This is a genomic window from Geminicoccus harenae (assembly GCF_019800005.1).
GTDB classification, from domain to species: domain Bacteria; phylum Pseudomonadota; class Alphaproteobacteria; order Geminicoccales; family Geminicoccaceae; genus Geminicoccus; species Geminicoccus harenae.
Genome location: NZ_JABGCL010000022.1, coordinates 56,602 through 100,058 on the forward strand (window position 1 = coordinate 56,602; position 43,457 = coordinate 100,058).

Consider the following 43,457-nt stretch of genomic DNA (forward strand, 5'->3'; position numbering starts at 1 on the left):
CCATTCCCACCCGCCCGCGGCCCGCGCCACCTTCCTGGCGCGACGGGCATGTTCGGTCGCCACGTCGGGCTGGCCATGGAGCAGCTCGTGCCGGGAATCGGGCGCCTGCCGGTCCGAGGCAGCCGTCACCTCGGCATGCATGGCCAGCCAGAAGAAGACGGCCCCCGTCTCGTCCCGGATCGGTGCCAGGTGCAGCCGGTCCTGGAAGGTCTCGCCGTTCTTGCGCGCATGGCACAGCTCGACCGTGGCCGGGCGGGCCTCTGCCACGGCCGCCTCGAGCGCAGCGAGCGCGGCAGGATCGGCATCGGCCGAGCGGAGCAGGCGCCAGTCGCGGCCCAGGATCTCGTGGTCCCGATAGCCCGTGAGCTGCTCGAAGGCGGCATTGACGAAGATCAGCGGCTGGCCCGCCGCCCGATGATCGGCGACCGCGACCGCTTGGCCGGAGCAGGCCAGGCTGTCGAGCAACGGCCCGCACAGCGACCGCAACCTCGCGAGCGCGGCGGTGTGAGGAGCGGGTGGACCGAGCTGAGACCCCGATTGCTTCACCAAATCCGCTGCCCGCCCGAAGGGTCGACCGGCTCAGCCCTCATGAGCCCCACCTTCCGGCCCGATGATGTGCTCGATGAACTCGGTGATCAGGGCCTTGAGGGCCTGAAGCGACGGCAGGTCCATGATCATCGCAATATAGCCACGAATGTCACGATCGCTGATCGCAAAATTGATGTAGAGAAACAACACCACCCCATGACCGGTCGATGATGTCGATGCGTTGAAAAGCTGCTGGCTATCACCTCGCAGCAGTTGCGGCAAGGAGATGGTCAAGGGCTTGCGCAGCATGTTCGCGATGGTGCCCAGGCAACCATTGAGGACGATGTTGCCGGTTTCCAGAAGGGCCTCCTCCTCGATCTCCCGGGCCTCCTTGCCGGACAGCTCGTCGCTGGTGACGGCGCGCACCAGTTCCAGGCTGTTGGCTTCCGGGAAGATGAGCAGGGCCCGGCCGGAGAACGCGCCCTCGAAGTCCTGGCGCACCGCGATCAGCGGGGCGCACTCCCGCTCCCGGATGAGCGTCGCCGCCAGCATGCGGTCCACGACCTGCAGGGAGGGTACGGAAAGGAAGACCTGCTCGCCCACCATCGTCCGCAGGCTCACGGCGGCCCGGCTCACGCCGATGTTCACCAGCTCGGTGAGCGCGTCGCGCTCGAGCTCCTCCAAGGCGATGCTCGTCCCGATCATCGGCGTGCCGAGCGGAGCTTGAGGGCGGCACCGGACAGAAAGCCGCGAAAGCCTTCCTCGGTGATGGGCTTGCTGACGAACGCGATGTTCGCCGCCCGGGCGCGCGCGATCACCTCGTCCTGGACATTGGCCGTGGCCAGCGCCACCGGCATCTCGGGAAAGCGCGTGCGGATCTCCTCGGCCAGTTCCAGCCCGTTGCGGCCGGGCATGTTGAAGTCGACGACCGCGACGTCGACGCCCCCCTCCTCCAGCAGGGTCAGGGCCTGGTCGGCATCGGCGGCCTCGATGCGGACCCAGTCCGGCTGCAAGGCGGCCACCGCCTTGCCCACGACGATGCGGGCGAGCTTGCTGTCGTCGACGATCAGGATCCTGGTCTCCATTTTTCTCCTAGCTCCGATGAGACGCCGCAAAGGGTGGCGAAGCAAGCCGGCCGACATAAGCGCATTGCCGCCGATCAGGCCATGCATGGCCGCTCATGGCCGCTGCAAGCCAGGCAGGATCCAGTCCCGGAGGAAGGCATCCTCGCTTTGCCCCTGGACCGGCGGGCGGAACGCCAGGAGGACCTGGAGCACCGCGCCGTGCAGGTGCCGGCAGCCGGACAGGTCGACCGGCCGGTCCGGCCGTTCCTGGACGAGCGCCAGCAGGGCCTCCGCCTCCTCGACCGGGCAGGCCCCTTCCAGGCGGATCACCCCGTCCACGAGCCGCACGGTCATCCGGCGAGCTCCACGGGATCGAGCACCATCATCACCCGGCCATCACCCAGGATGGTGGTGCCTAGCACCCCGGGCATGGTCGCGAGCAGGCCGGTCATCGGCCGCAGCAGGACGTCGGTATGGCCGAGGAACCCGTCGACCCCGATGCCGACCAGATTGGGGCCCGCCCGGATCACCAGGGCAAGCTGATCCTCCTGCCGCTCTACACTGCCCGGGACATGGAGGAGGTCGGCCAGTGGCAGGAGCGGCACGGCTTGGTCGCGCAGGAAGAACACCAAGCCGGCACGCACGGGCAGCAGGCGATCCTTCGGGATGCGGGCGGTTTCGACGACGCTGTCCATGGGCACGCCATAGGTCTCGCCGGCGCACGACACCAGCAGGACCTTCGCCAGGACCAGGTTCACCGGCAGGGTCAGCCGGACCGTGGTACCGAGGCCCGGCTGGCTCGCCAGCGCCACCTTGCCGCCCAGTTGGCCGATCGCGGTGCGCACGGCGTCCATGCCGACGCCGCGGCCGGAAACGTCGGTCACTGCGGACGCGGTGGAAAAGCCCGGCCGGAAGACCAGGTCGAGCACCGCGTCGTCGGGCAAGGAAGCGAGCGCCTCGCTGCCCATGACCTGCCGCTCGGCAGCGACCCGCCGGATCGTGGCCGGGTCGATCCCGCGGCCATCGTCCGCCACCTCGATCACCACGTGATCGCCTGCCTGCCGGGCGACCAGCCGCAGGCTGGCGCGGGCAGGCTTGCCGGCACGACGGCGCTGCTCCGCCGGCTCGACCCCGTGATCGACGGCGTTGCGCAACAGGTGGGTGAGCGGCTCGAACAGCCCGTCCAGCACCGACCGGTCCACTTCGACCTCGTCGCCCTCCACCACGAGCTCGACCTCCTTGCCGAGGCTCGCCGCGGTTTCCCGCACCAGGCGCGGGAAGCGGCGCAGCAATGGCGTCATCGGCACCAGCCGCACGCTCACCACCGCGCGGTGCAGCCGGCCGACCAGCCGGTCGAAGGTGGCGTGCCGGTCGGCCAGGGCAGTGGCCGCGGCCCGGGCGTCGAGCCCGCCGGCGAGCTGTGCCGCCAGTTCGGCCAGCCCGTTCTTCGCCACCACGAGCTCGCCCACGATCTCGGCCAGGGCGTCGATCCGGCTGGCATCCACCCGCAGGGACCGGCTGGTCGCCTCGGGTGTGCTGCGCCCGGCGGGGCCGTCCCCGGCGGGCGTGGCGGGCACTGTCACCGGGAGGATCTGCACCTGGTCCGGAACGAAGCGGAAGGCGGCCTGCACCTCGTCCAGCGGGGCCGAGGACAGCAGCTCGACCACGAGGTTGCAGGCGAACGGGTCGTAGGCCGCCAGGTCCGGCTGCCCGTCCTGCAGCGCCACGCGCAAGGCGACCAAGCCCGGGACGTGCCGGGCGATCTCCACGGGGTCGTCGCCGTGGAAGAAGCAGTTGCGGTCGGGGAGGTAGCGCACCGCCACCAGCGTACCGCCATCCGGCAGCGCCGCGTCCCCCTGGCTGGAGAGCAGCGTCCGGATCCAGGCCGCGTCCGTCTCCGGGGGTACTCCCCCGGCGGATGCGGGATGATCCGGGCCGTCGCTCAGGCGTGCCCGCAGCGTCGCCACCAGGCGCGCGGCCGCGGCCCCGGCATCCTCGGGAAGGGTGCCGGTGCTGCCGATCGCCGCCAGCCAGCGGTCGGTCTGCCCGATCACGGCGACCAGCTCGTCCACCGTGTCGCGGTCCACCGCCCGCCGCCCGGCCCGGATGGCACCCAGCAGGTCCTCGGCGGCGTGCAGGACCAGGCCCATGGGCGGGAAGTCGAACAGACCGGCCGAGCCCTTGAGGGTATGGACGGCGCGAAAGGCGCTGTCGACCAGGGCCGGATCGTCCGGCCGCCGCTCCAGTGCCAGGAGGGCGTCGCCGGCCTGCTGCACCAGTTCCGGCCCCTCGATCAGGAACTGCTGGAGAAGCTCATCCATCGGCGGGACCGGCCGGCCGCTGGTAGACGATCGCATCCTGGAAGCGGCGCAGCCTGAACCGGTCGGTGATCCGCATCATCGATTCGGAATGGCCGAGACAGATGAAGCCGCCCGGGTTCAGCCGGTCGAACAGGTTGTGGGCCGCCAGCCGGCGCGAGACGTCGTCGAAATAGATCAGGACATTGCGGCAGAAGATGACGTCGAACCTGCCGTTGGCAGCCATGGACGCGGCGTCGACCAGGTTGGCGCTGGTGAAGGTGACCGATTCCAGGAGGTCGTCGATGAGCCGCCAGCGGTCCTGCCCCACCGGCTCGAAATAGGCCCGGCGCACGTCCTCCGGCAGGCGGGACAGCGCGCGCTCGCCATACCTGCCGGCGCGCGCGGCACGCAGCACGCGGGTGTCGATGTCGGACCCCACGATCTCGACATGGTAGGCGTCCACCATCCGCCAGTTCTCGAGCAGCCAGAGCGCGATCGAATAGGCTTCCTCGCCGGTGGAGCAGGGTACCGACCAGATCCGGACCTTGTCGCCCGGCCCCCGGCTGGCCACGATCTCCGGGAGCAGGTCGCGGCCGAGGCAGCGAAGCTGGTGCTGTTCCCGGTAGAAATAGGTCTCGTTGACCGTGAACCGGTTGATCAGCTGCTCGGTCTCGGCAGGGCTGGCGCGCAGATGGGCGAAATAGGCGGCAAAGGTCGAAAGGCCGGTCTCCGCCATGCGCTCGGCCAGCCGGCGGTCGATATAGTAGCGCTTGGCCTCGCCGAACATCATGCCGGTCTCGGCATAAAGGAAGTCGCCCAGGAGCTGCAGCTCCTGGGCACTCAGGACATGGGGCTCGTCCGGCAGGTCCGGCCTGCTCATCGCGCCGGGACCAGGTCGAGGAGGCAGGCGGCGATCCCGTCCAGCGGGACCACGAACTCGGCCCCGCCGTTGCGCACCAGCTCGCCCGGCATGCCCCAGACCACCGCCGTTTCCTCGGCCTCGGCGATGGTGCGCCCGCCGGCCTGGCGCAGGACGGTCATGGCGGCCGCACCGTCATTGCCCATGCCGGTCATCAGGATGCCGACCAGGCGCCTGGCCCCGACCGGCTCCATGGCACTCGTCACCAAGCGATCGGTGCTCGGATGCCAGCGATGCTCGGCCTGGGCAGGGGCCGGCAGCGCCATCAGCCCGGCCGGCCGCCGGCCGACGATCAGGTCGGCCTCGCCCCGGGCGATATAGACATGGCCGGGTGCGAGCGGGACCGGATGCGTCACCTCCCGGACGGTCAGGGCGCAGAGCTTGTCCAGCCGCCGGGCGAGCGGCCCGGTGAAGCTGGCCGGCATGTGCTGTGCCACCAGGATCGGCCAGGGGAAGTCCGCCGGCAGGGGGGCCAGGAGGGCGTCCAGGGCGGGCGGGCCGCCCGTGGAGCAGCCCACCACCACGGCCCCCTCGATCTCGCCCGGCAGGGCCGGCAAAGGCGGCAGGTCCGGCAGGCCCACCGGCGCTGCGGGGGCGGGCCGCATGGGTGGCGGCCGCAGCCGCGGCCTGGGCTCGGCGCGGTGCAGCCGCAGGCGCTCGGCCAGGCGGCGGGCCTTGGGCAGGCGGGCCCGCGCCGCGGCCTGCACCTTCTCGACCAGAGTCGGCCCGAACAGGTCCATCTTCAGCGAGATCGCCCCGCCGGGCTTGGCGATGAAGTCGACCGCACCCAGGCTCAGCGCCTCCAGCGTCGCCTCGGCCCCCTCCGCGGTCATGGCGGAGACCATCACGACCGGGCAGGGGCGCTCGACCATGATCCGGTCGAGGCAGCGCAGCCCGTCCAGCTTCGGCATGTGGACGTCCAGGGTAACGACGTCGGGCTGGAACTCGTGGAGCTGGCGCAGGGCGTCCAGGCCATCGCGGGCAAAGGCGATCTCGAAGCCGCCGGCGTGCGTGAACAGCTCGCCCAGGAGCCGGCGCATCAGGGCGGAATCGTCGACGACGAGCAGGCGGGTCACGAGCTGGCGAGACCTCCGCCATCCAGCGCCGCCAGCAGGTCGCGCTCGGCGCGATCCAGGAGCTCCTGCGGATCGACCAGCAGGACCATGCGGCCAGCCAGGTCGAGATTGGCGACGCGGTCGAACATCCGCCTGCCATCGGCCGCCAGGTCCGGGGTCGGCTGCAGCCGGTCCGCAGGCACGCTCAGGATCTCCGACACGGCGTCGACGACGAAGCCCGCCTGGCGGTCGCCGATCGTGGTCACGATCACCCGCCGCCGGCTCCCGGCGCCCTCCCCCGCCACGCCGAAGCGGCGGCGCTGCTCGATGATCGGCAGCACCTTGCCGCGATGGTTCATCACCCCCTCGATGAAGCCGGGTGCCCGGGGCACCCGCGTCAGCGTCGCCGGCAGGCGGAGCACCTCGTCCACGGCGGCCACCGGCAGCCCGTATTCCTCCTGCCCCAGCCGGAACACCACGATCCGCTCCTGCGCGCCGGCCTCCGCGCCCATGCCCAACTCCGTCTGCTGACGCCCATCGGCGAGAAGATGGGCCACGGTGTCGTCCCGGAACAGGCGCTCGGCCGACAGGATCGACACGAGGCCCGCTTTGCCCGGCAGCCGGCAGATGGACTGGATCCGCGCCTCCCCCGCCCCCCGGTTCAGCACGGCCGGCACCGGTGCCACCCGGTCGGGCGGGACGCGGAGGATCACCTGCAGCCGGTCGACCAGCAGGCCGATCCGGGCCGCCCCGACCTGCGCCACCACGATCCGGGCATCGCGCCCGGGCGCTTCCGGCACGAAGCCCAGCAGGACCCGCAGCGAGACCACAGGCAGCAGGGCCTCGCGCAACGTCACCACGCCCAGCATCGCGGCGTCGCTTTTGGGCAGGGCCAGGATGTGCGGCGGCAGGGCCAGGACCTCGCCGACCTCCGCGATCGGCAGCGCATAGGCCTGGCCGGCCAGGTCGAACGTCACGAACACCCGTTCCTGGGCGGCGGGCCCGGGGGCATCCGGGGCCGGTGCTGCCACCTTCGCCCCCTGGCCGCGCCGGGTCAGTGCGGCGAAGTCCTGCCGCAGGAGCTCGTTCAGGTCGACCAGCCGGACGGCGCCCTCGCTTTGGGCATGAAGCTGGCCCGGCCGTGCTCCCGCCATGCCGGGCGCGCCGGCATCCAGCCGGGTCAGCGCCCCCACCTCGTCCACGGCCACGCCCACCGGCTCGTCCAGCTCCAGCAGCAGGAGCCGCGATGCCGCCGTGGCGGGGGCTTCCTCCTGCCCCAGCAGCCTGGAGAGCGAGATCACCGGCACCACCGCGCCACGGAGGTTGGCCACGCCGGCCAGGCTCGGCGGCGCATGGGGAACGCGGGTGATCTTCGGCCGGCGGAACACCTCGGCGATGGCGCCCGCGGCCACGGCAAAGCGCGCCCCGCCGACGCGAAACGTCAGCGCCTGATCCTCTCCCGGACGCAACGGACGGGGCGATCCTGCCAAGTCAGGCGTCCGCCTGCTGGAGCTCGTCGGCCAGCAGGGCGATCTCCTCGATCGCGGCTGCCAGGTTCTCCGCACCGGTGGCCTGCTGCCGCGCGGCGGTCGCGGCCTGGGCGGCGGCACCACCCGATTCCTCCGCCGCCACCGCGACCTGCTGGACGCCGGACAGGACCTCGCGGGTGCTGCCGATGACCGTGCCGACAAAGGTCGCGATCTCGGCATTGCCGGCGCGCAGGCTCTCGGCGGTGGCCTCCAGCAGGGCCAGCCGCTCGTTGATCAGCCGGCCCTTCTGGATCTCCGTCTCGGAATAGATGGCGATCTGCTCCAGGTCGCGGCGCACCGTCGCCACCTGGACCTGTACCAGGCGGACCAGGTCCTTGGCGCGGTCGGCATTGTCGGCGGACGCCCGGGCGAGGCTGCGGATGTCCGCCGAGACCACGGCGAAACCCTGCCCCTGCGCGCCGGCCCGTGCGGCTTCCACCGAGCCGCTCACCGCGAGCATGGTCGTCTGCACGGCGATCATGGCGATGCTGTCGACGATCTTCTCGATCTGCCGGGCGGCGTCTTCCAGCGCCTCGACCAGGCCCAGGATGGCGCCGGTCTCGGTCAGGGCGGCGCCGACCCCATCGGTCAGCTTCACCACCGACCGGCGGCTGTCCTCCAGCCGGGCCTGCACCGCCTCGATGCCGGCCAGTGCCTGTTCCGCAGCCTCGCCCGTGGCGGTCGCCGCCTTCTGGATCTGCGCCATGGCCGAGCTGGACTGCTGGGTCGCCGCCGCCTGGACCTGGGCACCCTGGCTGATCTGGTCGATCGCGGTCAGGATCTCGCCGGCGGCACTGGCCAGCTCCTGCACCGTCGCCGACAGTTCCTCGGCCGCCGCACCGAGCTGCTGGGCCAGATCGGCGCCGCCAGCCTCCGATCGCAGGCGCTCCGCCAGCCGGGCCAGGGCTTCCGCTGCCCGCTGGCTCTGGTGCAGCGCGCTGCTCTGCTGCTGCACCGACCGCTGCGCCTGGGCCGTGGCCGCGGACTGTTCCTCGGCGGCACCCGCGACGTTCTCCGCACCTCCGTGCGCCTCGCGGGCCGCACCATCCGCCTCGACCGCCGCCAACAGGATCGCCTGGCTGCTCTCGACCAGGGCCGCCAGGCTGGTGCGGGCGACCTCGAGCCCGGCCGATACCGCCCGCGCCCCGGCCGCCTCCTCCGTCGCGACGGCCGCGGTGGCGCGGATCCGGTCGGCGATGGTCCGCACGTCCCCGGAGATCCGGTCGGCCAGCGTCTGCACCTCGCGCGAGCGCTGCTCCGAGACATCGGCCAGGCTGCGGACCTCGTCGGCGACCACGGCGAAGCCCCGGCCATGGTCGCCGGCACGCGCCGCCTCGATTGCCGCATTCAGCGCCAGGAGGCTGGTCTGGTCCGAGACGTCGGCCACGGCCTTGGTGACCTCGCCGATGTCGCCCGCCTGCTGCTCCAGCCTGGCGATGACCTCGACCGAGCGGAGCTGGCGCTGGGCGTTTGCCTCCACCGCCCCGGCGGTTGCGCCGATCTGGCCGGCGGCTTCCGTCAGCTGCACCTGCAGGGCCAGGGCACCGGCGCGCGCCTGGTCCGCCCGCTCGCGGGCCTGGCCGAAGGCGGTGGTGAGCCCCATGATCGCGGCCAGGGACTGGTGCGACGCGCCGGCCGCCTCCTCGGCCGCACTGGCGATCTGCTCCATCGCCCGGCCGAGTTCCTCGGCCGCCGTGGATGCCTCGGCAATGCCGCTCGCCAGTTCCTCCGTGGCGGCACCGATGCGCTCGACGGCACTCTCGGTGGATCCGGCCGCACGCGGCGCGCGCTGCCGCACAGGCGAGGCCGGCACGGCAGCGGCCGGTTCGGCCTCGGGCTTGGCGGGCGCCCGCTCCCTGCCCGCCAGGGCCGACGTCTTTACCAGTGCCATGATCGCTTCCGCTTGCTGGGGACCGCTGCGGCGGGTTCGTCGTTGCCGAGACTAGGCAGGATCCGCGGGCTTGCCCATGCCGGGCCGCCGTCGCGCAGGCCGCTGGCGTGCCGAAGCCGTGGCGTCCGGGACGCTTTGCACCGGGCCGCCGCGCAAGACACAGGCAAGTTCCGACACGGCATCATCGTGCCGCCTGCAAGTCATCACCAATAATCCCGGGCAGCCTCGACCGGCCTCTCACGACCCGGGCCTGCTCTTCAGCAGCTGGTCGATCCCGTCGCGCAGGCGGGCGAGCCGCGCGCGTTCGGCCGGGGCCAGGCTGCGGCCGGCATTGCGGGCTGCCAGGATGTCCCGGCTCAGGCGGTCGACCAGCCGGATCGGCACCGCGCCGTCCGCGGCCGTGCGCCGCTGCCGCACCGCCTCGTCCTTCCTGCCGTCCGGCCGGTCCTGGTCCTGGTCCTGCGCCGCGCGGATCGCCCGGACCGTGAGCGTGCCCTGTCGGGCCAGCCCGATCAGTCGGTCCCGGGCGGCCGGGTCCTCGACCCGGGCCAGCTCGATCAGCGCGTTCTTGGCGATGCGCAGTTCTGACGTCAGAACCGCCTGGAGCACCTCGTCCGGCAGGGTGAGGATGCGCAGGATGGCGCTGATCTCCGCCTTGGACTTGCCGAGCGCCGCCGCGGCGGTAGTCTGGTTGTAGCCCTTCTCGCCGATGAGCTGCTGGACCCCCCTCGCCTCTTCCACGGGCGTCAGGTCGACCCGCTGGAGATTCTCGATCAGCGAGGCGACCTCGACATTGCCCTCGTGCTCGATGGCGAGGATGGTGGTCCAGCCATTATGCTTGGCCGCCCGCCAGCGGCGCTCGCCGGCGACGATGAACCAGCGGTCCTTCGCCTTGGGGTTCCGGGCGAGCAGGATCGGCTGGAGCTGGCCCTGCTCGGCCATGGTCGCGGCCAGTGCCTCGATCTCGCGCTGGTCGAACTGGGTGCGCGCCTGGCCGGGATGCGGCTCGATCCGGTCGATCGCCGCCTCGAAGCTGTGGCGGAACCGGCTGCCCCGCGTGACCAGGCTGCCCGACGCCTCGCCGATCAGCGAGGCCGTGGTGCTCAGGATGGGGGATGGCTGCTGCCTGCGCCTGCTCATGTCAGCCCCCCCTGCCCCCCCGGCGCTGCTTCCGTGGTCACCTTCGGCCAGTCCGCCCCGGCCGCGATCGCTGCCGCCAGCCGCTCGTAGACCGCCACCGCCGGCGTGCCGGCCGAGGCTTCCAGCGCGATCCGGCCGTTGCGCGCCGCATGGCCGAACACCGCACTCTCCGGCACCGGCTCCAGCACCATGCCCTTGTCGCCCATGGCCACCACCAGATGCTCCAGCACCTCGCGGTCCACCGCCTTGCGCCGGCTGTACTGGGTCGGCAGGATCCCGGCCAGCCGCAGGCCCGGGTTCAGCCGGCGCTGGACCTTGTTCACCGTGCCCAGGATCAGCCCCACCCCCATCGTGTCGTAGGGCTCGGTGCGGACCGGGATGATCACGTCCTGGGCGGCGGCCAGCGCCATCCAGGTGAGCATGCCGAGATTGGGCGGCGCGTCGACCACGATATAGTCGTAATTGGCCCGGACCTCGTCCAGCTTCTCGCGCAGCACCACGTCCAGGCCGGGCTCGCGCCGGCTGTCCACTTCCGCCAGCTCGATATGGCTGGCCACCAGGTCGAACGGCAGCGGGCGATGCCCGGCGATCGAGCTGCCGGCCGGCAGGATCGCCTCCTCCAGCGGACGGGATTGCAGCACCACGTTGGCGATGGTCTGGCCCTGGCGATGGACCTCGACCGCACCGCCCGCCAGGAGCGCCACCGTGGCGGTCGCCTGCGGGTCGAGATCGAGCAGGAGCACCCGCTGCCCACGGCTCGCCAGCGCATAGGCCAGGTTCAAGGCACTGGTAGTCTTGCCCACCCCGCCCTTCTGGTTGGCGAGTGCGATCACCCTGGCCTCGCGCGCCCGGCCGCTCGCCAAGGTGGTCAGCTCGGCCGCCACGTCGTCCGGGATCGGCTCGCGGCTGTTCTCCCAGCGGCTCACCCTGGGCTTGTCGTAGCTCCGGCCGAGCCGGGTGTTGAGGATGTCCTTCAGGGCGGCCTGGCTCAGCCGCAGCTCGCGCCGCAGCGCCCGCATCACCTCGCCCTGCATCCGCCCCCTCCCGTCGTATGCGTGGTGGCGGAGGATGGTCGGGCCATCCGGGTCCGTCAACGGTCAACGTTGACGGTTGACGGTTGATGTCGCCGCCGTGCCGAAAAGGCCGCAAACGTTTCAAATTCAGCGAGGATTTGCCGGTCCGGCCGGGCGGAAGGGCGAGCCGGCGGCCGGCGATTCGCTCCACAGGTTGTTCACGCTGAATTTGAAACGCACCGCCACTTGTCCACGCTGAATTCGAAACGGGCCCTCGCTGAATTCGAAACGCGCCCGCCCCCGATTCCACGCTGAATTCGAAACGCAGACCGGGGTTATCCACGCTGAATTCGAAACACATTCCTATAGAGAACCTATATCCAGAATCTTCCGATAGGGCCGGCGCAGAACCGCCGCGGACCCTGGCAGGAGCTGCGCTGCCGCAGCCGTCCTTCGCTGAAGTTGATACGGAATATGCAGGGCGGAACTCGCGAGGCGGGCTTTGGTGGTTCTCATGTTGCCGGCCTTGTGTTTACCATTCCACCGGCAGTTGCTGGGGGTAGGCTGACGCGACATGGCGGAAGTACATCGTCAACTGGTCCTGCGCGGCCTGGACGACCTGCTCGCTGAAGCCGATACGGCCAAGGAGCGCCGCCGGGTCCAGTCGGCTCACGACGCCCTGCTGCTCGAGCAGGACGCGATCAACTATCTCCATTCCGGCTTCTGCCAGGCGGCCCTGCCGCATCGCGAGCCCAAGAACGCCACCGAGCCCTGGGTGCGCCGCAACGGCGCCTACCAGCTCGTCATCCGCCCGGGCATCCTGCCGCTGCGCGACCGGATCCTCACCGTCGGCGTGCCGTACGGGACCAAGGCGCGCCTGATCATGATCTATTTCCAGACCGAGGCGGTGCGCAACCGCAGCCAGATCGTCGACCTGGGCCCCACCATGGCGTCCTGGCTGAAGAAGATGGGGCTGGGGACCTCGGGCGGCCCGCGCGGGTCCTATGCACCGGTGCGCGAGCAGGCCCTGCGGATCGCGCGGTGCGAGTTCACCATGCGGTTCGAGCGCAGCGCCAGCGAGGCGCATCTGGTCGACCAGCGCATCGTGGACGGCATGCATCTGTGGCGGGACGACAGCGACGAGACCGAGATGTTCCGCAGCGGCGGCGAGTGGGGCCGGCACGTCAAGCTCAGCGACAGCTTCTTCGAGCATCTGATCGACCATGCCGTGCCTTTGTCCGAGGAAGCCATCGCCAAGCTGAAGAGCTCCAGCCTGGCGCTCGACCTCTATGTCTGGCTGGCCTACCGGCTGCACACGATGAAGAAGGAGACCATGGTCCCCTGGCATGCGCTGGGCGAGCATTTCGGCAGCGAGAGCGGCCATCGGCAGCTGGCCTTCCGGCTGAAGGAAGTGCTCAAGGACGTGGTCGCGGTCTATCCCGATGCCAATGTCGAGGCGACCGCCCGGGGCCTGGTGCTGCGCCCGTCGCGATCGGCGGTCGCCATCTCCAGCAGCGTGGTGAAGCTGCCCACCGCACTGGCCCGCTGAAACCTATGCGGTTCTGACGTCAGAACCGGCGCCGGCTTCGGGTGAACGGAAGGGCAGGGGAAGGGAGGTCATGCGTCAGCTCGCGGTGAATGGTGGCGGCATCAACGTCGTCGAGAACGGGCCGCCGGACGGGCCGGCGGTGGTGTTCGTGAACTCGCTCGGCACCGACCTGCGGGTCTGGGACGACGTGCTCCCCCGCCTGCCGGCAGGCCTCCGCCTGATCCGCTATGACAAGCGCGGCCATGGCCTGTCCACGCTGGAGCCGGCCTCGCGCACCATCGAAGCGCACAGCGCCGATCTCGCCGCGGTGCTGGACCAGCTCCGGGTCCGGGCCGCCCTGGTGGTGGGCCTGTCCATCGGCGGCATGATCGGCCAGACGCTCGCCGTCACCCGGCCGGACCTGGTGGCCGGCCTGGTCCTGCTCGACACGGCGCACCGGATCGGGCCGGCGTCGAACTGGGACGCGCGCATCGCTGCCGTGCGCGGGGGCGGCCTGGCCGCGATCTCGGAATCCGTGATGGAGCGCTGGTTCTCTGCCGCGTTCCGGCGTGACCAGCCAGGGGTGGTGGCCGCCTGGCGCACCCTGTTGGAACGGACTCCGGTCGAGGGCTATGTCGCCGCCTGCGAGGCGGTCCGCGACGCCGACCTCAGCGAGCTCTCGCCACGGATCACCATCCCGACCCGCGTTGCGGTCGGCTCGGAGGACCAGGCGACTCCGCCGGAACTGGTCCGGGCGGCGGCAGCGCTGATCAAGGGTGCCAGCTTCGATCTGATCGAGGGTACCGGCCACATCCCGCCGGCGGAGCGACCCGATCTGGTGGCCGCGATCGTCCGGGCCCAGCTCGAAGCGCTCGGCCGTGGCTGACGCCCCGTCCGAGCTGGAACGGACCGGGGACGCCGTCCGCCGCAGGATCCTGGGCGATGTCCATGTCGACCGGGCGGCCGCCAGCCGCACCGCGTTCGACGCACCCTTCCAGGATCTCATCACCCGCTCGGCCTGGGGATCGGTCTGGAGCCGGCCGGACCTCAGCCCGCGCGAGCGCTCCATCGTCACCATCGCGCTTCTGGCCGCACTCGGCCATCACGACGAGCTGGCGATGCATATCCGCGCGACGCGCCAGACCGGTGCCAGCGAGGCGGACGTGCGCGAGGCGCTGCTGCATGTCGCGCTCTATGCCGGCCTGCCGGCGGCCAACAGCGCGATCAGGCTGGCCAAGCAGGTCTATGCCGAATTGGCCGCGGCGGAGGCCGGGGAAGGAGAAGCGCCATGAGCGGGTTTTCGCGGCTCCAGCGGGATGTCCAGCCGGGCCTGATCGACCCGGGCTACAAGTCCACCAGCCTGCGCGGGCCGAAATCACCCCTGATCCGCATCCCGCACCGGCTCGGCGAGACCGGCGGGCCGCGCTTTGGTGCCGGCTGGGTCGGCGCGCAGGATGCCGACCTCACCCGGAACGGCCGCTGCAACGGCGAGCCCCTGGGCGAGCGGATCATCGTCACCGGCCGGGTGCTGGACGAATATGGCCGGCCGGTCCGCGATAGGATGGTGGAAGTCTGGCAGGCCAATGCCGCCGGCCGCTACGTCCACAAGAGCGACCAGCACGACGCACCGCTCGATCCGAACTTCCGCGGCTCCGGCCGCTGCGTGACCGACGGGGAGGGGCGCTACCGCTTCCTCACGATCAAGCCGGGCGCCTATCCCTGGCGCAACCACCCCAATGCCTGGCGGCCGAACCACATCCATTTCTCCCTGTTCGGTCAGGGCTTTGCCAGCCGGCTGGTGACCCAGATGTATTTCCCGGGCGACCCGCTGCTCCAGCTCGACCCGATCCACAACAGCGTGCCCGTGGACGCGCGCGAGCTGCTGATCGCCCGGTTCGACATCGAGGCGACCGAGCCGGAATGGGCGCTGGCCTACCAGTTCGACATCGTGCTGCGCGGCCCGGACGCGACGCCGATGGAGGCATAGCCCTGATGAGCAATCGCCTCCGGCAGACCCCGTCCCAGACGCTTGGGCCGTTCTTCGCCTATGGCCTGACCGCCCGGCAGTATGGCTACGACTTCGACCAGCTCGCGGATGGGCGGATCGCGCGGGACGACACGCCGGGCCTGCGCGTCCGTGTTGCCGGGCAGATCTTCGATGGTGCCGGCTCGCCCATCGAGGATGCCATGGTCGAAGTCTGGCAGGCCGATGCCGATGGCCATTATCCCGATGCGGCCGCCTTTGACGACCACAACGCCTTTCACGGGTTCGGCCGCTGCGGGACTGGTGCCGATCCCGCCTGCCGGTTCGTGTTCGACACGATCAAGCCGGGCGGCCATGACGGGCAGGCGCCGCATCTGAACGTCATCCTGACCATGCGCGGCCTGCTGCTGCACCTGTTCACCCGGATCTATTTTGCGGATGAGGCGGCGGCGAACGAGGCGGACCCGGTGCTGGCACTGGTGCCGCAGGCCCGCCGGGACACGCTGATCGCCCGCCTGGTCGAGCCCGGCCTCTACCGCTTCGACATCCGGATGCAGGGCGACGACGAGACCGTGTTCTTCGACGTCTGAAAGGAAAGGCTGCCGCCGGATGAGCGTCTCGGCCTTCGATTCCGCCATGCTCGGCGGCCTGCTCGGCGACGGGACGCTCGGCGCGCTTCTGGACGACCGGGCACGGATCCGGGCGATGCTCCAGGTTGAGGTGGCCCTGGCGCGCGTGCAGGGCGAACTAGGTATCATCCCGGAAGCCGCCGGTGTCACCATCGCCGCGACGGCGGTAGCCCTAGAGATCGAGCCCGCGGAGCTGGCGGCAGGTACGGCCAAGGACGGGGTGCCGGTCCCGACCCTGGTGAAGGCACTGCGCAAGGCGGTAGGCGCGCCCCATGCGGATCATGTCCATTTCGGCGCCACCAGCCAGGACATCGTCGACACCGCCCTGGTGCTGACCATCGCAGAAGTGCTGGAGGTGATCGCCGGCAGGCTGCACAGCAGCATCGAGCTGCTGGCTGCCTTGGCGGAGCGGCACGCCGCCACGATCATGGCCGGCCGCACCCGCTTCCAGCTGGCGTCACCCACCACGTTCGGGCTGAAGGCCGCTGGCTGGGCGGCACCGCTGCGGCGTCACCTCGACCGGCTGGCCGAGCTTCGGCCACGCCTGGCGGTGGTGTCCCTGGCCGGCGCCAGCGGCAATCCGGCATCGCTCGGGGAAAGGGGAGGCGAGGTGGAGGCGGCCCTGGCCCGTGAGCTGGGCCTGGGCGTGGCCATTGCCCCCTGGCATGCCGCGCGCGATACGGTGGCCGAGCTCGCCGGCTGGCTGTCCCTGGTGACCGGCTCGCTCGCGAAGATCGGGCTGGATGTCCTGCTGCTCGCCCAGAACGAGGTCGGCGAGGTCCGGCCCGGCTCCGGCGGCGGCTCGTCGACCATGCCGCACAAGGCCAACCCGGTGGCCGGGGAAGTGCTGGTGGCACTGGCGCGCAGCAGTGCCGAGCGGGTGGCCGCCATGCATCATGCCCTGCTCCATGCCCATGAACGGGACGGCAGTGCCTGGCTCGCCGAATGGCTGAACCTGCCGGACCTGCTGGTCGCAGCCGGTGCCGCCTCGCGCACCGCACTGACGCTGCTGCAGGATCTGGTCGTAGACGCGGAAGCGATGACGGAGCGCGCCACCGCGGCACCGGGCCTCCTGTTCTCCGAGCCGGCCGTGTTCGCGCTGGCGGCGGTCATGCCGCGGGGGGAGGCGGAAGCCCAGGTCGCCGCCGCCGCGAAGACGGCGCTGGCCGAGGGGCGTCATCTGGTCGATGTGCTGGCGGAATCGCTGGGCCCGGTGGTCGACTGGCCGGCACTGCGCCGGCTGGACGGTACCGTGGCCGCCGCGACGAAACGAACCCGAGCCATCGTCCAGGCACTGCGTGCGCCGTAAGTCACTGGAGCAGGGCCAGCGGCCATAGGGCCAGGGCCGGGATCGCTGCCACCAGCACCAGCCGGATCAGGTCGGCCAGCACGAAGGGCAGGACCCCGGCATAGGTTTCCCGGATGGGTACCCTCTCGGCGATCGCACTGACCACGAACACGTTCAGTCCGATCGGCGGTGCCGACAGACCGATGCCCACCACGATCAGCACCAGGATGCCGAACCAGATCGCGGTCTGCTCAGGGGGCAGCCCGAAGTCGAGCCCGGCTATCACCGGAAAGAACACGGGCAGGGTCAGCAGGATCATGGCGAGCTCGTCCATCACCGCACCCAGCCCGATATAGGTGAGCAGGATCAGGCCGAGCACGCCATAGGGCGGCAGTCCGCTCTCGGCGATCCAGTGGGCGAGCATGCCGGGCATCTGGGTAAGCGTCAGGAAGCTGTTGAACAGCTCCGCCCCCAGGAGGATCGCCGCGATCATGCCGGTGGTCTCGGCGGTGCGCAGCAGGCAGCGCATCACCCCGGCCAGGTCCAGCCGGCGCGTCACCAGGGTCAGCAGCAGCATCGCGATGGCCCCCACCGCCGCCCCCTCGGTGGGCGTGAAGACCCCACCATAGATGCCGCCCAGCACCACGAGGCCGATCAGTTGCGCCGGCCAGACCCTGGCCAGGCCGGCACGGCGCTCGGCGTCCGAATGCGGTGCCTGGGCCGGCGCCAGCTCCGGCCGCCGCCGGACCCGGATCGCGATGGTGACGCAGTAGAACAATGCCGCGAGCAAACCCGGGATCAGCGCTGCAGCGAACAGCTTGACGATGTTCTGCTCGGTGGTGATGGCATAGACGATCAGGATGATCGAGGGCGGGATCAGGATGCCGAGCGTGCCGCCCACCACGACCGTGCCGGTCGCGAGCGAATCGGCATAGCCGAAGCGGCGGAACTCCGGCAGGGCCGCCCGGGAGAAGGTCGCGGCGGTCGCGACCGACGAGCCGCAGATGGCGCCGAACACGGTGCAGGCGCCGATCACCGCCATGGCCAGCCCGCCGCGCTTATGGCCCACGAACCCGCTGGCCGCCCGGAACAGGTCGCGGGCCAGCCCGGACTGCTCGGCGAAGGCACCCATCAGCACGAACAGCGGGATGACCGAGAGGCTATAATTGGCGAAGAGATAATAGGGCGTGGTCTTGATGGCGTTGAGGAAGACTGGCCAGCCCGAGAGGGCGACATAGCCGGCACTGCCGGTGAGCAGCATGGCGAGGCCCACCGGCATGCGGATGGCGATCAGCAGCAGGAGGACGGCGAAGCCGGCAAAGGCCAGGGTCAGACCGCTCATGACCGTCCGGTCGCCAGCCGGATCGCCGTGACCAGAGCCACGGCCGCGAGCAGGCCGGCGAGCAGGGCGGTCGCCACGATCACCGGCCCCACCGGGATGCCGGCCGACATCGAGGTGGTGCCGTAGCCGATCTCCTCCAGCCCGCCCTTCAGCGCCTGCCAGGCGATCAGGGCCGCGAACCCCGCCCAGGTCAGGTCCCAGAGCGCGTCCAGAAGCCGCCTGCTGCGCGGCGACATCCAGCCGGTGAAAGTGTCGACCATGATGTTGCCGCGCCTTGCCTGGCAGAAGGGCAGAAAGGCGAACACGGCAAGCGCGGTCGCCATCTCCATCATCTCGAAATCGCCGTCGATGCCGCTGCCCAGGAGCCAGCGCAGGAGCACGCTGGCAGTCACGATCCCGCCGGCCAGGAGCAGCACGATCCCGCCGCACCAGGCGACGATCCTGGTCACCCCCTCGACCAGCCGGCCGGCAGGGTGGGCGTCCTGATTGCCGGTCACGCCGCGTACTTGGCGAGCGTGGCCCTGGCATCTTCCAGCAGGGCGGCACCGTCCTCGGTCGCCTGGACCCAGGCGTCCACGACCGGTCGGGTCGCCTCGATCCAGCGCTCGGTCTCGTCCGGCTGGATCACGACGATCTCGTTGCCGCGCTCTTCCGCCAGCTTGCGCGCGACCGGCGCCTCGTCGTCCCAGGCCTTGGCCGCCATGGCGGACGCCGCCTGCCCGGACAGGCCGTCCAGCACCGCTTTGAGATCGTCCGGCAGCCGGGCATAGCTGTCCTGGTTCATCACCAGGCAATGGGCCGAGGTGTAGAGCGTGGGCGTGCCGTCCGCGAACTCGGTATGGGCCGCGACCAGTTCCTGCAGCTTCAGCGCCGGCACGACCTCCCAGGGCACGATGGCGCCCTCGATCACCCCCTGGGCGATGCTTTCGGGCACCTGGGGCACGGGCATGCCCACCGCGGCGGCACCCAGCGCCTTCAGGGCCTCGCCGGTCAGCCGCGATGGGAAGCGCAGCTTGCGGCCCTGCATGTCCTCCAGCCGGCGGATCGGCGTCTTGCTGTGGATCACGCCCTGGTCGTTGGCCCAAAAGCAGATCGGATGCACGGCGCCGAACTCCTGTCCGAGGTTCCGCTCGGCGAAGTCCTGGAGCGCCTTGGAGTTCACCGCCGAGGTCTTGGCGCCTAAGAACGGCAGCTCGAAGGTCTCGATCCTCGGGAAGCGGCCGGCCGTGTAGCCGGGCAGGGTCCAGACTAGGTCGACCACCCCGTCCTTCGCCTGGTCGAACAATTGGGGCGGTTTGCCGCCCAGGCTCATGGCCGGATAGATGTCGATCTGCAGCCGGCCGTCGCTCTCAGCCAGCACCTGCTCGGCCCAGGGCTGGAGGAAGCGGACCTGGCAGTTGGAGGTGGGCGGCAGGAAATGGTGCAGCTTCAGCGTCACCTCGGTCGCCCGCGCCCGGCCCCCACGCAGGATGGCCGGCGCTGCCACTGCCCCGCCGGCCAGTGCCAGGAGGCGTCGCCGCGTCGTTCCCGGCCCGGAATTCGATCGGTCCATCGAATGGCCTCCCTGATGAACGTTGTTCTGCGGTCCTGCCTGGTTCCTGTGAGGAAAATCGCCAGGAGGCCGGTACGTCGTCATCGCGACTATGTCCGGGCGAGTATGCCGGCGGTTCTTTGCGACTGCCACCGTCCGGGCAGGTCGTCCGAGCCTCGATCCATCCGAGGATGACGGACGGACCTTTCCCCTTCCGGTCACGCTGGCGATCCGCGAGACTTCGCATCCGGCAACAGCCGGAGGGGATCGTCCATCCGAAGCGGGGAGGCACATGCGCACCCAGGTCGCGATCATCGGTGCCGGCCCGGCCGGATTGCTGCTCGGCCAGCTGCTCGGGCGGGCCGGGATCGACACGGTGATCGTCGAGCGGAGCAGCCGGGCCCATGTCCTGTCCCGGATCAGGGCAGGGGTGCTGGAGCAGGGCATGGCCGACCTGCTGGTCGAGGCGGGTGCGGGCGAGCGCCTTTTGCGGGAAGGCCTGGTCCATCACGGGATCTGGCTGGCCTTCGCCAACCGCCGCCACCGGATCGACCTAGCGGAGCTCACCGGCGGCCGGCACGTCACCGTCTATGGCCAGACCGAGGTCACCCGCGACCTGCTGGCGGCACGCGACGCCATGGGGGTACCGACCTTCTTCTCGGCACCGGCGGTCGGCATCGAACGGTTCGACAGCACCAGCCCCGCCATCCGCTTCACCCGCGACGGCGTGACCGAGGAACTCGCCTGCGACTTCGTCGCGGGCTGCGACGGCTCGCACGGCATCTGCCGCCAGCTCGTGCCGGGCGAGGCCATCCGGACCTTCGAGCGGACCTACCCGTTCGGCTGGCTGGGCCTGCTGGCGGACGTACCGCCCGCGGCGGATGAGCTGGTCTATGCCAGTCACGAGCGGGGCTTCGCCCTCTGCTCGATGCGCTCGATGACCCGCAGCCGCTACTACGTCCAGGTGCCGACCGGCGAGAAGGTCGAGGACTGGCCGGACGGGCGGTTCTACGACGAGCTGTGCCGGCGCCTGCCCGACGAGATCGCGGCAAAGGTCACGGCCGGGCCGTCGCTGGAAAAGAGCATCGCCCCCTTGCGCAGCTTCGTCGCCGAGCCGATGCGCTTTGGCCGCCTGTTCCTGGCCGGCGACGCCGCCCACATCGTCCCGCCGACGGGAGCCAAGGGCCTGAACCTGGCGGCCAGCGACATCAGCTACCTGTCCGAGGCCCTGCTCGACTTCTACCGCAACGGCGCCACGTCCGGGCTCGACGCCTATTCGGCGCGGGCGCTCGCCCGGGTCTGGCAGGCCGAGCGCTTCTCCTGGTGGATGACCTCGCTCCTGCACCGCTTCCCCGAGCAGGGGCCGTTCGGCCAGCGCCTGCAGCAGGCCGAACTGGACTATATCGCCACCTCGACCGCAGCCGCCACCAGCCTGGCGGAGAACTATGTAGGGCTGCCCTACTCTGCTGGGACCGACAGGGGCGAGCCAGTGAGGGCAGGGGGGAGCCTGCACAGCCGTATACGGCTGTGCAGTGCCAGTGGCAGTGATGCGCCCGATCCGCTCCTCGATGAAAGGGTATCGAGGAGCGGCACTTCCGCTGGGATCAGTGGGTGACGGTGAAGCCGCCGTCGACCACCAGCAGATGGCCGTTCACATAGGCTGAGGCCGGTGCGCAGAGGAACAGCAGGGCGGTGGCGAGGTCGGAGGTCTCGCCCCAGCGGCCGACCGGCGTGCGGGTGCGGACCGAGGCGTCGAAGGCCTGGTCGGTCTGCAGTGCTACGTTGATCTCGGTGCGGATATAGCCCGGGCAGATCGCGTTCGCGGTGACCCCGGACGGGCCGAGCTCCGCTGCCAGCGCCTTGGTGAGCCCGGCGATGGCATGCTTGGTGGAAGCGTAGGCGTGGGCGTTGCGCTTGCCGTGCAGGGCCATGATCGAGGCGATGTTGACGATCCGGCCAAAGCCCTTCGCCACCATGCCGCGCGCCGCCTCGCGGGCCAGCACGTAGGGCGCCACCAGATTGGTGTCGACCACGTTGCGCCAGGCATCGGTCCGGCTCTCGGCCAGCGGGCTGCGCTCGATGATCCCGGCATTGTTGACCAGGATGTCGGGGGCGTTGCCCGCATCGCGCAGGCTGGCCAGGCTCGCGGTCACGGCCGTCTCGTCGCAGACGTCCAGGACGAGGGGACGGGCCCGGCCGCCCTTGGCGGTGATGGCGGCGGCGGCCTCCTCTAGGGCGGACTTCGAGCGGGCGGCCAGGATCACCTCGGCCCCGGCATCGGCCAGGGTCTGTGCCATGGTCTTGCCGATGCCGCGGGAAGCCCCGGTGACCAGGGCGGTGCGGCCGGACAGGTCGAACAGCTGGGCGGGGGTCATGCCGCCACCGTGCGCGGCGCACGATAGCTCTCGAAATTGCCGCACACGCCGATCGACTGGCCGGAGATGTGTCGGGCATAGTCGGAGGCCAGGAAGATCGCGAGGTCGGCGACCTCCTCCTGGTCGATCATCGTGTGCATCGAGACGTTGTGCAGGAGGTTCGGCAGGTATTCCTCGAAGCTCATGCCGCGCTTCTCGGCCTGCTCGGTGATGACGCGCCGGCCGCGCGGGCCGTCGACCACGCCCGGCAGGATCGCATTCACCCGGATGTTGTGCTCGCCGAGCTCGATCGCCATCACGTCGGTGAAGCCGCGCACGCCGTACTTGGCCGCCGAATAGGGCGAGCGGTTCGGCATGCCCATGCGCCCGGCCGTGGACGACAGGTTGACGATCACGCCGCTGCGCTGCGCCTTGAACAGCGGCACGGCGCGGCGGGTGCAGAAGAAGGCACCGTTCAGGTTCACCCCGATCGTGCGCTCCCATTCCTCCGGGGTGATCGCCTCGACCGGCTTGGTCGGGCCCGAGACGCCGGCATTGTTCACCAGCACGTCGAGCCCGCCCAGATGGGCGATGGCAGCGTCGAAGAAGGCGTCGACCGCTTCGGCCCGGCCGACATCGGCCTTGGCGCCGAAGATCCCGGGCCTGGCCGCGGCCAGGTCTTTGAGGGCGGCATCGTCCACGTCGCAGACGGCGACGCTGGCGCCGACATCGGCGAACCGCTCCGCCATGACCCGGCCGATCCCTGATCCGCCGGCGGTGATGACGACCCGGCGTCCGGTGAGGTCAACGCGCATTCTGGGTACTTTCGATCAAGTTCGCATCTCCCTGTCGTTCCCGCCGGCTCAGCCAGCCCGGCATCGGGATCTCCCGCCCCTTGGTCAGCCCCTGCGGGCGCGAGATCAGCACCACCAGCATCACGATGCCGAGGCCGACCTGGCCCAGGCCCGAGGGGGCGGTGATGGTGACGTCGCCGATCTGCCAGCCGCGCTCGAGCTGGCGCAGCAGCTCGGCGACGAAGGCCAGGATCGCCACGCCGATGACGGCACCCGCCAGGCTGCGCATCCCGCCCACCACCAGCATGGCGAGGATCAGGAAGGTCAGGTTCAGGTGGACGTTGGCGGTGGTGGTGAGCGCACCGTTGAAATGGCCCTGCAGGACACCGCCGGCCGCGACCACTGCCGCACTGACCACGAACGCGATCAGGCGCATCCGCTCGACCTCGACGCCGGCGGCACGCGCTGCCACCGCATCCTCTCGGGTTGCCCGCAGCAGCAGGCCGTAGCGCGAGTACTGGAACAGGAGTGCCAGCAGCATCGCGATCAGCGCTGCCGCCAAGGCCAGCTTCGGCCCGGCATAGACCGGCAGGCCGACCAGCGAGGCGGTGCCCTTCGTCCAGCCGGTCCAGTTGTTGTAGATGACCACGATCACGCTGAAGAAGGCGAAGCTCGCGATCGACGCGGCAATCCCGGCCAGCCGCATGAGCGCCAGGCCGATCACGAAGGCCAGCACTACGGCCAGCAGGACGCCCACTAGGCCGCCGGTGAACGGGTCCAGGTGGATGGACTGCATGAAGGCCGGCAGGCCCGGCAGGATCACCTTCTTGAAGGTCGGCGGGATGGTCATCCAGGCCGAGGCATAGGAGCCGACCACGATGAAGGCGGCATGGCCGAAGGAGAAGATCCCGCTGTTGCCGATGAAGATGTAGAGCCCGACCACCATGGTGAGCTTGATCAGCGCGTCGGTGACCACGCGGGACAGCACCGGGCCGGTGGCGGCCAGCAGCAGTGCCGCCACCGCGACGGGGATGCCCAGCACCAAAAAGGTCCAGACGATGCCCTGCCAGGAATGGGTGGGATCGTTGCGCATCAGATCCGCTCCCGTGCGGTGGCGAGCATGATGAGGCCGCCCGGGCGCAGCAGCAGCATCAGGACGACCGCGCCGAACACGAAGGCCTCGCGGAACGGCTGGAGGTCGGCCGGCAATGCCAGCTGCAAGAGGGTGGTGAGGAAGCCCACCAGAAAGCCGCCGAGCGCGCAGCCGACCAGGCTGCCCATGCCGCCGATCACGGTGGCGACGAAGCCGATGATGGTCAGGTTGAGACCCAGGAACGGCGTCATGGTGCCGGTCTGGGCCACGTACAGGACCGAGACGGTGACGGCCAGGAGCGCGCTGGCGATGAAGGCGGCGGCGATCACCTTGTTGATGTCGACGCCGACCAGCCGCGCCATGGTCGGGTTCTCCGACACGGCGCGCATCTGGTAGCCGATCCGGGTGAAGCGGATGAAGGCGGCGAGCGCCCCAGTCAGCACGATCGTTGCCACGATCTGCAGGATGCTGACCCCGGCGATCCGGATGCCCATGATCTCCAGGTTCGTGCTCATCGCGGGCAGGAAGTTCACGGTGCGCGCGAGCGAGCCGAACATCATCACGTAAGTGTACTGGATCGTGTAGCTGAGCGCGAAGGACACGATCATCAGCGTCTCGGGGCTCGCCAGCCGGACCGGCCGGAACGCGACGAAGTCGGCGGCGAGCGCCACCATGATCAGGACCAGGGCCGCGATCAGGATCGTGACCGGCCAGTAGAAGCCGATGGTCAGCAGGATCGTGTAGGCGCCGATCATCACGAAGTCGCCATAGGCGAAGTTGACCAGGCCCACGACGCCGAAGATCAAACCGATGCCGATGGCGGTGAGGGCATAGAGCCCGCCCACGCTCACGGCGTCGATGATGAACTGGACGAGGAGGTCCATCACGCGCTCCCTTGGGCGGCGACGTCGCTCGGGACGCCGAAATAGGCAGCATCGATGTCGCCGGCATGGGCGATCTCGTCAGGCGTGCCGGTGAAATGGACGATGCCGGCGGACAGCAGGTGCGCGCGATCGCAGACCGAAAGGGCCCGCACTGCGTTCTGCTCGACCAGCAGGATGGCCATGCCCTGGGCCCGCAGCGTCCGGATGCCGGCGAACACCGCGTCCGTCACCACCGGGGCCAGACCCAGGGACGGCTCGTCCAGCATGAGCAGGCGCGGCCGGGACATCAGCGCCCGGCCGATCGCGAGCATCTGCTGCTCGCCGCCGGACAGGAGGCCGGCCGGGCGCGGGAACAGCCTGGGCAATGCTGGGAACAGCTCGCCGATCCGCTCGATGTCCTGGGCGATCCCGTCGCGGTCATTGCGCGTGCTGGCGCCGATCAGGAGGTTCTCGATCACGGTGAGCTTGGTGAAGATGTCCCGGTTCTCCGGCACCAGGGCGATGCCGGCCCGGACGATCTTCTGGATCGGCATGCCGACCAGCTCCTGGCCGTCGAAGCCGATCGTGCCGGCCCGCGGCCGGACCACGCCGGCAACGGCGGAAAGCAGCGAGGTCTTGCCTGCCCCGTTCGGGCCGATGAGCGCCACGACCTCGCCGGGCGCGACGTTGATCGAGACGCCCTGCAGGGCCGCGACGGCACCATACTGGACCGCCAGCCCCTGGACCTTGAGCAGGCTCATCGCTCCCCCTCGCCCAGATAGGCCTGGCGCACCTCGGGCTGGGCGCGGACATGGTCCGGCGTGCCCTCGGCGATGGTGGCACCGCTGCGCAGCACGTGGACGCGGTCGCACAGGCCGAACACGATGCGCATGTTGTGCTCGATCAGGAGGACACCGCAGCCGTGCCGGTCGCGGATGGCGCGGATAGAGGCCAGGAGCTCGTCGCCCTCGGCCTCGTTCAGGCCGGCCGCGGGCTCGTCCAGCAGGATGAAGTCGGGCGCCATCACCAATGCCCGGGCGATGCCGACCCGGCGCTCCAGGCCGTAGGGCAGGCTGGACGCGATCGCGGCCGTGTGGGGCGCCAGCTCCAGGTCGCGGAGCGTGTCCATGGCCCGCTGCCGGGCTTCCGCACGCGGCAGCCCCTGGGCCAATGCCGCGATCTCGACATTCTCCAGCACGGTCAGGCCGCCGAACAGGCGCACCGCCTGGAAGGTCCGCACCAGGCCGGCGCGGGCACGCTGGGCCGGCTTCCAGGGTGTGACGTCCTGGGCGCCCAGGCGGACCTGGCCGGCATTCGGGCGCTGGAAGCCCGAGAGCACGTTGACGAAGGTGGTCTTGCCGGCACCGTTCGGGCCGATCAGCCCCAGGATCTCGCCCTTCTCGAGCGTGAGCGAGACACCCGAGATCACGGTCAGCCCGCCGAAACGTACCTGGATTCCTTCGGCGGCGAGCCGTGCGCCCGTGCCGTTCATTGTGGTCTCCTCAGCATGCGGCCCCGCCCTTCCGGATCATGCCCGGGAGAAGCGGAGCCGCAGCCGTCATGGCATCGACGGATCGGGGATCAGAAGGTCGGCTCGGCCGGCTTCTGTGCGGCGAACCGGCCGATCGGCTCGTACTTGCCGTTCACCGCCCGCATGATCAGCAAGGGCCGGGTCAGGTCGATATGCAGGTCCGGCCGGAAGGTGGAAGGACCCACCAGCAAGGGCTCGCCATTGAAGGAGTCGAGGGCCGCCTGGATCTCCTCGACCTCGAGCGAGCCCGCCTTCTCCACGGCGCGCGCCCAGGCTTCCACCGCGGCATAGCCGGTCACGGCATGGCCCATCGGCGCCTGCTCGCCGAAGTTCTGCTCGTAGCGGGCCATGAACTCGTTCACCCGCTCGTCCGGGTCGTTGCCGTAGATCGAGGCATAGACCGCGACATAGAAGTCGTTGAGGTCGGGAACGGCATTGGCCCAGTAGGCACCGTCCATGGCCTCGGAGCCGACGATCGGGGTGTCGATGCCGGCGGAGCGGACCTGGCGCAGCACCGAGCCGTGATTGGTGAAGCCGCACCACATCACGAAGTCGCTCTTGTCCATCGCCGGCTTCATGCGGGAGATCTGGCCGGCGATCGTGGTGTCGTTCAGGCCGTTCCAGGTGTCCTCGCCGCTGATCGCCTCGGCACCGGCGAGCTCGGTCCAGCGATCGCGGAAGCCCTGGCACAGCGACTTGGTGTACTCGATCGCCGTGTCCATCATGACATAGGCCGAGCGCCAGCCCTGGGTCTCGTAGGCCCACTCGGCCAGCATGGTGCCCTGGGCGGTGCTGGCCAGCGACATGGTGTAGGCGAGCGGGCCGATGCCCTGGACGCCGAACTTCGGGTCGGCGGCACAGGTCGAGAACACGATCTTGTTGGCAGCGACGGTCGCCATGGCGGCGGGTGCGGCGAAGTCATAGTCGCAAGCGACGATGACCATCTCGGCACCCTGGTCCAGGACCTCGGCGGCGGCCGTGGGGCCGAGCGAGGGATCGGACTTGGTGTCGCTCACCACGACCGAGAGGGGACGGCCGAGCACGCCGCCCTTGGCATTGATGTCCTCGACGGCGAGCTCGGCACCGCGCCTGCCCGCCAGGTCCCATGGGCCCAGCACGCCGGTCTGGCCGGAGGCGACCCCGATCACGATCGGGTCTTCCTGCGCGGCCGCCGGCAGTGCCGCGGCGATCGCGAGCGTCATGCCCGCGACGATAGCCTTCACGTTCTTCACCCGGATTCCTCCCCTTGGAGTCTGGCCCCTGAAGCCTGGCAGTTGCGAGGCGGTCAGGCCGCCTCGCGGAGCCTGGCCGTTTCCTTCTCGTCGATGCTGCCGTCCACGGTGAGCGCCACGCCATAGACCGAGCGGGCCCGCTCGCGGCTCACCAGGCCCTCGCGCACATCGTAGGCGACCTGCGCCGGGCTGCGCCGCTTCGGGTCGCCATAGCCGCCACCACCGCAGGTGTAGGAGACGATCCGCTCGTCCGGGTCGATCTCGACCGAGATCACCACCGGCAGTTCCTCGAGCGTGCCGTCGGCCCGCTTGCGCAACTGGCGCGACGCACCGCCATCGGCGCCGCCACGGACACCCTTCGGCCGGTTGATCCCGCCGTCGGACACGGCATTCACGCTCATCTTGCAGCCGGCCGGGCCATACTCGCACACCATGGACGGCGCGCCGTTGAACTGGCCGGCTCCCTCGGTGTCCGCCACCACCCGGCGGTCGTAGAGCCGGATCGGATAGGCCAGCTCGATCACCTCGATTGAATCCATGTAGCACATGCCGGCATTGCCGGCGTGCAGCAGGGTGAGCCAGGCGTCGTGGGTCGGGCTGCCGGCGCCGCCGGTATGGCCCAGGAAGATCTGGTTGACGAAGGGCGTGTTGCGGCGCGGGTCGGTGCCGGAGATCACCGCCATGGAGGCCGGCAGGATCGCCCCGGTCTCCGCCAGGCCATGGGTGGCGCTGACCTCGGCGAACGCCGCCTGGATCGGGTTGGTGATCCGGTCGGCGACGTTGGTGGTGGCGACCGAGCAACTGGTCGGGTGCCGGGGGATGCCGACCACCGCACCCTCGCGCAGCTTCATGCGCACCCGGCGGAACGACCCCTCGTTGCGCGGCACGTCGGGGTCGAGCGAGTTGAACACGCCGATCAGCACGGCACTGCGCGTGCAGGCCTCGGACACGTTCAGGCCGAGTTCCAGGGCGTCGATATTGTCGGTGAGGTCGACGTCGAGATAGCCCTCGTCCGGATCGATCGCCACGGTGGCGTTGATCCGGATCCCTTCCTCGGGCGTGCCCGGGACCGGGTCATGGGTGCTGGAGCGGCGCACCGTAGCCTTGGGCAGCTTGCGGATCGCCTCGACCATCCGGCCTTCGCTGTACTCGAACCAGCGCTGCTCGTACTCGGCCAGATGCTCCCAGCCGACCTCCTTGCCCAGTGCGGTGATCTCGCGCTCGGCGATGCGGCCAGCCCCCATCATGGCGAGATAGTCGCCCCACCACTGATCGGGCACGCGGATGCGCATCCGGCACATCCGGACGATGTCGTCGATGTCCTTGTAGTCGCGCTGGACCTGGACGGCCGGGAAGATCAGCGCGCCCTCGTTATAGACGTCCTTGGCCGAGCCCATATAGGTCGTCGGCAGCGAGTTGCCGATGTCGGCCTGGTGCGCCTTGACCACCGCCGTGTAGCGGTGGCGCCCGTCATCGTCGAACACCGGGATCAGGACCGACAGGTCCGCGGCGTGCGAGCAGCCGTGATAGGGCGAGTTGTGCAGATACGCATCGCCCTTGCGCAGGTTCGGATGGAACTCCGCCATCGAGCGGGCCATCATGTCCGGCCCGACCAGCACATGGATCGGGATGCTTTCCGCGGCCGAGAGCAGCTTGTGGTCGCCGGTCACGATGCAGCAGGAGAAGTCGCGCGCGGTGGCGAGCACGCCGGAACGGCCGGTACGCAGCAGCGTGTTGGCCATCTTGCGTGCGATCGATTCCCAGCGGTTGTTGAGAATGGCGAGTTGGACGCCGTCCATGGGCTTCGTCATCTTCACGCTCCGCCGTTCTGCCGAGAGGGGGCCACGTCCACGATCACCGAACCGGACGCGCCGCGCCGTGCCACCGCCCCGGGATCGACCACCACGGTGGTGAGCGGCGATTCCACGATGGCCGGCCCCTCGATCCGCTCGTCGATGGCCATGTTGCCGAACGAATAGACCGGCGTGTCGACCCGGCCGGTTTCCTTGAAGTAGCAGCGACGGGTGCCCGAGATGGCGGCACCGATGCTGTCGGTGGCCATGCGCCCCAGCGCCTCGTCGCGCAGCCTGGCCGAGACATGCGCCTGCCAGCCGATGATCTCGATCGGCGAGCCGATGTCGGCCATTGCGAACAGTTCCTCGTGGACCCGATGGAAGGCTTCCTCGAGTGCCTTCACGTCGGCCGCGGTCTCGACCTGGCCGGACGGCAGCGGCACGTCGATGTCCCAGACCTGGCTGGGATAATGGCCTTCCAGGCGGAACGAGATGTGGGTCTCGATGGCACCGCGGGCGTTCTTCTCCAGGAACTCCTCGCAGCGGGCGCGCAGGCTTCGCAGCAGCTCGTTGACCTTGTCGTGGTCGAACGCGTCGGTGCGGGTCGGCAGCACCTCGCGGAAATGGGTGGACAGGTCGGAGACCAGGCCGCCCGAGGCAGACAGCACCGGACCCACTTCCGGGATGATCAGCTGGTCGCAGCCGAGCCGGCGCGCGATCAGCACGCTGTTCAGGCCGGCAGCCCCACCGCCGCCGATCAGCACCGCGCTCGCGGGGTCGATGCCCTGGGCGATCGTGATGTCGGCGATCGCCTTGACCATGTTCTCGGTCACGACCTCGAGGATCGCCGCTGCGGCGGCATCCACGCTCATGCCGAGCGGGCGGGCCACCTGCCGCTCGATGGCGGCGGCCGCCGCGTCCACCTGGAGGCGCATCGAGCCGCCCAGGAAATTGTCGGGATCGAGATAGCCCAGTGCCAGGGCCGCGTCGGTCACGGTGGGCTCGGTACCGCCATTGCCGTAGGCGACCGGGCCCGGCACCGCACCCGCACTGCGCGGGCCGACATGGAGCATGCCGCCCGTGTCCACCCAGGCGATCGACCCGCCGCCGGCACCGACGCTCTTCACGTCCACCGACGGGAAGCCGGTCATGTGGCCGCGGAACGGCTGGCCGATCCAGGTCTCCTTGGCCCAGGGGATCTCGCGGTTGCGGATCAGGCTGACATCGTAGGTGGTACCACCCGTATCCGCGACGATCGCATTGGCGGCGCCTGTGTCCAGGTCGGCGAAGTAGCGGCCGACCACCGGCGCCATGGCCGGGCCGGAATTGATGACGTGGATCGGCGTGCGCGCCACGTCCTTGGCGTCCAGCACGCCGCCCTGCGAGGTGAAGACGAGGATGCGGCCGCCAAAGCCGACCTCGCGCAGCCGATCCTCCAGATTGCCCATATAGTCCGCCATCAGCGGCTTGAGCGAGGCGTCGATCGCGGCCGCGGTGGTGCGCCGGTATTCGCGGATGACCGGGTTGACCTCGTGGCCCAGCGTCACCGGCACGTTCGGCAGGCGCTCGGCCAGGCGCTCCTGCACCTTCAATTCATGCGCGGGATTGGCGATCGACCAGAGCAGGCTGACCGCGATCGCCTCGACCCGCTCCTCTTCCAGCCGGTCGATGATCGCGTCGAGTGCCGCCAGGTCCAGCTCCTCGGCCACCGTGCCGTCGTGCAGGACCCGCTCGGGCACCTCGAAGGTCAGGGCGCGCGGGACATAGGGGTCGGGGTAGGGGACCCGGAAGTTGAACGGCTCCATCCGGCCGCCCTCGCGGAACACCAGGACGTCGGGATTGCCCTTGGTGGTCAGCAGGGCCGTGCGCGCAGTGTTGCCGGTGATGATCGCGTTGATCGCCCGGGTGGTGCCGTGGATGAACAACTCGCCCTTGCCCAGCAGGGTGCGCAGATCCATGCCCATCGTGCCGGCCGCGACCTTGAGCACGTCGATGACGCCACGGATCGGGTCGTCGGGCGTGGTGGCCGACTTGAACAGATGCAGGGCGCCGTCGTCGTCCTCGACGATGAGGTCGGTGAACGTGCCGCCGGTGTCCGTGGTGAAGCGCATGGAGTAATCCTCAGAACGCGACCAGGTCGCCGCCCTTCAGGCCGAGGAGCGCGCGCGCTTCGGCCGGCGTGGCGATGTCGATCGAGAGTTCGGCCAGGATCCGGCGGATCTTGGCCACCTGCTCGGCATTGGTGCGGGCGAGCTGGCCCTTGCCGAGATAGAGACTGTCTTCGAGGCCGACCCGGACGTTGCCGCCCAGCACGGCACCCATGGTGGCGAGGCCCATCTGGTGCCGCCCGGCCGCCAGGATCGACCACTGGTAGGCATCGCCGAACAGGCGGTCGGCGACCTCCCGCATGTGCATGAGGTTCTTGGGCTCCGCACCGATGCCGCCCAGGATGCCGAAGATCGTCTGGACGAACAGCGGCGGCTTCACCAGCCCGCGCTCCAGGAAGTGGGCGAGCGTGTAGAGGTGGCCGACGTCGTAGCACTCGAACTCGAACCGGGTGCCGCAGCCTTCGCCCAGCTCCTTCAGGATATATTCGATGTCCTTGAAGGTGTTTCGGAAGATGAAGTCCCGGGAATTCTCCAGATAGGCCGGCTCCCAGTCGTGCTTCCACTGGTCGTACTTGGCCAGGATCGGGAAAAGGCCGAAGTTCATCGAGCCCATGTTGAGCGAGCACATCTCCGGGCTCGCCTTGAGCGGGGCAGCCAGCCGGTCCTGCACGGTCATGTTGTGACCGCCGCCGGTGGTGATGTTGATGACCGCGTCGGTCTGCTGCTTGATCCTGGGCAGGAACTGCATGAATACTTCAGGATCGGGCGTGGGCCGGCCGTCCTTGGGGTCACGCGCATGCAGATGCAGGATGGCGGCGCCGGCTTCCGCGGCCTCGATGGCCTGGGTCGCGATCTGGTCGGGGGTGAGCGGCAGGTGATCCGACATGGTCGGCGTATGGATCGAGCCCGTCACCGCGCAAGTAATGATCGCCTTCTGATTCCTGGCCAAACCGGATCCCCTGGAGCATCGAACAGCACATCGTCAGCCGACGACGGCAGCGTGCAAGACGCCGTCGGCTGATTCTCCTGACCTACATTGGCTGAGCAAATGATCAGCACCGTCCTGCACGGGTGTGCAGCATATTGATCATGAGGGCGGCAAACATTGCCTCCGTTTTCGGCACGGCCTGCTCCGACTGAGGGCCGCGGCATTTCCTCCACCGTTAGAGGGACGGTAGAACTACGCTCGCGTTCGTGTCAACATGCCATATATGATATATCAAATATCATATCCTGCCGGCGCAGGTGGGGCGAGTTTTACTGCAACGCAGCATGCACCGGGGCCGGCGGTGCCTGCTGGATAAAACAGATGTACATCGCACCCGGCTGGCAGTATCCGAACAAAGCCGGACCATGGCTTCGCTCTACCAGGCAAGAACAGGCAGATGCACGAAAGACTGGCAAAGGTAGAAAAGCTCACGCTTCAGGAGCAGATCTATGATCAGCTCAAGACCGGCCTGATGCGCGGCCAGTTTTCTCCGGGCGACGTCCTGGTGACGCGCAAGCTCGCCGCGGAGATGGGCACCAGCGTGATGCCGGTGCGCGATGCGCTGCACCGGCTGGCCGCGGAGCGGGCCCTGGTCCTCCTGCCCAACCGCTCGGTGGCGGTACCGACCACCACCCGCGACCAGTTCGACCAGCTCACCGAGATCCGCACCCGGCTGGAGAGCCTCGCCGCCGAGCGCGCCGCCAGCCGGATCGGCAAGGCGGAACTGGCGGCCCTGACGGACCTCAACACGCGCATGGAGGCCGCGATCCGGCGGGGCGACGGCGCCACCGTGCTGGAAACCAACATGGCGCTGCATCTGGAGGTCTATCGGGCCGCCGATGCCGAGATCCTGCTCGGGAACATCGAAAGCCTCTGGCTGCGCTTCGGCCCGCTGCTCGTGGTGCCGCTCTACCGGCGCAGCGAGGTGTTCGACCAGGGTGCCGTCCACCACCGCGACCTCATCGCCGCCCTGGCCGCCCGCGACCCGGCCGCCGCCGGCCGGGCGGTGCGGGCCGACATCGAGCAGGCGGCAAAATGGTATGCGCGGCACCGGCCGTTCGACGATGCGGCCGCCCGGGAGCCCGAGCGTGCCATGTCCGGTGCACGGCCGTGATCCCGCCCGATGGGGCGGCCGGCCTGGCCGCTGCAGCCAGGCCCTCGACAAGAAGCCGCCCGGCGGGGGGCCGGGCGGCAAGGAGGGGGAAATGCGCTAGCAGGCTCATCGGCGGGGGGACGAGCCGACGAGCATGCATGATCAGAACCATTCATCCGGCCAGTCGTGCCTGCGACCAGGCGACGCTGCCGGATCGGCAGAAGATGTGAAATGCCGATCTTCGACGTGATTACGAGATCCGGCAGTTTTCCTGGTTGCAAGCAGAAGTCGTGCTGCAACGGGATGGAAACGACCTTGCGCGTCTGCGCGTGGCTGCGGGCACACCATGAAGTGGTGCCGGGCCCGTTTCGGCAATTCAGGCTGCGGCAATCACGATCCGTCATTGGTTGTTGAAGAATGCCGCAAGATCCACGGATACTGTCCGACAGCCGGGCCAGTCGCCGAAGTCTCCACGCTTGCCCTGTGCCCCGAGGTTTGGCATCTCGTCGAAGGACCATTGACAAGCTGGCGCTGTTTCCTGCGGTGGGGAAAGCAACACACCCGATCCCGATCGGCTGCAACCTGACCTCATCTCCGCACCGTTGTTCAATCCACCAAGAAGATTGGCAGGGATGATGAGACCCTTGGCACCTAGACGCTCTCGTATCAGCCGGACCAGCCGGGTGCAGGTCTCGATTCGCGACCAGGATCACCACCATCTCGAAACGCTGGCCCGCATCCTCGACGCCGACGATGCGGTGGCCGAGCGGTTGCGCAACCAGATCGAGCAGATCCTCGCAGAAGACGCCTGCCCCCTCGAGGACCTGCTGGCACCGCCGGGGCGCCACCGGACCCGGCACTAGGTGGAAAATTCAGACAACCTTCTTCAGCTTCATGGTTCTTGATCGACCGATCAGGGACGCAAGCTGCGGAGGGTCTGCCGGGTGGCGCTTCTGTGCTGGCTGCCAGACTCGGCCTGAGCGGGGATCGAGCCGCACCTGCCCCATGGCCGGCCGGGTCGATCCGCGGTGGACGACCGGCGGGCGAAGCTGCCTGTCGTTGCCGCTACGTCGTTCAACCGGCGCGTCATATGGCTCGCGCATGCCGGCAACTGGCCATCCGCTTCCTCTGGCAGAGCAGCAGCGGTATCGCCGGCGAGCGGCAGCGCCGGGTGCCCTGCTATCGACCCACTGCCCCCAGCACCCGATAGACGCTGGCCCGGCCGATCTTGAGCCTGCGGGCGATGGCGGAGGCACCGAGCTTCTCCTCTTCCTTCAGACGCCGGACCTCCGCCACGTCGATGCTGGGCTTCCTGCCCTTGTAGACCCCACGAGCCTTGGCTGCCTTGATCCCCTCCAGCTGCCGTTCGCGGCGCAGGTTGGTCTCGAACTCGGCAAACACCCCCAGCATGTCCAAGAACGCCTTGCCTGCCGCCGTGCCGGTGTCGATCGGCTGCTCGGTCGCCTTCAGGCTCACCCCCTTGGCTTTGAGCTCATGCACGATGTCCTGCAGGTCCTTCATCGACCGGGCCAGCCGGTCGATCCGGGTCACCATCAGCACGTCCCCCGGCTGGAGGAAGTCGAGCAGCACCTGCAGCTCGGTGCGGCCATCCCGCCTGGTGCCGCTGGCCTTCTCCGCACGGATCACGCTGCAGCCCGCCACCTTCAGCGCGATCTGCTGCAGGGTGAGGTCCTGGTCGAGCGTGCTGACCCGGGCATAGCCATAAGTGGGCATGAGGGGAGGGGCCTCTTGTCTCGCTGGCTTCTAGACCCGTTCCGCCTACCGTCTCGGGAGATCGAGAACAACCCATGTGAGACAGAGGCAGGTGTCTCAGTCGATCGTCTTGCTGGGGTAGACCCTAAATGGATGACCCACAGCTCGTGGGCTGAAAAGGGTACGGGGAGAGACGCCGCCTTGAGCGATGTGTCTGACTAGGGCTCAGCGCTCAGGACAGAACCTGGGTCGGGGAGGGTGGTGAACGGATCAACCACCGAAATCGGCAGCATCGTGAAGTGCCGGACGTTCCGGGTCAGGAGCGTCAGCCCATGGGCCCAGGCGGTACCGGCGATCGCGAGGTCGGCAAAGCCGGGCGCGTGGCCCTGGCCACGTGCCAGATCGGAGAGCTGGCCGGTGGCCCTCGCAACCTTGATGTCCAACGACAGCACCCGATCGCTGTAGAGGTGCAGGACCAGTTCCAGCCACTCGTCGAGCTTCCTGGCCCTGCTGACAGCACCCTGCCGCCGGAGCTTGCTCACCCCGTCCGTGAGCTCGGCAATGGTCACCGCCGACAAAAAGAGCCGGTCTGCGTGCAGGTCCAGCCAATGGACCAGCGCGGCCAGAGGAGGCTCCTTCTTCGTCGGAGCCACCGCCGAGATCACGTTGGTGTCGACCAGGTAGCGGGGCGGAGCGACCTCCATGACGTCAGACGTCCACCTCCCGCAGCGGCGACGGGTCCCGCTCGGGCAGGTCTTCCGGCCCGACCGGGAGGGAAGCCAGCAAGCGTCCGAAGGATGGCACCTGGGACAGGCGCTCCCATTCCGCCCAGGAAATGACCACCGCCGCCTTGCGGCCGTGGCGGGTGATCACCGACGGCTGGCCGTTGATCGCCTCGTCCACCAGGGCCGAGAGTGTGGCCTTGGCGTCGCGCAGCTGGATCTCGTGCATGGCTTCCTCCTTATTATGACTATTGTAGTCACTATTGAGCAAGACTCAAGCCGGCATCTCCAGATCCAGTGTCCGCCAGCTGCCTTGAGCGGTGCGCCGGCAGACTCATGCAGCGACGGACTCTCAGGAAGCGACTGTTGATCCCGGCGAGCGCAAACGCCTGCAGCCGACAGCAGCCAGACTTGGTCTAGGTGGGCATGACCAACTCCATCACTTTGTTTTGTGACGAGCACGACCTGGGGCGATGCGGTGTTGCGGCGGATCCTGATGGAGAAGGCGGACGTGCTGGTTGGTGGGCCCGATAGCGTTCTGGTGGTCGACGACACGGCCCTGCCCAAGCAAGGCAGGCACTCGGTGGGCGTGGCACGGCAGTACTGCGGCTGCCTTGGCAAACGGGCCAACTGCCAGGTGCTGGTGTCCCTTACACTGGCCAAGGACGAGGTCCCGGTGCCGCTGGGTCTGCGCCTCGTCGTGCCAGAAGCCTGAGCGGTCGATGCGGCACGCTGCGCCGAGGCCGGCATTCCAGCAGAGCATCAGCAAGCCCTGGCCAAGACCGACATCGCGCTGATGGAGATCGAACGGGCCATCGACGCCATGGACCGGCTGGCGGCGTGGGGTGTGCCCATGGCTGCCGATGGCCTGCCGACTGAGCTCGCGCTGTGTCGCACCGGTATCGAGCTGTTCCCATGCAGCCGCGAGGACCTGGCCGTTGCCATCTGGCCGCGCGTGGCTGGCATGTAACTCGCTGAGGCCAATCCCTAAGCTGCACTTTCGTGCCCTGAGAACAGGCTCCTGAGCCATGCCAATGCCTTTCCCGCCGCAAGGACGGGTGCCGGTTGAGAGGCAAGTCACGTCAGCGGAAGGGGCTTCCTGTCCAGCCTCTCACTTTGGGGATGGCGGGTTGACGCGCGTGCATGGCGGCGGCCTCGGAAGCTGGAAAAGCTATCTCTTGACGATTTTTTCAGTCAGTTGAGGCGATATATCAAACAAACTTCTGATTTTCCATCCAACTATACATAATATTGCACACTCTTATTTGGCTCATTGCCTCTTCATTTGTGGGGCGTGCGCTTATAGACTGACGCCGATCTCTGACGATTACCAAGGAGCGTCAATGTTCCCCTCATCTGTCTCTTCTGAGCATGCCGCCGTGCTGGCCACCGAACAGGCCGGTATGACCGTCCTGACGGAGCGCGAGGCGGCGGATCGGCTGAGGCTTTCGATCGTGACGATGCGGCGGATGCGCTGGGCTGGCAGCGGACCGCGTTTCGTCAGGCTGTCGGAAAAGCGGATCGGCTATCGCGAGGCCGACCTCAATCACTGGCTGGAGGCACGGACGAGCAAGGCCAGTTGAGGCTTGGAGGAAAATACATGAACCCAAAAAAGGGGACGGGTCACCTGAGCAACCCGCCCGCAACAATCAAAGTGCAGACACTAAATATCACGGCCGCTGACTTTGCGCACGCGCTAGGTGGCCACAGGATTGCCAAGGGTTGGTGCTGCCACTGTCCGGCACACCCAGACCGCACGCCTTCCCTGACGGTGACGGATGGCGACTACGGCCGGCCCATCTTCCATTGCTGGGCTGGCTGTACCTTTGCGGAAGTCCGGGACGCCCTGGCTGCCAAAGGACTATGGCCGGACCAACCGTCTACGCTGGCGCGGGAGGAGATCGAGCGGCGACGGCGCGAACGGGAGGCTCGCGAGGAAGCCGAGAACAAGGCGCGGGAGGCCGAGGCACTGGCGGTCTGGCGCAATGCCCGGCCGATCGAGGCTGGTGACCTGGCGAGCTGCTACCTGCAGGACCGTGGCTACTTGCCGCCCTGGCCGCCTTGCCTGCGCCAAGGATCGCACCGTTCGTCCAGCGGTCGGGAATGGCCGGCATTGGTGGCCGGTGCCTGCCGCTATCCTGGCCGGACCGTGGTGGCCGTTCAGGTGACGCCGCTGGTCGAGCCTGGACGCAAGGCCTGGTCGAAGCCGTCACGGATCACGATCGGCCGGCTGCCAGGCGCAGCGGTGCGCGTCTCGCCCTGGCAGGAAGACCAGCGCATCGTGCTCACCGAAGGTGTCGAGGATGCGCTCGCGGTAGCGGCAGCTTGTTCGGACGTGGCCGCCTGGGCGGTGCTGGGCACCGCCAACGCCGCGACGGTGCAGCTGCCGCCTCGCGTATCCGTGGTGCTCTGCCTGGACGGGGACAACGCCGGACGTAGGGCAACGGCGGAGGCTGCCAAGACGCTGCGAAGTCGTGGCCATGCGGTGCTGGCGGCAATGCTGCCGGACGATCTCGACCCTGCCGCCATGCTGACGGAGGTGCAGGCATGAGCGCCGAAGCGCTACGACTGGCGGTGGACAATGCCCGACCGGTCGGGCTTGCCGAGGAAGTCAACGGCGGTTTCAAGATCATTCACCGCGGCAAGCATGCGGGTATCTACCAAGAGGTAGAGAGACGCGGGGACGACGGAAGGGTGAGCAAGGTGTGGGCGCGCATCGGCTCACACCTGGAAGTCCTGGCGGAGACCCGCAACAGCGCAGGAGAAGCATGGGGGCGCTGGCTCGCGATCCGCGATCGGGACGGCACTACGCACCTTTGGGCGATGCCCATGGAGATGCTGGGCGGTGACACCACCGAGCTGCGGCGGGAATTGTTGCGGCGTGGGTTTGTGCCGGAGCCGGGCCGGAAGGCCCGTGAGGCGCTGGAAGCCTACATCATGTCCTGGCCGTGCTCACGCCGGATGCGCTGCGTCGAGCGTCTAGGTTGGCACGGTCCGATCTTCGTCCTGCCGGATGCCACCTTTGGCCCGGCTGCAGATGAGACAGTTGCCCAATTGCCGGGCGGACCGCCTCCCTTCGCAGTGAAAGGCTCGCTGGACGGGTGGAAGCAGGAAATCGCCCAGCTCGCGCGTGGCAACGACCGGCTGGTCTTCGGCATCTCCGCGGCGCTTGCCGGGCCGCTCCTACACCTGGCTGGTGAAGACTCGGGCGGGTTCAACCTCAAGGGCGGATCATCCACCGGCAAGACTACGGTGTTGAGGTGTGCGGCGACCGTCTGGGGCTTTCCGGTGCATAGCTGGCGGGTGACCGGGAACGGCATCGAAGCTGTCGCGGCCGCCGCCAATGACACGGCATTGATCATGGACGAGCTGGGGCAGGTGGACGGCCGCGATGCGGATGCGATCGGCTACCTGTTGGGCAACGGCACCGGCAAGACCCGCGCCCGGCGAGATGGCACGGCCCGCCCGACGGCATCCTGGCGCCTGATCTTCCTGTCCAGCGGCGAGATCGGGCTGGCGGATAAGATCGGCGAGACTGGCCGCCGAGCACGGGCCGGGCAGCTCGTACGGATGGTGGACATTCCCGCCGATGCGGGTGCTGGAATGGGGGCATTCCAGGATCTGCACGGGCACGAGACGCCTGCGGCCTTCGCCGATGCGCTGCGGCTCGCTGCAGAGGAACATACCGGGCATGCGGGCCGCGCCTTCATAGCGGAGCTCACTAAGAAGGACCCTGCCACCCTGGCGGAGACTATCCGCGAGGCAGATGCGATCTGGAACGCAAAGCATGTGCCCAATGGATGCGACGGTCAGGTGCGCCGGGTCGCGGGAAGGTTCGCTCTGGTAGCGACGGCCGGAGAGCTGGCAGCTGAACTCGGCATCCTGCCTTGGCCCAAGGGGCACGCGGCAAAGGCGGCGGCGCGGTGCTTCCAGGACTGGCTCGTCGATCGTGGCGGCACGGATCCATACGAGATCAAGGCAGGGCTGGCTCAGGTGCGCGCCTTTCTCGAAGCCCATGGCACCAGCCGGTTTGAGCCGGCATGGGAGACGCCAAACGAGCGCCCCATCATCAATCGGGTGGGATTCCGCAAGCTGGAGGACGGGACGTGGACCTACCTTGTCCTGCCGGAGGCGTGGCGCTCGGAAGTCTGTAAGGGCTTCGATCCTGCCATGATCGCCCGCGCGATGCGCGAGCGTAAGTGGCTGCGGCCTGGCGATGGCAAGAACCTGTCCGTGCAGGCTCGCGTGCCCGGTGTCGGCAAGATCCGGGTCCTGCAGATCGAGGCGACTTTCCTGGAGGGAGACACGACATGAGCGCCGCTGCCGTGCTCGATCAGTTGATCTTGGGCTGATACGGTCGGGACAGCCGGTACACGCCTGAAAGATCAACGGGTTACGGTGTCCCGACTGAACAGAAACGTGATTGGTACAGTCGGGACAGGCTGGGTGGCAGCGACCCAGATGATGGGGCCGTACCGACCGTCCCGATCGGCATTTCTGGCGGTCGGGACACGTCCCACCAGGGGAAAGCTCAGCAACGGCGCGGGATTGTCATGCCTGTTCCGACCGTACCGACCATACCGACCACAACTCAGCATGTTGGCGCATGCGCGGCCAATGCTGCCCCGACTTTCGAAGCCGACTTGTGGCTGGTGGGCGGAGTTCACACCAATTGGACGAATGATCGGCACGCGCAGCCAGCTGTCCGATCGAGCGCCAATGAATGCGCTGCACACGCCAACACTGGGGATCAAGTGGTCGACCAGGAGGCCATGTTGGCGCTGGCGCGGGTCCGGCCATGGGCGCCGGAGGCGTCAGCGGGGCGAGACCTGATACATCCGACTTGCGACAAGCTTGTCCGGTTGCAGGGTGGCAGCAGAGGCACCACCGGATTGGCCGGCGGTGCGATGAGCAGGTCGTGGCTAGCGAGCCTGTGCTTGGTGTGCTTGCCAGGCACGGCGGCGCATGGGGGAGGGGAGGGTAAATCTCTAGAACTTTTGTGGGCAAGACCGCAGGCCCACCCAAATGCGCATGATTGCGAAATTACGTAACGGGGTTAAGGAAGTTTCCTACGCTTGAAAGGTACAACTCTCGGTATCATCAGATGGATGAAGCTTCTTCAAGCATGGAGGCCACCATATCTGCAGGAACATCTATCTCATATTGGCCGTCAGGAAGGCGGCATAGGCATGCTCGTCCATCTGCCCCGCGGCCAGCGCCAGCACCGCCTGCGTCGCCTCAGCCTCATCGGCGATGAAGGTCCAGCCGTTCAGCTCCAGGAACAGCACGCCGATCAGGAAGCCCGTCCGCTTGTTGCCATCCACGAACGGATGGTTGCGCACGATGCCGGCCGTGTAGAGGGCGGCCAGCATGGCCGGCTCGACCGCATCGCCATAGGCCAGATGCTGGCGCGGGCGTGCCAGGGCCGAGCGGAGCAGGTCCAAGGAGCGCACGCCGGGCGGGCCGCCGTCCAGGGCCAGCAGCCGATCGTGCAGTGCCAGGGTTTCGGCCTCCTCGATCCAGACCGGCTCACTTGGCCAGGGCATGCAGCGTATTGCGATAGCGGTCGATGATATCTTCGGCCTTGGCCATCTTCTCGGCGAAGCCCGGATCATGTGGCGCCAGCCGGTAGCCGCCATCCGGCGCCTCGGTCAGGTACAGCGCCGCACCTTCCTGGGTATGCAGGCGGGCAACTGCTTCCTTGGGCAGCACCACGCCCAGGGAGTTGCCGAACCTGCGCACCTTGAGCTCGATCATGCGTTCCATCCGTTATTACGTGTGTAGTAACATGCTCTGCGCCGTGGAGGAAAGCCGCTCTTTGGGCAACCGCAGCTCGAGACGCGCGTGCCAGGACGGTCTTGGCTTCGGTCATGCGCTTTGGCTCCTGGCACGGCCGTTCGTCTTCCGGCGCCGGTCGGATGGCCGAGGCGGCCGCAGGCTGCCGCATCCGGTCTGTGGCGGGTCACGCCAGCCGATCATGACCGCTTACCGCCAGCGTGCCCTGGCCTGTGCGGCGGCCCTGGCCGAGGGTGCCAGGCGGCCACGGGAGCTGAAACCGGCCGTCCCGGACGCGCTCTCGATCCTGCGCCGCAACGTCTACGGCTGGTTCGTCCGGGTCGAGCGCGGGGTGTATGCGCTGACCGAGACGGGAAGGGCGGCGCTCCTGCACTGGTCCGCGGCCGCTGAGGTCAGACAGAGGGCAAAGGCCTAGAAGCCATCCATCACTTCCTGCCGGACCTCCTGATAGGTCGGAAGCTGGTCCTTGATCCAGACCGTCACATGACGTTCCGCCTCATAGATGTCGAAGTGATATAAGCGGCGACCGGGCTCGGGCTGGTCGATCATGTAGCTGTAGGAGCCCACCGACGCGATCTGCTCCGGGCAATCGGAGCCGGGCGGCCCGATCAGGAACATGTAGCTCTTGGCGTAAGGACCCACCAACGGGCTCAGCTTGAAGCCGGTGACCTGCTGGTCGCCCTGCATGAACATCTCGAGCGCCTCCAGTGCCTGCGGGTGCGGATCGAGAAGGGCGCCCAGGCCTCGAAAACAGGGCAGGCTGCCTCAACTGAGGCGGTCGCCGGGGGATCGGCTACTGCCGAGCAACCCGGCAACATCACCAAGATCGCCCATCGTAGCCACCAATTCTTCATGGGCGTCACCATGCAAGGCGGCCGTGCCGGCTACCAGTCGGTCTCGAAGCTGGGGTCATCAATCTCGATGGTGATGGTGTCGCCGCGGCGGGTGGTGCCGTAGGCTTCTCCCCCATCCAGATCAGCGCCGAACACGGACATCTCGCCACCATTCGGTCATTGCGGCCGGCTGCACCGGCATAGATGAAGCGGAAGGGAACCTCCCTTTCGCCGACTTTCTCTGCGGCCCGTGCCGGCTCCGACCAGGAAGCGGCGCCGCTCAGGTGGAGACGGCTTGCGTGCTCTTGCGCCGACCACCGACCTTGATGCGTGGCGCCAGCTCCTGCACCACGGGCTTGCGTGGCCGGCCTGGCCCGCGCTTGGCGGCCACCCTTTCGGCTGCCACGGCTGCTGGCGGCTCGACCGGCACCGCTGCCGGCTGAGCCAGCACCGCCTCGGGTTCCGGAGCAGCAATTTCCTTGACCTGCCTTGCCGCCCGCAAAAGCAGGCCAGCTTGGGTGAACTCGATCTCCAGCCGGTCGCCAGTGGCGACGTCCAGATGCTTGCGGGCATCGGCTGGCAGGCTGAGCCAACCGTCATAGTGCAATTGGATCGCAGGCATCGGGCTCTGTTTTCTGAAGGAGAAGATACTTCCGCTCATTAGAGCCCGTTTGAGAATGGCTATGGGTGGCTGATGCGGCGTAGCAGCAGGCTGCCCATGGCGACGTGGATGAAGGCTTCGGACACATCGAGCCTGGCCTCGTAGTCCCGCACCAGGCGGCGCCAGCGAACCATCCAGCCGA

Annotated in this window: 44 protein-coding genes and 3 pseudogenes (1 of these 47 running past the window's edge); 15 read left to right on the forward strand and 32 right to left on the reverse strand. The window is 68.7% G+C overall.

The features are described 5' to 3' along the window. The 11 genes from HLA95_RS19120 to HLA95_RS19170 form a co-directional block, all read right to left on the reverse strand. Nucleotides 1–465: the 5' end (the start) of a hybrid sensor histidine kinase/response regulator gene (locus HLA95_RS19120; protein WP_369076374.1), read on the reverse strand. It extends 2,202 nt beyond the left edge of the window; the window shows 465 of its 2,667 coding nt (coding positions 1–465); its start codon is at nt 463–465; its stop codon lies off the left edge, out of view. Nucleotides 466–579: 114 nt separating this feature from the next. Continuing rightward, nucleotides 580–1,233 carry a chemotaxis protein CheX gene (locus HLA95_RS19125; protein WP_191059868.1) on the reverse strand — a complete coding sequence of 218 codons (654 nt, stop codon included), beginning with the start codon at nt 1,231–1,233 and terminating at the stop codon, nt 580–582. After that, complete coding sequence (locus HLA95_RS19130) at nt 1,230–1,613, reverse strand: response regulator transcription factor (RefSeq protein WP_191059867.1); 384 nt, start codon at nt 1,611–1,613, stop codon at nt 1,230–1,232. The genes HLA95_RS19125 and HLA95_RS19130 overlap by 4 nt, the downstream gene beginning before the upstream one ends. A 93-nt stretch (nt 1,614–1,706) precedes the next feature. Next, the gene (locus HLA95_RS19135; RefSeq protein WP_191059866.1) at nt 1,707–1,946 is read right to left on the reverse strand and encodes a hypothetical protein; all 240 of its coding nucleotides are present in this window, start codon (nt 1,944–1,946) and stop codon (nt 1,707–1,709) included. Beyond that, nucleotides 1,943–3,913, reverse strand: coding sequence for a chemotaxis protein CheA (locus HLA95_RS19140; protein ID WP_222184195.1), 1,971 nt, complete (start codon nt 3,911–3,913; stop codon nt 1,943–1,945). The genes HLA95_RS19135 and HLA95_RS19140 overlap by 4 nt, the downstream gene beginning before the upstream one ends. After that, nucleotides 3,906–4,772 carry a CheR family methyltransferase gene (locus HLA95_RS19145; RefSeq protein WP_191061850.1) on the reverse strand — a complete coding sequence of 289 codons (867 nt, stop codon included), beginning with the start codon at nt 4,770–4,772 and terminating at the stop codon, nt 3,906–3,908. The genes HLA95_RS19140 and HLA95_RS19145 overlap by 8 nt, the downstream gene beginning before the upstream one ends. Further along, complete coding sequence (gene cheB, locus HLA95_RS19150; RefSeq protein WP_222184197.1) at nt 4,769–5,887, reverse strand: chemotaxis-specific protein-glutamate methyltransferase CheB; 1,119 nt, start codon at nt 5,885–5,887, stop codon at nt 4,769–4,771. The genes HLA95_RS19145 and cheB overlap by 4 nt, the downstream gene beginning before the upstream one ends. Then, nucleotides 5,884–7,335: a chemotaxis protein CheW gene (locus tag HLA95_RS19155; RefSeq protein WP_191061654.1), complete on the reverse strand. Its 1,452-nt coding sequence runs from the start codon at nt 7,333–7,335 to the stop codon at nt 5,884–5,886. Before HLA95_RS19155 ends, cheB begins: the two co-directional genes overlap by 4 nt. 22 nt (nt 7,336–7,357) lie before the next feature. Then, a complete protein-coding gene (locus HLA95_RS19160; RefSeq protein ID WP_222184199.1) occupies nt 7,358–9,286 on the reverse strand; it encodes a methyl-accepting chemotaxis protein in 1,929 nt (642 codons plus the stop codon). 237 nt (nt 9,287–9,523) lie between these two features. Continuing rightward, nucleotides 9,524–10,426, reverse strand: coding sequence for a ParB/RepB/Spo0J family partition protein (locus tag HLA95_RS19165; RefSeq protein ID WP_222184201.1), 903 nt, complete (start codon nt 10,424–10,426; stop codon nt 9,524–9,526). Beyond that, nucleotides 10,423–11,460: a ParA family protein gene (locus HLA95_RS19170; RefSeq protein WP_191057596.1), complete on the reverse strand. Its 1,038-nt coding sequence runs from the start codon at nt 11,458–11,460 to the stop codon at nt 10,423–10,425. Before HLA95_RS19170 ends, HLA95_RS19165 begins: the two co-directional genes overlap by 4 nt. Nucleotides 11,461–12,013: 553 nt before the next feature. Here HLA95_RS19170 and HLA95_RS19175 point away from each other — a divergent pair. From HLA95_RS19175 to pcaB, 6 genes are all read left to right on the forward strand, one after another. After that, nucleotides 12,014–12,988, forward strand: coding sequence for a replication protein RepA (locus HLA95_RS19175; protein ID WP_191057597.1), 975 nt, complete (start codon nt 12,014–12,016; stop codon nt 12,986–12,988). Nucleotides 12,989–13,058: 70 nt separating this feature from the next. Next, nucleotides 13,059–13,853 carry a 3-oxoadipate enol-lactonase gene (pcaD, locus tag HLA95_RS19180; protein WP_191057598.1) on the forward strand — a complete coding sequence of 265 codons (795 nt, stop codon included), beginning with the start codon at nt 13,059–13,061 and terminating at the stop codon, nt 13,851–13,853. Beyond that, entirely contained in the window at nt 13,846–14,259 is a 414-nt protein-coding gene (pcaC, locus tag HLA95_RS19185; protein ID WP_191057599.1) for a 4-carboxymuconolactone decarboxylase, read from the forward strand. Before pcaD ends, pcaC begins: the two co-directional genes overlap by 8 nt. Next, complete coding sequence (pcaH, locus tag HLA95_RS19190) at nt 14,256–14,954, forward strand: protocatechuate 3,4-dioxygenase subunit beta (RefSeq protein ID WP_191057600.1); 699 nt, start codon at nt 14,256–14,258, stop codon at nt 14,952–14,954. Before pcaC ends, pcaH begins: the two co-directional genes overlap by 4 nt. 5 nt (nt 14,955–14,959) lie before the next feature. Next, nucleotides 14,960–15,541, forward strand: a complete 582-nt coding sequence (gene pcaG, locus HLA95_RS19195; RefSeq protein ID WP_191057601.1) for a protocatechuate 3,4-dioxygenase subunit alpha — start codon at nt 14,960–14,962, stop codon at nt 15,539–15,541. Nucleotides 15,542–15,560: 19 nt separating this feature from the next. Continuing rightward, nucleotides 15,561–16,889 (forward strand): 3-carboxy-cis,cis-muconate cycloisomerase, encoded by a 1,329-nt coding sequence (gene pcaB, locus HLA95_RS19200; protein WP_191057602.1) that lies wholly within the window; start codon nt 15,561–15,563, stop codon nt 16,887–16,889. Between the two features lies 1 nt (nt 16,890). On the opposite strand, the gene HLA95_RS19205 is transcribed toward pcaB, so the two are convergent. Genes HLA95_RS19205 through HLA95_RS19215 form a run of 3 tightly spaced genes read right to left on the reverse strand, consistent with a single transcriptional unit; the run spans nt 16,891 to nt 19,762 of the window. Further along, the gene (locus tag HLA95_RS19205) at nt 16,891–18,210 is read right to left on the reverse strand and encodes a TRAP transporter large permease (protein ID WP_191057603.1); all 1,320 of its coding nucleotides are present in this window, start codon (nt 18,208–18,210) and stop codon (nt 16,891–16,893) included. Then, nucleotides 18,207–18,707, reverse strand: a complete 501-nt coding sequence (locus HLA95_RS19210; RefSeq protein ID WP_191057604.1) for a TRAP transporter small permease — start codon at nt 18,705–18,707, stop codon at nt 18,207–18,209. Before HLA95_RS19210 ends, HLA95_RS19205 begins: the two co-directional genes overlap by 4 nt. Beyond that, complete coding sequence (locus tag HLA95_RS19215) at nt 18,704–19,762, reverse strand: TRAP transporter substrate-binding protein (RefSeq protein ID WP_191057605.1); 1,059 nt, start codon at nt 19,760–19,762, stop codon at nt 18,704–18,706. Before HLA95_RS19215 ends, HLA95_RS19210 begins: the two co-directional genes overlap by 4 nt. A 271-nt stretch (nt 19,763–20,033) precedes the next feature. Between HLA95_RS19215 and pobA the strand changes: the two genes are divergently transcribed. Continuing rightward, the gene (gene pobA / locus HLA95_RS19220) at nt 20,034–21,356 is read left to right on the forward strand and encodes a 4-hydroxybenzoate 3-monooxygenase (RefSeq protein ID WP_191057606.1); all 1,323 of its coding nucleotides are present in this window, start codon (nt 20,034–20,036) and stop codon (nt 21,354–21,356) included. Here the strand turns inward: pobA and HLA95_RS19225 are convergent. From HLA95_RS19225 to kce, 10 genes are all read right to left on the reverse strand, one after another. Beyond that, nucleotides 21,346–22,116, reverse strand: coding sequence for an SDR family NAD(P)-dependent oxidoreductase (locus tag HLA95_RS19225; protein WP_191057607.1), 771 nt, complete (start codon nt 22,114–22,116; stop codon nt 21,346–21,348). The genes pobA and HLA95_RS19225 overlap by 11 nt on opposite strands. Next, nucleotides 22,113–22,910, reverse strand: coding sequence for an SDR family oxidoreductase (locus HLA95_RS19230; RefSeq protein WP_191057608.1), 798 nt, complete (start codon nt 22,908–22,910; stop codon nt 22,113–22,115). Before HLA95_RS19230 ends, HLA95_RS19225 begins: the two co-directional genes overlap by 4 nt. After that, nucleotides 22,900–23,982, reverse strand: a complete 1,083-nt coding sequence (locus HLA95_RS19235; RefSeq protein WP_191057609.1) for a branched-chain amino acid ABC transporter permease — start codon at nt 23,980–23,982, stop codon at nt 22,900–22,902. The genes HLA95_RS19230 and HLA95_RS19235 overlap by 11 nt, the downstream gene beginning before the upstream one ends. Beyond that, nucleotides 23,982–24,866 (reverse strand): branched-chain amino acid ABC transporter permease, encoded by an 885-nt coding sequence (locus HLA95_RS19240; protein WP_191057610.1) that lies wholly within the window; start codon nt 24,864–24,866, stop codon nt 23,982–23,984. Before HLA95_RS19240 ends, HLA95_RS19235 begins: the two co-directional genes overlap by 1 nt. After that, entirely contained in the window at nt 24,866–25,606 is a 741-nt protein-coding gene (locus HLA95_RS19245) for an ABC transporter ATP-binding protein (protein WP_191057611.1), read from the reverse strand. Before HLA95_RS19245 ends, HLA95_RS19240 begins: the two co-directional genes overlap by 1 nt. Then, complete coding sequence (locus HLA95_RS19250) at nt 25,603–26,337, reverse strand: ABC transporter ATP-binding protein (protein WP_191057612.1); 735 nt, start codon at nt 26,335–26,337, stop codon at nt 25,603–25,605. Before HLA95_RS19250 ends, HLA95_RS19245 begins: the two co-directional genes overlap by 4 nt. A gap of 89 nt (nt 26,338–26,426) precedes the next feature. Further along, on the reverse strand, nt 26,427–27,608 hold the full coding sequence (locus tag HLA95_RS19255; protein ID WP_191057613.1) for an ABC transporter substrate-binding protein: 1,182 nt from the start codon (nt 27,606–27,608) through the stop codon (nt 26,427–26,429). A gap of 53 nt (nt 27,609–27,661) precedes the next feature. Next, the gene (locus HLA95_RS19260; protein WP_191057614.1) at nt 27,662–29,419 is read right to left on the reverse strand and encodes a hydantoinase B/oxoprolinase family protein; all 1,758 of its coding nucleotides are present in this window, start codon (nt 29,417–29,419) and stop codon (nt 27,662–27,664) included. A gap of 2 nt (nt 29,420–29,421) precedes the next feature. Beyond that, nucleotides 29,422–31,512, reverse strand: a complete 2,091-nt coding sequence (locus HLA95_RS19265) for a hydantoinase/oxoprolinase family protein (protein WP_191057615.1) — start codon at nt 31,510–31,512, stop codon at nt 29,422–29,424. A gap of 10 nt (nt 31,513–31,522) precedes the next feature. Continuing rightward, nucleotides 31,523–32,458 (reverse strand): 3,5-dioxohexanoate:acetyl-CoA acetone transferase, encoded by a 936-nt coding sequence (gene kce, locus HLA95_RS19270; RefSeq protein ID WP_191057616.1) that lies wholly within the window; start codon nt 32,456–32,458, stop codon nt 31,523–31,525. Nucleotides 32,459–32,894: 436 nt separating this feature from the next. Here kce and HLA95_RS19275 point away from each other — a divergent pair, with 436 nt between their 5' ends. Then, nucleotides 32,895–33,611, forward strand: coding sequence for a GntR family transcriptional regulator (locus HLA95_RS19275; RefSeq protein WP_222184203.1), 717 nt, complete (start codon nt 32,895–32,897; stop codon nt 33,609–33,611). 623 nt (nt 33,612–34,234) lie between these two features. Then, nucleotides 34,235–34,453, forward strand: a complete 219-nt coding sequence (locus HLA95_RS19280; RefSeq protein ID WP_222184205.1) for a hypothetical protein — start codon at nt 34,235–34,237, stop codon at nt 34,451–34,453. 316 nt (nt 34,454–34,769) lie between these two features. Here the strand turns inward: HLA95_RS19280 and HLA95_RS19285 are convergent, their stop codons facing one another. The 3 genes from HLA95_RS19285 to HLA95_RS19295 form a co-directional block, all read right to left on the reverse strand. Next, nucleotides 34,770–35,324 carry a recombinase family protein gene (locus HLA95_RS19285; RefSeq protein ID WP_191059144.1) on the reverse strand — a complete coding sequence of 185 codons (555 nt, stop codon included), beginning with the start codon at nt 35,322–35,324 and terminating at the stop codon, nt 34,770–34,772. A gap of 197 nt (nt 35,325–35,521) precedes the next feature. Next, complete coding sequence (locus HLA95_RS19290) at nt 35,522–36,007, reverse strand: type II toxin-antitoxin system VapC family toxin (protein ID WP_191059145.1); 486 nt, start codon at nt 36,005–36,007, stop codon at nt 35,522–35,524. A 4-nt stretch (nt 36,008–36,011) separates the two neighbouring features. Beyond that, nucleotides 36,012–36,254, reverse strand: coding sequence for a type II toxin-antitoxin system Phd/YefM family antitoxin (locus tag HLA95_RS19295; protein WP_191059146.1), 243 nt, complete (start codon nt 36,252–36,254; stop codon nt 36,012–36,014). A gap of 136 nt (nt 36,255–36,390) precedes the next feature. Here HLA95_RS19295 and HLA95_RS28405 point away from each other — a divergent pair. From HLA95_RS28405 to HLA95_RS19320, 5 genes and pseudogenes are all read left to right on the forward strand, one after another. Further along, nucleotides 36,391–36,836 (forward strand): annotated as a pseudogene (locus HLA95_RS28405) (transposase); the annotation flags it as partial. Further along, complete coding sequence (locus tag HLA95_RS19305; protein ID WP_191059148.1) at nt 36,822–36,995, forward strand: hypothetical protein; 174 nt, start codon at nt 36,822–36,824, stop codon at nt 36,993–36,995. The pseudogene HLA95_RS28405 and the gene HLA95_RS19305, both read left to right, overlap by 15 nt. A 409-nt stretch (nt 36,996–37,404) precedes the next feature. Continuing rightward, nucleotides 37,405–37,608, forward strand: a complete 204-nt coding sequence (locus HLA95_RS19310) for a helix-turn-helix transcriptional regulator (RefSeq protein ID WP_222184208.1) — start codon at nt 37,405–37,407, stop codon at nt 37,606–37,608. A gap of 188 nt (nt 37,609–37,796) precedes the next feature. Next, nucleotides 37,797–38,576 (forward strand): DUF7146 domain-containing protein, encoded by a 780-nt coding sequence (locus tag HLA95_RS19315; RefSeq protein WP_222184210.1) that lies wholly within the window; start codon nt 37,797–37,799, stop codon nt 38,574–38,576. Next, on the forward strand, nt 38,573–40,339 hold the full coding sequence (locus HLA95_RS19320; RefSeq protein ID WP_191059150.1) for a DUF927 domain-containing protein: 1,767 nt from the start codon (nt 38,573–38,575) through the stop codon (nt 40,337–40,339). The genes HLA95_RS19315 and HLA95_RS19320 overlap by 4 nt, the downstream gene beginning before the upstream one ends. A gap of 839 nt (nt 40,340–41,178) precedes the next feature. Here the strand turns inward: HLA95_RS19320 and HLA95_RS19325 are convergent. After that, nucleotides 41,179–41,571 (reverse strand): type II toxin-antitoxin system death-on-curing family toxin, encoded by a 393-nt coding sequence (locus tag HLA95_RS19325; protein WP_191059151.1) that lies wholly within the window; start codon nt 41,569–41,571, stop codon nt 41,179–41,181. After that, nucleotides 41,555–41,782, reverse strand: a complete 228-nt coding sequence (locus HLA95_RS19330; RefSeq protein WP_191059152.1) for an AbrB/MazE/SpoVT family DNA-binding domain-containing protein — start codon at nt 41,780–41,782, stop codon at nt 41,555–41,557. The genes HLA95_RS19325 and HLA95_RS19330 overlap by 17 nt, the downstream gene beginning before the upstream one ends. Before the next feature lie 184 nt (nt 41,783–41,966). On the opposite strand from HLA95_RS19330, the pseudogene HLA95_RS29200 reads away from it, so the two are divergent. Further along, nucleotides 41,967–42,236 (forward strand): annotated as a pseudogene (locus tag HLA95_RS29200) (DUF2161 family putative PD-(D/E)XK-type phosphodiesterase); the annotation flags it as partial. On the opposite strand, the gene HLA95_RS19340 reads toward HLA95_RS29200, so the two are convergent. The 3 genes and pseudogenes from HLA95_RS19340 to HLA95_RS19350 form a co-directional block, all read right to left on the reverse strand. Continuing rightward, nucleotides 42,233–42,514, reverse strand: coding sequence for a hypothetical protein (locus HLA95_RS19340; protein WP_191059153.1), 282 nt, complete (start codon nt 42,512–42,514; stop codon nt 42,233–42,235). The pseudogene HLA95_RS29200 and the gene HLA95_RS19340 overlap by 4 nt on opposite strands. 420 nt (nt 42,515–42,934) lie before the next feature. Then, on the reverse strand, nt 42,935–43,276 hold the full coding sequence (locus HLA95_RS19345) for a hypothetical protein (protein WP_222184213.1): 342 nt from the start codon (nt 43,274–43,276) through the stop codon (nt 42,935–42,937). Nucleotides 43,277–43,335: 59 nt separating this feature from the next. Beyond that, nucleotides 43,336–43,457, reverse strand: a pseudogene (locus tag HLA95_RS19350) (IS5/IS1182 family transposase); the annotation flags it as partial.

Coding starts and splice junctions, on each gene's coding strand:
- HLA95_RS19125 (WP_191059868.1), bottom strand. CDS start 1,233: ATGATCGGGACGAGCATCGCCTTGGAGGAGCTCGAGCGCGACGCGCTC.
- HLA95_RS19130 (WP_191059867.1), bottom strand. CDS start 1,613: ATGGAGACCAGGATCCTGATCGTCGACGACAGCAAGCTCGCCCGCATC.
- HLA95_RS19135 (WP_191059866.1), bottom strand. CDS start 1,946: ATGACCGTGCGGCTCGTGGACGGGGTGATCCGCCTGGAAGGGGCCTGC.
- HLA95_RS19140 (WP_222184195.1), bottom strand. CDS start 3,913: ATGGATGAGCTTCTCCAGCAGTTCCTGATCGAGGGGCCGGAACTGGTG.
- HLA95_RS19145 (WP_191061850.1), bottom strand. CDS start 4,772: ATGAGCAGGCCGGACCTGCCGGACGAGCCCCATGTCCTGAGTGCCCAG.
- HLA95_RS19160 (WP_222184199.1), bottom strand. CDS start 9,286: ATGGCACTGGTAAAGACGTCGGCCCTGGCGGGCAGGGAGCGGGCGCCC.
- HLA95_RS19165 (WP_222184201.1), bottom strand. CDS start 10,426: ATGAGCAGGCGCAGGCAGCAGCCATCCCCCATCCTGAGCACCACGGCC.
- HLA95_RS19170 (WP_191057596.1), bottom strand. CDS start 11,460: ATGCAGGGCGAGGTGATGCGGGCGCTGCGGCGCGAGCTGCGGCTGAGC.
- HLA95_RS19175 (WP_191057597.1), top strand. CDS start 12,014: ATGGCGGAAGTACATCGTCAACTGGTCCTGCGCGGCCTGGACGACCTG.
- pcaD (WP_191057598.1), top strand. CDS start 13,059: ATGCGTCAGCTCGCGGTGAATGGTGGCGGCATCAACGTCGTCGAGAAC.
- pcaH (WP_191057600.1), top strand. CDS start 14,256: ATGAGCGGGTTTTCGCGGCTCCAGCGGGATGTCCAGCCGGGCCTGATC.
- pcaG (WP_191057601.1), top strand. CDS start 14,960: ATGAGCAATCGCCTCCGGCAGACCCCGTCCCAGACGCTTGGGCCGTTC.
- pcaB (WP_191057602.1), top strand. CDS start 15,561: ATGAGCGTCTCGGCCTTCGATTCCGCCATGCTCGGCGGCCTGCTCGGC.
- HLA95_RS19205 (WP_191057603.1), bottom strand. CDS start 18,210: ATGAGCGGTCTGACCCTGGCCTTTGCCGGCTTCGCCGTCCTCCTGCTG.
- HLA95_RS19215 (WP_191057605.1), bottom strand. CDS start 19,762: ATGGACCGATCGAATTCCGGGCCGGGAACGACGCGGCGACGCCTCCTG.
- pobA (WP_191057606.1), top strand. CDS start 20,034: ATGCGCACCCAGGTCGCGATCATCGGTGCCGGCCCGGCCGGATTGCTG.
- HLA95_RS19225 (WP_191057607.1), bottom strand. CDS start 22,116: ATGACCCCCGCCCAGCTGTTCGACCTGTCCGGCCGCACCGCCCTGGTC.
- HLA95_RS19230 (WP_191057608.1), bottom strand. CDS start 22,910: ATGCGCGTTGACCTCACCGGACGCCGGGTCGTCATCACCGCCGGCGGA.
- HLA95_RS19235 (WP_191057609.1), bottom strand. CDS start 23,982: ATGCGCAACGATCCCACCCATTCCTGGCAGGGCATCGTCTGGACCTTT.
- HLA95_RS19240 (WP_191057610.1), bottom strand. CDS start 24,866: ATGGACCTCCTCGTCCAGTTCATCATCGACGCCGTGAGCGTGGGCGGG.
- HLA95_RS19245 (WP_191057611.1), bottom strand. CDS start 25,606: ATGAGCCTGCTCAAGGTCCAGGGGCTGGCGGTCCAGTATGGTGCCGTC.
- HLA95_RS19250 (WP_191057612.1), bottom strand. CDS start 26,337: ATGAACGGCACGGGCGCACGGCTCGCCGCCGAAGGAATCCAGGTACGT.
- HLA95_RS19260 (WP_191057614.1), bottom strand. CDS start 29,419: ATGACGAAGCCCATGGACGGCGTCCAACTCGCCATTCTCAACAACCGC.
- HLA95_RS19265 (WP_191057615.1), bottom strand. CDS start 31,512: ATGCGCTTCACCACGGACACCGGCGGCACGTTCACCGACCTCATCGTC.
- HLA95_RS19275 (WP_222184203.1), top strand. CDS start 32,895: ATGCACGAAAGACTGGCAAAGGTAGAAAAGCTCACGCTTCAGGAGCAG.
- HLA95_RS19285 (WP_191059144.1), bottom strand. CDS start 35,324: ATGCCCACTTATGGCTATGCCCGGGTCAGCACGCTCGACCAGGACCTC.
- HLA95_RS19290 (WP_191059145.1), bottom strand. CDS start 36,007: ATGGAGGTCGCTCCGCCCCGCTACCTGGTCGACACCAACGTGATCTCG.
- HLA95_RS19295 (WP_191059146.1), bottom strand. CDS start 36,254: ATGCACGAGATCCAGCTGCGCGACGCCAAGGCCACACTCTCGGCCCTG.
- HLA95_RS19305 (WP_191059148.1), top strand. CDS start 36,822: ATGGAGATCGAACGGGCCATCGACGCCATGGACCGGCTGGCGGCGTGG.
- HLA95_RS19320 (WP_191059150.1), top strand. CDS start 38,573: ATGAGCGCCGAAGCGCTACGACTGGCGGTGGACAATGCCCGACCGGTC.
- HLA95_RS19325 (WP_191059151.1), bottom strand. CDS start 41,571: ATGCCCTGGCCAAGTGAGCCGGTCTGGATCGAGGAGGCCGAAACCCTG.
- HLA95_RS19330 (WP_191059152.1), bottom strand. CDS start 41,782: ATGATCGAGCTCAAGGTGCGCAGGTTCGGCAACTCCCTGGGCGTGGTG.
- HLA95_RS19340 (WP_191059153.1), bottom strand. CDS start 42,514: ATGTTCATGCAGGGCGACCAGCAGGTCACCGGCTTCAAGCTGAGCCCG.
- HLA95_RS19345 (WP_222184213.1), bottom strand. CDS start 43,276: ATGCCTGCGATCCAATTGCACTATGACGGTTGGCTCAGCCTGCCAGCC.